Source organism: Amycolatopsis sp. NPDC049253 (assembly GCF_040678995.1).
In the GTDB taxonomy this organism is placed as follows: Bacteria; Actinomycetota; Actinomycetes; order Mycobacteriales; family Pseudonocardiaceae; genus Amycolatopsis.
Map to the genome: position 1 here is coordinate 1 of NZ_JBFAQX010000037.1, position 56,124 is coordinate 56,124.

Below are 56,124 nucleotides of genomic sequence, written 5' to 3' on the forward strand. Positions count from 1 at the left end.
TGAAGCCGACGCGGCCGAGCTCGAGGCGGGAGATCTTGGACTCGGAACCACGGATGTTGTAGCCCGCTTGCTGACGCGTGATCCCGGCTTCCTCACGCAGCTTGCGCAGCTGCGAGCCGAGGATCATCCGGCGCGCAGTCGGGCCGAGGCTCTGCTCGCCACCGGACGCGTTCACCGCGTTCATGACCGGGACCTTCCGTACGCCGCTCGTTTACCTAGGGGATTCCAGCCCGACTACCCAAAGTACACGTACAGAGCCAACCCGTATAGCACGGCTCGGCACGCGTCGGGTTTGTCGTCCCGATTCTACGGAGAGTCGACGCCGAACGACACAGTCAGGTGAGTAATCACCGGTCAAGACCCCAGGTGGTCAGATCCGGACCACGGGCAGCCAGTGTGAAAGGTCGGCGCGCGAGCCCGACGCCGTCACGCGCGCCGCGTCGAGGGCACTGGGCCAATCGAGAAGGCCGGTCGCCAGCTCGAGCCACGTGCGGGGGTCGGTTTCGATCACGTTCGGTGGCGTACCCCGGGTGTGGCGGGGACCCTCGACGCACTGCACGGCCGCGAACGGCGGCACGCGCACTTCGACGCTGCGCCCGGGCGCGTCGGCGGCGAGCGCCTTGAGGCTCAGCCGCACCGCGGCGGCCAGCTCGGGCCGCGCCGGATCCGGCCCGTCACCTCGCAACCAGCTCGAAACGGCCAGCACCGCCGCCCGTAACTCAGCGGGATCGACCGAACGCGAAGAGGCCATGGCCCAACAGTAGAGTGACGTCGGACGAACATTCAGCACCCGGCACCGAGGGACGGCGATGGCGCAGCGGGACGAGGCAGATCGGATGGTTTCCCCGACCACCCCCGCGGGGCGCCGCGGCAAACCGGCGGGCAAGCCCGCCACCGCCGGGCGGCACGGCCGGCGCGGACCGCAGGGCAAACCCGAGATCACCCCCGAGATGCGGGCCAACGCGCGCGCCAACCCCAACAGCTGGCTCTACGTCATCGACGAGGCCTTCGACCCGGGCGGCCCGGTGCCGTCGTGGGCCGTGGTGGGCGCGTACCCCGTGAACGCCTCGGGCGACGTCGTCGAGGACTTCCACCCCAACGACCGCTACCGGCCCTCGCCGAAGGCGCTCGGCTACCCCGAGCCCGGCACGGAGCTCGAACGGCTGCTGCAGCTCGTGCGCACCGAGCACCGCCCGGCCGAAGACCTGCCGAAGGTCATCCTCGACTCGACGCTGTTCGTCTACGCCATGTCCCCCGTGCAGCGCACGGTCATCGGCTTCCACAACACCGACGGCCGCGTGATGGTCCCCGCCTACACCGCCAAGTCGCTCGTGCCGCGCGAGTGGCCGCACGCGCGCGCCGTGCTGGGGCGCGACATCGTCGGCCTGCTCGCCGGGCACCCCGTGGCCATCAACCCGCACGACGTCATCACCGCCGTCGTGCCGGCCGAGCACCTGCTGAAGGCGCTGGCCGAAGAACGGCGCTGACCTTTTTTCCGACTGGGTCTTTTCGACTTCGTCTTTCGGTTGCGTCTTTCGGCTGGGTCTTTTCGAAACTGCCCGCTGTCCACACCGGACAGCGGGCTTTTTCGTACCCGCGACCCGTCACCCTCACGGATCCCGACCCCGCCTCGACCTGCGGCACTCACTCGATCAGGTGATCACCGAGTCGCCGGAACGGCGGCTTGCGGGCATCGTTTGCCTCGTTGGAGTACACGCGTCCGGTTGGGAGCCCAGGGTGAAGCGTCGTAATCCGCTGCTGCGCTGGAGCGCCACCGTGTGGAGTGCCGCGGTCGTTTCCGGGCTCGCTCTGTGCACCCCGGCCACGGCCGCGCCGAGCTACGAAGGCGCCGACGACCACTACGCCGGCTCGCAGATCGAGAAGTACGAGGGCGTCGCCGGCGCGCCGAACGTCGAGTACACCGCGAGCGACCAGGTCCTCGGTCACGACGTGAGCGGGCACCAGGGCGCGGTGGACTGGACCGCCGCCGCGAAGGCCGGCGCGAAGTTCGTCTACGTGAAGGCCACCGAGGGCACGGGGTTCGTCAACCCGCAGTTCGCCCAGCAGTACAACGGTTCGTACCAGGCCGGGATCATCCGTGGTTCGTACCACTTCGCGCGCCCCGACGTGTCCGACGGCGCGACGCAGGCCAACTACTTCCTCGCCCACGGCGGCGGCTGGTCGGCCGACGGGAAAACGCTGCCGGGCGCGCTCGACGCGGAGTACAACCCGTACGGCGAGACCTGTTACGGCAAGGACCCCGCCGGCATGGTCGCGTGGATCCGGTCCTTCTCGGACACCTACCGCGCGCGAACCGGGCGCCTGCCCACGATCTACACGTCCACGAGCTGGTGGAAACGCTGCACCGGCAACAGCCCTGCGCTCGGCGCGAATCCACTGTGGCTCGCGCGCTACAACACGCAGATCGGCGAGCTGCCCGCCGGCTGGCACAGCCAGGCGATCTGGCAGTTCGCGGACAAGGGTTCACTGCCGGGAGACCAGAACTGGCTCAACGGTCCCCTCACGAGCCTCCGCAATCTGGCAATCGGGTGAACATTCGTTACGACGCCGGGAATCAGTAGTCATCAACCGGTGAAAATCACCCACCCGAACTTTTAACTTCATGGATCTTGGTGACAAATCGAGGGACGTCATCAAGAATCTCCCCCGGGCGGCTACCTGCAATAGCCGCCCTCAGCGAGGGTATCTGTGAAGGGATTCAACGATGTCCACTTCCCGAAGAGGACGGCGGGCAACCCTGCTCTCCGTCCTGGCCATCCCCACCGTGGCGCTCCTGCTCGGCTCCACGGCTCAGGCGACGGCCGCTCCGTACAACCCGGACCAATCGGCCAGTGAGATCACTGCGATAAATGCCGATATCCAGACGCACAACCACGAACTGGGGTCCCAGATCCGCCGAGTCGAGGGCGATTCCTCAACTCCGGCGTCCAAAGTCGCCGCCCAGCAGCCGCAGCCCGCGGCCGCCATCCCGAACCAGGTCCTGGCCACCGTGCCGGGCATGGACGTCGCCAGCTACCAGGGCAACGTCGACTGGGCGAGCTGGTGGAACCAGGGCAAGCGGTTCGTCTGGACCAAGGCGACGGAAAGCACGAGCTACACCAACCCGTATTTCGCCCAGCAGTACAACGGTTCGTACAACCAAGGCTTCATCCGGGGTGCGTACCACTTCGCCACCCCGAACACCTCCAGCGGCGCGGCGCAGGCGAACTACTTCGTCGCCCACGGCGGCGGGTGGTCCAAGGACGGCAAGACCCTGCCGGGCGCGCTCGACATGGAGTACAACCCCTACGGCGCCACCTGTTACGGCCTGAGCCAGGCCGCGATGGGCGCGTGGATCCGCGACTTCCACGACACCTACCACGCCAAGACCGGCCGCTGGCCCGTCATCTACACCTCGGCGAGCTGGTGGAACCAGTGCGTGGGCACGTCGCAGAACTTCTCGTCCACTGTGCCGCTCTGGGTCGCGCGGTACGCGTCGTCGGCCGGTGCTCTGCCGAACGGCTGGGGCTACTACACCGTGTGGCAGTACACCTCGAGCCCACTCGACCAGGACACCTTCAACGGTGCCTTCGACCGGGTCCAGGCTCTGGCCAACGGCTGATCCGCTCCTGAGTCACCGCTGATGCACGGCTGAGGTTCCCGGCCGCCCCGACCTGCGGGGGCGGCCGGGAGCTTAGTTCTCGTCACGTCTTTTGTGCCGTGGCTCCCGACCTTGCAGAATGCACCTCACGTGGGGAGGAACCGCCGGCGCCCGCCGGTCGTCAGACCACGGCGCGAAACGGTGCACCAGGAAGGGCGGAACCGGAGATGACCTACCCACCGCAGCCAGGGCAGGGCGGCCAGCCGGACCCCTACGGCCAGGGCTGGCAGCAGCCCGGCACGGGCGGGGTTCCCCAGCAGCCGGGGTGGGATCCGAACGCGCAACAGCAGCCGGGCCAGCAGCCCGGGTGGGACCCCAACGCGCAGCAGGGCGGCCAGCAGCAGGGCTGGGACCCGAACACGCAGCAGTACCCCGGGCAGCAGCCGTACGGCCAGCCCTACCAGCAGCAATACCCCGGCACCCAGCAGTACCCGCAGCAGGGCTGGGACCCGAACCAGCCCTACGGCGGCGGGTACGGCGGTGGCCCCCAGCCGCCGAAGAACAACAAGACCGGGCTGTGGATCGGCATCGCCGTGGCCGTGGTGGTCGTGGTGGCGCTGGGTATCACCGGCTTCGTCGCACCCGGCTTCTTCCTGAGCAAGGACTCGGGCTCCACGGCGCAGCCGCAGAACTCGGTGCCGCCGCCGGTGCAGTCGTCGCGGCCGCAGCTGCCCACCGGCGAACCGTCGGAGCCGGGCCTGCCGACCGACGAGACCGACATCCCCGGCACCGGCGGTGGCGGCAGCTCGCCGGCCGAGGGCAAGCAGGCCGTGGACGCGTTCGTGGCGAAGATCAACGCCAAGGACGGCGCGGGCGCCACCGCGATGACGTGCCAGGGCAGCGAGGCGTTCTCGAAAGACAGCATCGACGAGGCCACCGCCGGCACCCCGGCGCTCAAGGTGGAGGGCTACGACGGCACCGCCACCGTCACGGCCACCCTCGACGGCGACCTTTCCGGAAAGGACGCCAACGGCTCGGTGATCGCCACCAGCGTCGGCGGCAACTGGTGCATCGGGTTCTTCTTCGTCATCGCCTTCTGACCGGTGCGGTCCCCACTGCTCTGGACGTTCGTCGCGTCCGTGCTGCTGCTGTGCGGGGTCGGGGGCTGGCTGCTCACCGACCCCGCCACCAGCCGCAGCGATGCCCTCAAGACCGGCGGCCTGGCCGGCGGCGCGGTCGTGGCGCTCTACGCGCTGTGGCTCAACGACCGGCGCCGCCGCGTCGAGGAGGCGCGCCAGGAGATCGAGCGCCAGCGCCACGACCTGGAGATGCACCGGGCCGAGCAGGACCGTGAACGCGTGTCGGACGAGCGGTTCGCCAAGTCGGTGGAGCTGCTCGGGCACGAAGCCGACCAAGTCCGCGTTGGTGCGCTGCACGCGTTGGCGGGCCTGGCGCGCAGCCGGCCGACGTACACGCAGACCGTGCTCGACGTGCTGTGCGCTTATCTGCGGCGGCCGTTCGAGCACGCGCGGTACGGGGGTTCGCCGGACGCCGATGAGCGCGACACCGAGCGGGAGCTGCAGGTCCGCCTGACCGCGCAACGGCTCGTCGCCGAGCTGCTGCCATGGGCGTCCGAAGTGGACGCCCCGAGCTACGACCTCGACCTCACCGGCGCCGTGCTGGAGTACCTCGACCTGTCCCGCCGCAAGATCGGCCGGCTACTGCTGCGCTACGCGTCGCTGCACAGCAGCACGAACCTCAGCGGCTGCCTGATCACGGACCGCGCGTACTTCACCGCCGCCGGCACCGGCAACGGCCGCCTGATCGGCAACTTCCGCTGCCGCGGCGCGAAATTCTTGGACTACGCGTGGTTCAGCGGCACGGTGTTCGCCGAGAACGCCGACTTCACGGAAACGACGTTCGCCGGGCGCACCGCGTTCAAGGACGCCGTGTTCACCAAGGACGCCCTCTTCACCGACGCTTCGTTCGACGACTCACTCGACCTGCGGCGGGCTTCGTTCGACGGCCACGCCGACCTGCGCTTCGCCCGCGTGCCCGAGCACCTGTCGCTCTACAACACGAAGGTGACGTCCACAAAGGACAATCAGATTCCCACCGGCTGGCTGCTCGAACCGCTCGACGACGGCGTCGCGCGGATCACCGTGCGGGCGGGGTGAACCGGCATTACGAGGCACTTTTGTTGCCTCTACCACTTTGATCGCGGCCGTGATGGCCTGATGTACTCGATCTTACGGGCGCACCGCCGCCCGGCCGGCCAAGGGGAGGACTCCGTTGAAGACCCGCATTCCGGGCGCATTGTCGGACCGCGCCGAGGCCGAAGCGTATTTCGACTTCGTGCAGGGCGCCGACGAGCGCACCCGGCAGATTCTGGACCTGGAGACCGCCCACGTCGCGGGCGCCGCCGTGCTCTCCGCACGCAACGACTCCTCCGGGTTCTGGAGCCGGGCGCAGGGCCTGGGTCACGACAGCCCGCTCACCAGTGAGCGGCTCGACGAGGTCTGCGGCTACTTCCGCGGCCGCGGCCACGATTCCGCCTTGCTGTACTTCGATTCCGATGTGCTCCCCGACGACTGGGCGGCACTCAGCGCCCGCCACGGCCTGTCCGCCGGCCCGAAGTTCGCGAAGCTGGTGGCCGACGTGGACACCGTCCTGACTGCCGCCGGGCAGAGCAAGCTCGACCCCTCGCTGCGCATCGCACCGGCCACTTCAGACGACGCGCCGACCTGGGGCTCGGTGATGTGCGAGATCTTCGGCTGGAGTGATGTCGCCGGGCTGCCCGAGATGTGCGCGGCTTCGGTGACGAGGCCGGAATGGGCGCCGTTCGCGGTCTGGGCGGGCGAGCGCATGGTGGGGACCGCCAACTCCCACCGGTACGCGGGCACCGCCCACATGTTCGGCGGCGGGACGCTGCCGGAGTTCCGCAACCGCGGCGCGCAGACCGCGCTCCTGCTGGCCCGCGCCGAAGCAGCTGCCGCGGCGGGCTGCACGTGGCTGGTGGCCGAGGCCTACGCGCCTGAGGACAACTCGAACCCGTCGCTCACGAACATGCTCCGTCTCGGCTTCGAGGAGTACCAGCGGCGCCCGCTGTGGCGCTGGTCGCGCACCGAAGAGCCGTGACGCGGTGACGGCTCCCGGGCGGTTGTGACCGCCTGGGAGCCGTCACTTCAGTCGAACAACGCCGGCAGCGTCTTCTCCCAGGTCTCACGCAGCTCGTCGAGCGAGAACTCCGTGATGCCCTGGAGCTCGAGCGAGCCGGAGTCCGGGTCGACGACACCGGTCTTGCGCCACGGCAGACCGCGGGCCGTGCACATCTCCGTGAACCGCAGCTCCTCCGTGCGCGGCACCGCCACGAGCACACGGCCCGAGGACTCGGAGAACAGCTGCACGAACGGGTCCTGGTCGCGGTCGAGGAACACCCGCGCGCCACACTGTCCGATGAGGACGGTCTCGACGAGGGCCTGCGCGAGGCCGCCGTCGGCGAGGTCGTGGGCGGCGGAGATCATGCCGTCGCGCGAGCCGGCCACGAGGATCTCGCCCAGGAGCTTCTCGCGAGCCAGGTCGACGCGCGGGGGCACGCCGCCGAGGTGGCCGTGGAGCTCACGGGCCCAGGCGGAACCGTCGAGCTCGTCGTGGGTGTCACCGAGCAGCAGCAGCGTCTCGCCGGCCTCCGCGCCGATGCCCGTGGGGATGCGGCGGGTGACGTCGTCGATCACGCCGAGCACGGCGATCACGGGCGTCGGCAGGATCGCCGTGTCGCCGGTCTGGTTGAAGAAGCTCACGTTGCCGCCGGTCACCGGGATGCCCAGCTCGACGCACGCGTCGGCGAGACCGTGCACGGCCTGCTCGAACTGCCACATCACGGCCGGGTCGGTCGGGGCGCCGAAGTTCAGGCAGTCGGACACCGCGACCGGCGTCGCGCCGCCCGTGGCGACGTTGCGGTAGGCCTCGGCGAGCGCGAGCTGCGCGCCGCGGTAGGGGTCGAGGTACACGAACTTCGCGTTGCAGTCGGTGGACACCGACACGCCACGGCCGCTCTCCTCGTCGATCCGGATCATGCCGGAGTCCGACGGCTGCGCGAGCACGGAGTTGCCGCGCACGTAACGGTCGTACTGCGCCGTGACCCATTCCTTCGACGCCTGGTTGGGCGAGGAGATGAGCTTGAGCAGATCGGCCCGCAGCTCTTCGGGGGTCGACGGGCGCTTGAGGCTCGCCGAGGTGTCGGCGATCAGCGCGTCCTGGCTCGCCGGGCGCTGGATCGGGCGGTCGTAGACCGGGCCCTGGTGCGCGACGGTGTGGGCCGGGACGTCGACCACGACCTCGTCGTGCCAGGTGATCACGAGGTTGTCGCCGTCGGTGACCTCGCCGATGTCGGTGGCGATCACGTCCCACTTCGCACAGACGGCCATGAACGCCTCGACGTTCTCGGGTGCCACGACCGCGCACATGCGTTCCTGCGACTCGCTCGAGAGCACCTCGGCCGGCGTCATGCCGGTGGCGCGCAGCGGCACGCGGTCGAGGTAGACGTGCATGCCGCCGTCACCCGCGGCCGCGAGCTCCGACGTCGCGCAGGACAGCCCGGCGCCGCCGAGGTCTTGGATGCCGACGACGAGCTTCTCCTTGAACAGGTCGAGGCAGCACTCGATGAGCACCTTCTCGGTGAACGGGTCGCCCACCTGCACGCTCGGCAGCTTGCGGCGGCCGGCCGCGGTCTCGTCGCCGGAGAACGTGTCGCTCGCCAGCACGGACACGCCGCCGATGCCGTCGAGGCCCGTGCGCGCGCCGAACAGGATGATCTTGTTGCCCGTGCCGGAGGCGAAGGCGAGGTGCAGGTCCTCGACGCGCATGGCGCCCACGCACAGGGCGTTGACCAGCGGGTTGCCGCTGTAGGACGGGTCGAACACCAGCTCACCGCCGATGTTCGGCAGGCCGAGGCAGTTGCCGTAGCCGCCGACCCCGGCAACCACGCCGGGCAGTACGCGCTTGGTGTCAGGGGCGTCGGCCGGGCCGAAACGCAGCGCGTCGGCCACCGCGAGCGGGCGCGCGCCCATGGCCATGATGTCGCGGACGATGCCGCCGACACCCGTCGCCGCGCCCTGGTAAGGCTCCACATAGGACGGGTGGTTGTGGCTCTCGACCTTGAAGGTGACCGCCCAGCCGTCGCCGATGTCGACCACGCCGGCGTTCTCGCCGATGCCCGCGAGCATCTTCGACTTCATCTCGTCGGTGGCCGTCTCCCCGAAGTAGCGCAGGTGCTTCTTCGAGGACTTGTACGAGCAGTGCTCGCTCCACATGACGGAGTACATCGCGAGCTCGGCGTCGGTGGGCCGGCGGCCGAGGATCTCGCGGATCCTGGCGTACTCGTCTTCGGCGAGGCCGAGCTCGACGTACGGCTGCTTGGTCTCGGGGGTCTCAGCGGCCCGCGCGGTGGTGTCAGTACTAATGACAGAGCTGCTGGTCACAGTGTTTGATCCAGGGTCCGTGTCAGGGTTCGCCACACCCTTAAGACTACGTGTCGGGCAGGTCACACCCTCAATGGCATCCCCCGGCCACGTACTGTTCGCCAAGGGATAAATCAGTCGCGCGGCGCAGTCGAACCGGCTTACCGTCGACAATCGTGCTCTCCGCCACATATCCCTTCGCCTCGCCTCGGCTGCCCGCCCGGCCGACGGCCGGCCGCTACCTGCTCGCGGTGCTGCGTTCGCGCCCGTGGCTGGTGGTGACGGCCGCGTTCACGGGCACCTGCTGGTCGCTGCCCAGCGCGCTGCTGCCGCTGGTGATCGGCCGCGGCATCGACGCGATCGCGGCGGGCGACACCGGCGCGATCTGGCGTTGGGCGCTGGTGGCGGCCGGGCTGGGCGTGTTCCAGGCGGGCTTCGGCACGTGGCTGCACTTCACGTCGTACGGCATGTGGATCCACGGCGCGGGCACCACACAGCGCCTGGTCACCACGCACACCACGCGCCTGGGCGCGACCCTGCGCGAGGCGACCACGACCGGCAATGTCGTGGCAGTGACCTCGTCGGACATCAACTGGATCGGCAACACCTACGAGGTGATCGGCCGGACGGTGGGTTCGGTGGTGGCGTTCGTGGTGATCGGCATCGCGATGCTGGGCTCGTCACCGCTGCTGGGCGTGGTCGCGCTGGTCGGCGTGCCGCTGGCGGTGCTCGGGATCGGGCCGCTGCTGAAGCCCTTGCAGAAGCGCAAGACGGTGCAGCGCGAGAACCTCAGCGACGTCAACGCGCTGGGCGCCGACATCGTCTCCGGCCTGCGGATCCTGCGTGGGGTCGGGGGCGAGCGGCGATTCCTGAAGCGGTTCCACGACGCGAGCCAGCTGGTGCGCCGCTCGGGCGTGGAGGTCGGGCGCGCGGAGGCGTGGCTGGCCGCGGCGGCGATCGTGCTGCCGGGCCTGGTCACCGTGGCGATCACGTGGCTGGGCGCGCGGCTCGCGCTGGACGGCACGATCGGCGTGGGCGAGCTGGTGGCCTTCTATGGGGTCTCGGCGTTCCTGGTGGTGCCGGTGGACACGGCGACGGAGGCCGTGAGCGCCGTCAGCTCCGGGCTCGTGTCGGCGCGCAAGATCTGCGCCCTGCTGTCGCTGCGGCCCCGGCTGGCCGAGCCGGCGTCGCCGGTGCCGCTGCCCGCCGGGCCGCTGGACCTGGTGGACACCGAGACCGGCATCCACCTCGCGGCGGGCAAGCTGACCGTCGTCGACCTCGGGGCCGACGCGGAGGCGCTGGCGGACCGCCTGGCGCGGTTCGCGGACGCGGCCGAGCCCGTGCTGGCCGGCGGTGTGCCCGTGGACCAGGTCGCGCTGGCGGAGCTGCGTTCTCGGGTCGTGTACGCGCACAACCAGGACCTGTGGTTCTCGGGTGTGTTGCGCGAACAGCTGACGTCCGCGCTGCCGAGCGACGTGCGCGTGGAAGCGGCCCTGTACGCGGCCGACGCCGACGACATCATCGAGGCGCTGCCTCTCGGCGTCGACGAGCTGATCGGCGAGCGCGGGCGCGAGGTGTCGGGCGGCCAGCGGCAGCGGCTGAGCCTGGCACGGGCGCTCGCGACGGACGCCGACGTGCTGCTGCTCGACGAGCCGACCTCGGCCGTCGACGCGCACACGGAGGCCAGGATCACCCAGCGCGTCGCGGACCTGCGGCGCGGGAAGACGACCGTGGTGTTCAGCCAGAGTCCACTGTGGACTCATGTGGCGGACGAGGTCGTGAGCGGAAAAGCGGTGACGGTGTGAAGCGGCTCCCCCTCGCGTCGGGTCGCGACGTGCGGCGCTGGGCGGCGCGCACGGCCGCCGAGCACCGGCGTGAGTTCTCGGTGATGCTCGGGCTGTTCTGCCTCGCGACACTGATCGGACTGGCCGGGCCGCAGCTGCTCGGCCTGCTCGTGCAGGGCGTCGTCGACGGCGGCAGCACGGTGCGCGTCGACCTGCTGGCGGTGGGTTTCGTGGTGGCACTGCTGCTGCAGGCCTGGGCGAAGAAGGCCGCGCGCCTGCGGGGCCGGATGTTCGGCGAGCGCGTGCTGGCGCAGACGCGCGAGCGGTTCGTGGCCAACTCGCTGAGCCTGCCGCTCGGCACGGTCGAGGCCGCCGGCACCGGCGACCTGCTCAGCCGCGCGACGAGCGACATCAGCCGCCTCGACCACGCCGTGCGCTTCGCGGCGCCGGAGATCCTGATCGCGGTGGTGACGGTGCTGCTGACCACCGTCGCGATGATCGTCACGTCGCCGCTGCTGGCGCTGGCGCTGCTCGTGGCGCTGCCGCTGCTGGTGCCCGTGAACATCTGGTACCAGCGCCGGATCCCCAAGCTGATGGCCTGGATGCTCGACCGCTGGGGCGACCTGCAGTCGGCCACGCACGAGACCGTGGAGGGCGCGCGGACCACGGAAGCGCTGAGCCTGACCGACCACCGCATCCGTCTCGGCCGCGACGCCTTGGACGAAGCCGTGCTCGGCGAACGCCGGATGCGTGCGCTGCAGCTGCGGTGGCTGCCGTCGCTGGAGATCAGCTACGTGCTGCCCATCGCCGCGTTGCTGGGCCTCGGGTTCTTCGCGTACTCGCAGGGCTGGGCCCAGGTCGGCACGATCACCACGATGCTGGCCTACGCGCAGGCCATGACGGCACCGTTGAACGAAGCGCTGTTCTGGATGGAGGACCTGCAGGTGGCGCTGGCGGCGGCGCGGCGGATCCTGGGTGTGCAGCCCGCTCCGGCGCGTGCCGAGGTGACCACGGTGCCGGCGGGGCGCGACATCGAGGTGCGCGACGTCCACTTCGGGTACACGGCCGACCGCGAGGTGCTGCACGGCATCGACCTGTCCGTGCCGCGGGGCGAGCGCTTGGCGATCGTCGGGCCTTCGGGCGCCGGCAAGTCGACGCTGGGCCGGTTGCTCGCCGGCATCTCGGCGCCGACGTCGGGCTCGATTCGCGTGGGTGGCACGGAGGTTTCGTCATTGGCGGAGGATCTGCTGCGGGGCGAGGTGCTGCTGCTGACGCAGGAGCACCACACGTTCTCGGGTTCGTTGCGCGAAAACCTGTCCCTGCCGGCGCGCCGTGACGGCGGGGACTGGACGGACGCGGAGCTCCTGGCCGCGCTGACCTCGGCGGGTGCGGCGGAGTGGTTCGCCTCCCTGCCGGAGGGTTTGGACACACGGCTGGGCTCCGGCGCGTACGCGGTTCCGGCGGCTTTGGCGCAGCAGCTGGCTCTGGCCCGGGTCGTGCTGGCGGACCCGCACACGCTGGTCCTGGACGAGGCGACCTCGTTGCTGGACACGGGTTCCGCGCGTGAGCTGGAACGTTCGCTGAACGCCGTGCTGGCGGGCCGCACGGTGATCGCCATCGCCCACCGCCTCCACACGGCCGCCGCCGCCGACCGCGTCGCCGTGGTCGAGGGCGGCCGGATCACGGAGCTGGGCTCACACTCGGAACTGCTGGCGGCCGACGGGCCGTACGCACGGCTGGTGGCCGCGGCCACGTAGCCGGGCCACCGCTGCGGAGGATGCCTCGGCTGATCAGCCGGCCTGGCGGCAGATCAGCACGTTGCAGTGGGCGTTGGGTGCGAGGTCACGCAGCAGCACGGCCGGGTCCAGGTAGTTGACGGGGTTCACGTCGAGGTCCAGCGGCGGCGTGCGGAACGGCCCGGGGTCGGGCACCGGCACATCGCGGACGCCGCGCAGCAGGATGCGGAAGAAGTTGTAGTACAGGTCCGAGCCGGACGGCGACGCGCTGAGCAGGCCGGCCAGGTTCAGCGACGTGTCGCCGAGCGCGCCGGTCCAGGTGACGGTGATGCCGAGGCTCGGGATCATGAAGTTGTCCTGCTGCAAGGCGCCGACCATGGCGAACAGGTCGTCGGGGGCGCTGCCGATCATCGGCCCCGCCACCGTCTGCGCGTGGGGGAAGTTGGCCGACGTGCACGAGGTGCCGCCGTTGTGCCAGAACAGGAAGCCGTAACACGGGTTGGTGGGCGTGTTCGCCCGTGCCTGCGTGACGTAGTCACTCGAGACGACGCGCTGCCCTCGCCAGCTGCCGTCGTGCTGCATCAGCAGCCCGAGCTTCGCGAACTGCGCCGGCGGGATGAACAGGTTCGCGTAGCCGTAGCTGTTCCCGGCCCGGTCGCGCAGCCAGACGTAGCTGCCGCGCGGAATGCCGAGCGGGTCGAACAGCTCCCGCTGCGCGAAGTCCTGCAAGTCCTCGCCGACGGCGCGCTGGAGCACCGCCGAGAGCAGATCGGGCGTGCGCTGGCTGTACTCGAAGTGCGTGCCCGGCTCGTGGGTGAGCGGCTGGGCCAGCGCCTCCTGCGCGATGTCCGGGTCGGTGCCGATCGTCGCGAACTCCGACAGGATCCCTCGTCCAGCCCGGAGGTCTCGGTGAGCAGGTCGCGGATCGTGATGGCCCGGTGCGCCGCGTCGCCCATCCCGGCGGGCAGGTATTTGCCGATCGGGTCGTCGAGCCCGATGCGGTGCTGGTCGTAGGCGATGCCGGTGAGGATCGAGACGACCGACTTGGTGGCGCTGAAGACCTCCATCGGCACCTGGTCGGTGACCGGGTCGAGCAGGCCGCGGCCGATCCGGCAGTCGTCGCGGAAGATCTGGATCGACGCGCGCAGGTGGGTCTGCGCGTAGGCCACGGCGGCGTCGACGGCGGCGGGGTCCATCGCCTCCTCGGCGGGCGTGGCCGTCTCGAACGCGGTCCCCGACGACGGGAGCTCACAGCCCTTCCGCGGTGCGGCCGTCGCCGCGCCGGGGGCGACCAGAGTCGTCGCCAGCAGCAGTGCCGCGGTGAGTGAGGTGACCACGCGTCGACGCATGCCGGCACTCCTTTGCTTGACCTGGCGGTAAAGCTAGCGCAGCTTTACCGCTGGGTAAAGCCGAGCGGATATGCTCGCCGGATGAACCGCTCCACTCGCGCTCGCCCCACTGACGACGAGCTGCTCGACGCCGCCAGGACGGTCTTCGTGGAGTGCGGCTTCCGCGCCACCACCATGAACGCGATCGCCGACCGCAGCGGTTCGACGAAACCCACGCTGTACGCCCACTTCGGCGACAAGGACACCCTCTACCGTCGCCTGCTCGACCGCGAGGCGGCGGCCTGCCGGGCGCGGCTGTTCGCCGAGTACGAACGCAACGACGGCCTCGGCCTGCGCACCCAGGTCGCCGCCGACACCCGCGCGCTGTTCGACTACGCCGCCGCCGAACCCGACGGCTTCCGCCTCCTGTTCGGCGTCGACATCACCAGCGACACGATCGCGGTACGCGAGCACCTCCTCGCCGACATCGACGAACAGGTCACCCGCCGCATCGGCGCCTACCGCACCGCCCGCGGCCTGCCCACTCGTGACGATGAGCGCCAGCTCGCGAACATCCTCGTGGCCGTCGCCACCACCTCCGCCCGCCACGCGATCGACCACGGCCTCGACCTGACCTCGGCGGCCCGCCTCGCCGCCGACTTCTCGACGGCGGCGCTGGTCAACCTGCCGGCCGCCCAGCCAACCTGAGCGGCGGGACAAACCCCACCCCAGGGGCAAATACCTGAACACACGCGCGCGAATCCTGCACGAGCGTTGGGGCACCGAGGAAATGCCCTCAGACAAGCAGATCGAGGTGACCAACGAGTCCGGCATCGCCGCGACACGACGGCCGGCTGGCGATGTCGCGTACCTCGTCGTCGCCACCTCTGTGCGCCAGAGGCCGATGCGCGCGCAGCGGCGATCGCCCGCAGCTCGGCGCTGTACGCGTGCCCGCTCGAGGCGCGGGAGTTCTACGAGTACGACCGCGCGAACACCGACCTGCGCTACAGCGACCGCGTCATCCACTCGCCGGGCGTGCCGGCGTGCTGGGTGTTCGAGAACGATCCGGCGGTGGTGCGAGCGCGTTCGAGAAGGCCCTGACCAGCAGGCCGCACTTCCAGCACGTCACCTTCGCCGTGCGCGACCGCCGTGCGGGCGAACCGGCCTACGCCGCGTTCGCCCGCACGTTCAGCCGGTGAATCAGGCCTTCGCGAACGCGTCGACCGCGCTCAGGAACAGGCCCAGCCCGTCGTCCGACGGCCCGGTCAGCGCGTCGATCGCGTGTTCCGGGTGGGGCATGAGGCCGACGATGCGGCCGTTTTCGCTGCGGACGCCCGCGATGTCGTTGCGGGAGCCGTTGGGGTTGCCGTCCACGTAACGGAACACGACGCGGCCCTCGGCCTCCAGCATGTCCAAAGTGGATTTGTCGGCCATGTAGCAGCCGTCGTTGTTCTTGACCGGGATGAGGATCTCCGCGCCCTTGTCGTAGCGGCTGGTCCACGCCGTGGTGTTGTCGTCGACGCGCAGCCACTGGTCGCGGCACACGAAGTGCAGGCCGACGTTGCGGATCATCGCGCCGGGCAGCAGGCCGGCTTCGCAGAGGATCTGGAAGCCGTTGCAGATGCCGAGGACCGGCATGCCCTTGCGGGCGGCGTCGATGACCGACGTCATCACCGGCGCGAAGCGGGCGATGACGCCGGCGCGCAGGTAGTCGCCGTAGGAGAAGCCACCGGGGACGACCACGCCGTCGACGCCACGCAGGTCGGCGTCGGCGTGCCACAGGGGCACGGCCTCGGCGTCGGCGTAGCGGACCGCGCGGGCGGCGTCGCCGTCGTCGAGCGTGCCGGGGAAGGTGATGACGCCGATGCGCGCGCTCACGCGTCCACCCGGCGGATGGTCCACTGCTCGATCACGGGGTTCGCGAGGAAGCCCTCAGCGATCTTGGCGAGCGTCTCGTCGTCGACGGTGTCGTCGACGTCGAGCTCGAAGTGCTTGCCCTGGCGCACTTCCGTGACGCCGGTGAACCCCAGCCGCGGCAGCGCACGGGCCACCGCCTGGCCCTGCGGGTCGAGGATCTCGGGTTTCGGCATGACGTCGACGACGACTCGGGCCACGGCAGGCTGCTCCTTATTCACGCAGGTCGTGGGGTACGCGCCGAGCGTACTTGACCCGCGGCGCGCGGCGCCCGTCCGGTGCCGCGCACAGAAGCGCAGGTCACAACTGGCCCGCGCCGCGCGGGGAGAGGATGCTGCTCGCGGGGCCTTTCCCCGGCCCGCGTGCTGGGCCATGATGAGTCGTTGACAGCACGCCAACATGAGCAGCTGGAGGCATCGTGGCCGGTCAGGACTCGTTCGACTACGTCATCGTCGGCGCGGGCAGCGCGGGCTGCGTGCTGGCGGCCCGGCTGAGCGAGGACCCGGCCGCTCGGGTGCTGCTGCTCGAGGCCGGCGGCGAAGACACCGCCGACGAGATCCACATCCCGGCCGCGTTCGCGTCGCTGTTCAAGACGCGCTGGGACTGGAACTACGAGACCGTCGAGCAGAAGCACACCGGCAAGTCCGCCTACTGGCCGCGCGGCAAGATGCTCGGCGGCTGCTCGTCGATCAACGCAATGATCTACATCCGCGGCAACCGCGCCGACTACGACGGCTGGCGCGATTCCCACGGCGCCACCGGCTGGGGCTGGGCCGACGTGCTGCCGTACTTCAAGCGCGCCGAGGGCAACCAGCGCCTCGGCGGACCACTGCACGGCACCGACGGCCCGCTGCAGGTCGAAGACCGCCGCTTCACCCACGAGCTCTCCAGCGCGTGGGTCGACAGCGCCGTGGCCTGGGGCTTGAAGCGCACCGACGACTTCAACGGCGAAACCCAGGAAGGCGCCGGCGTCTACCAGGTCACCTGCAAGCGCGGGCGGCGCTGGTCCACCGCCGACGCCTACCTGCGGCCCGCGCTGACCCGGCCGAACCTCACTGTCCACACCCGCGCGCAGGCCACGCGAATCGTGTTCGAGGGCACGCGCGCGGTGGGCGTGACCTACCTGCACAAGGGCGTCGAGGTCACGGCGCGCGCGGACGCCGAGGTGCTGCTCTCCGGAGGCGCGGTGAACTCGCCGCAGCTGCTGATGCTGTCCGGCGTCGGGCCGGTCGAGCACCTGCGTGAGCTGGGGATCGACGTCGTCGCCGGCTTGGCGGGCGTCGGCGAGAACCTGCACGACCACCCGGCGGCCGGGATCATCTGGTCGACCAAGGGCACCACCGACCTCGTCGACGCGGCCACGCCGGCGGGCCTCATCCGCTGGCAGCTCACGCGGCGCGGACCGCTCGCGTCGAACATCGGCGAGGCCGGGGCCTTCTTCCCGACGCGCGACGGTCTCGCCGCTCCCGACATGCAGATCCACGTCGCGCCGACGTTGTTCTACGACAACGGACTCCGCGAGCCCACCGTCCCGGGCTTCACCTCGGCGGCCACCCTCGTGGACGTCGCCAGCCGCGGCCGGCTGCGGCTGAAGTCGGCGAATCCCTTGTGGAAGCCCGAAATCGACCCGGCTTACTACGCGGAGCCGATCGACCTGGACACCATGAAGTCGGCGCTGCGCTCACTGATCGACATCGGCAAGTCGGGGCCGCTCGCGCGGTTCCTGGACCAGCCCTTCCTGCCAAACACCCACGACCTCTCCGACGACGCCCTCACCGACCACATCCGCGAGAACACCCAGACGCTCTACCACCCCGTCGGCACCTGCGCGATGGGCTCGGACGAGCGCGCGGTGGTCGACCCTTCGCTGAAGGTGCGCGGCGTGGAGGGCCTGCGCGTCGTCGACGCCTCGGTCATGCCAGTGGTCCCACGCGGCAACACGAACGCGCCGACGATCATGGTGGCGGAAAAGGCCGCCGACTTGATCCGGGGGCGTTCGGCTTAGGTCGGGCTCAGGCAGTTGTCCCCAGCTGGGTCGGGCCTCGGCAGTTGTCCCCAGGTGTGTGCGGGCGGGTCGGATATAGGCAGCTGGGTCCCGGTCGGTCAATTGTTCCTAGCTGGGTTGGACCGTGGCGGGTCTCCCCAGCTCGATCCGCCGTGAGGTGGTTGGCCCCGCCGGGTCAACCACCTCACGGCTGCCCCCAGGCAGGCCCGAGCCCAACGGGCCGTCCAACAGCTGCGTTGTACCCAAGCACCTATCCACAGGTGGGTCGGTGACAGCGGGCCATCCACAGGTCCCATCCACCACTGTTGAGGTTCGACCCCAGTACTTGTCCACAGCCTCCCCGGGCCAAGCGGCCGCCCCTCGCTGGGTCCGGCCCAAGCAGCCATCCCCACTTAGATCCGACCCAACCAGCTGTCCCCAGCCAGGCCACAACCTAGGTCCGACCTAACCAACCTTCCTCAGGCCGTCACGCGTGAGGTCGGCGAGCGTCGGGTAGCCGTCGACCGCCATGATCAGGTCGGCTTCGGCGAGGAGGCTGCGGAGGACGTGGACGGCGCCGTCCACGCCGCCGAGCGCGAGGCCCCAGACGTAGGGTCGGCCGACCCCCACGGCCCGCGCACCCAACGCCAGCGCCTTGATGATGTCCGCACCCGAGCGGACCCCGGAGTCGAACAGCACCGGCGTGTCAGCGGAGGCGTCGACCACGCCGGCGAGGCAGTCGAGGGCCGGGAGCCCGCCGTTGGCCTGCCGCCCGCCGTGGTTGGAGCAGTAGATCCCGTCGACGCCGCCGTCGATGGCGCGGCGCGCGTCGTCCGGGTGCTGGATGCCCTTCACGATCAGCGGCAACGACGTCAGCGAGCGCAGCCACGGCAAGTCGTCCCAGGTCAGCGGGTTGCCGAAGAGCTGGGCCCACAGCCCGACGGCCGCCATCGGGTCCTCTTCGGGCGCCTTGCCGAGCAGCCGGCGGAACACGGGGTCTGTGAAGTAGTTGGCGAGACAATGACCGCGCAGCTGCGGGAAGTTCGACGTGCTCAGGTCACGCGGGCGCCACCCGGTGACCCACGTGTCGAGCGTGACCACGATCCCCTTGAACCCCGCCGCCTCGGCGCGCTGCACCAAAGACGCGGCCAGCTCGCGGTCGGTCGGCGTGTACAGCTGGAAGAACCCAGGCGTCTCCCCGAACTCGCCCGCGACCTGGTCCAACGGGTCGGCCGAGAGCGTCGACGCGACCATCGGCACGCCCGTGCGCGCGGCGGCCCGGGCGGTGGCGAGGTCTCCGTGGCCGTCCTGGGTGCAGATGCCGACCACGCCCACCGGCGCCATGAACAGCGGCGACGCCAGCTTCAGCCCGAACAGGTCCACCGAAAGGTCGCGGTCCTTGGCCCCGACGAACATCCGCGGCACCAGGCCCCAGCGGGCGAAGGCGTCGACATTGCCGCGCTGGGTCGCCTCGTCACCGGCGCCGCCGGCCACATAGGACAACACCGAGGGCGGAAGTGCCTGTGCGGCACGGGCTTCGAGGTCGGCGTAGACCATCGGCATGGTCGGGACGCGGCCGGTGAGCCCGGCGAAGTAGATCTCGTTCTGGAAATCGCCATAACGCGTCATGCGGGCTCTTTCTGGGCTCGGGAGGACCGCACCCCGGCGTTCCGGGGCGCGGTCCAGACCCTAGCGCTTGCCGTGCATGACCGTGATGAGCTTGGCGACCAGCGCGTCGGTGGATTCCTTGCGGCTGAAGGAAGTCAGGGTGATCGGCGCGGTGAAGCGCTGCCGCGCGACGGCCTTGGTGCGGGCGAACTCGCGCAGACCCTCCGGCCCGTGGATTCGGCCGAAGCCCGAGTCACCGACGCCGCCGAAGGGCAGCGACGCGATGCCGGCGAACGAGAGCGGCGCGTTGATCGAGGTCATGCCCGTGCGCAGGCGCGCGGCGAGCTCGACGCCGCGGGCCTTGGAGAACACCGTGGAGCCGAGGCCGTACGTGGTGGCGTTGGCTTTGTCCACAGCCTCGTCCATGTCACGGACCTTGGCGATGGTGACGGTCGGCCCGAACGTCTCCTCCCGCACGGCTTCGGAGTCCTCCGGCACGTCGACGAGAACGGTGGGCTGGGCATAACGATCGCCGACGCTGTCCACACCCCCGAGCACCGCGCGGCCGCCGCGTTCGAGGGCGTCGGCGATGTGGCGGCGGATCACGGCCAGCTGCGAGGGCATGGTGACGGGGCCGTACTGGGCGTCTTCGTCGGAGCCGGCGCGCACGTTCTGCGACTTTTCCACCACCTTGGCGACGAACTCGTCGTGCACGCGCTCGTGGACGTACACGCGCTCGACGCCGATGCAGGTCTGGCCGGAGTTGGAGAAGGCGCCCCAGACGGTGGCGTCGGCGGCGGCGTCGAGGTTGGCGTCGGCGTCCACGAGCACGGGGTCCTTGCCGCCGGCCTCGATCACGACCGGGGTGAGCGTGTTGGCCGCCGCGGCCATGATCTTCTTGCCGGTGGCGGTGGAGCCGGTGAACGCGATCTTGTCCACACCCGACGTCACGAGCGCGCCACCGGTCTCGCCGAACCCGGTGATCAGCTGCAGCACGGGCTGCTCCGGCACGACCTCGGCGAACGCGTCGACCAGCCACTTGCCGACGCCCGGGGTGTACTCACTGGGCTTGAAGACCACGGCGTTGCCGGCGGCCAGCGCATAGGTGACCGAGCCGAGCGGCGTGTACACGGGGTAGTTCCACGGGCCGATCACGCCGACGACCCCGAGCGGCCGGTACTCCACCGTCGCCGCTTGGTTCGACATGAGCAGGCCCGCCGAGCGGCGCTGCCGGCCGAGATATTTGCGCGCGTGCTTCGCGGCCCACGCGATGTGCTCGATGGCGAGCACGGACTCGAGCTGGGCGTCGGCGATCGGCTTGCCCGTCTCGTCGCGCACGACCTGGCACAGCTGCGGCAGGCGGCGCGTGATCACGCCCTTCCACTGCCGCAGCCGGTCGGCGCGCCCCGCGAAGCCCAGCCCGTCCCACCACTCCGCCGCCACGCGCGCCCGCTCGACGGCCGCGCGCACGTCTTCGGCGGTGTGCACCGGGTACGTGCCCACGACCTCGTCGGTCGCCGGGCTGAGCGAATCGAAGGTCTCGCCGACCGAGGTCGGCTTCGGCTGGACGGCGGTCATCGGCGTCTCCCCTGCTCTTCGGCGTTGTGGTTCAGGCTACGAGGTTGCTGACGCAGTGCCAATAGTCGCCCGACGCTCCCGTCAGCATCGCACCGGCGGGCACCACGGGGAAAGGGTCGTCGAGACCACCCGATCGAGATCGCGGCCGCGACGCCCAGCAGCGGCGCCAGCCACAGCGGCAGCACCCCCACGGCCAGCGACCCGAGCCCGAACCCGCACGACTGCACCGTGAACGACACCGAGAACCCTTCCGACCTCCGGTCCTCCGGCAGCAGGCGCTGCATGTTGACGGACGCGATCGTCACGAGCGGTCCGGTCGCGCCGCCGATGAGCACGACTCCGGCGATGAGGCCCGCCCAGCCGAGGTCGGCTGTGACGAGGGTCCCGCCGATCACGAAGCCGGCGAGGAACAGCCTCGGCCCCCGATCACGGCCGCGCCACGCGTAGATCGCACTGCCGGCGATGCTCGCGCCACACAGCAGGGCGACGACTCCCGGCGCGGCCGCGGCGGGTGCGTTGAGTCGCTCGACCAGGGGCAGCGGCGCGACCTCGATCGTCGACAGCAGCAGCCCGACGGTGAACTGACACCCGAGCCAGGGCAGGCAGGCCTTGAGGGGGACTTTGGATCTTGCTTTGAGCCTCGGCTTGGTGACCCGACTGGGCACCAGACACGCGGCGACGGCCGCCGCTCCCGCCATCGCGAACAACGGCACGAACGGACCACTCACACTCGCCACGGCCACCAACACCGGGCCGGCCACCAGCACCCCGTCGAGAATCATCGCGTCGACGGCAACGGCCCTGGTCAGCTGTCGTTCGTCGACGATCGCCGCCAGCAACGCCCTGAACCCACCCGCGACCCCGCCCCCTGCCAGCCCCGGCAGGACGACGAGGGCGATCAACGTCGCTTCGTTCGCTCTTGCCTCGGCCGCCATTGCCACGACGGCAAGCCCCACCGCGACCACCAGCAGCAGCGTCCGGAGGCCGCGCACCGTCCCCACCCGATCCAGCAACCTCCCGACGGGCACCGCCCCCGCCATCTCGGCCACCACGTAGACGGCCATCAACACACCCCCGAGCCGGTACGACCCGGTCACCGCGGCCGCCACCGCCGTGAACGCGAGCGGCGCCATCGCCGAGGGCAACCGAGCCAACTGCACTCCTGCTGACCAGCGCCAATACGTGGTGGTGAACATGCTTCTCAGCCTCGTTCGGCGGCCGCCTTCGCCGGAACTGATTCGTCTCTGGCCGAATGTTCTGTCGGACTTATCCACAGGCTGTGGCGAGTTGTGGACAACCGATGGCCCATGTGGGTCGTTTTGTCCTCTTCGGCGATCGGCCCTCGACAGAACGGGTCCGGGCCGCAGCATTCGGGTATATCCGAATCCATGGTCGAGTTGGTCCTCAGCACCGCGGGAGTCCGGTTCGCGATCTCGCCGCTCGAGGAGGTCATCGGGGTGGTGCGGGCGTGGCTGGGGAGGCGGCGGTTGCCCGGCGGGGCCGGGTGGCTGGGCAAGGAGCGGCTGGACGTACCGGAGCTGGCGGCGGTGCTCGGGGCGCCGCACTACATCACGGAGTTTCTCTCGCCGCCGCCGGTGACGGCGGAGACGACGGCGGCCGAGCAGTTGCGGGCCGTGCGGGGGACGCCGCCGGGGCAGGTGCGCCTGGAGCTGGGGATGGTGGACGCCGATCTGAGCGCACTGCCGGCGCATCCCGCCGAGGCGAGGGATCTGCTGGCGGATCAGCTCGAGGCCGTGTGGCACCGCGTCGTCGAGCCGGAGTGGCCGCGGATGCGGGAGGTGCTCGCGGCGGACATCGCCTACCGGACGCGGCGGCTGGGGGAGCAGGGCGTGGCGGGGGTGTTCGACGGACTGCACCCGCGGGTGCGGCTCACCCGGGACTCCGTGCTGGTCGACATGGCGGCACGCCACCGGCTGGAGCTGGACGAGCGGGGCCTGCTGCTGGTGCCGAGCGTGTTCGCGTGGCCGTCGGTAGGGGTGGTCACCGTGCCGCCGTGGCAGCCGACGTTGCTGTACCCCGCGAGGGGCGTGGCCGACCTGTGGACGGAGCCGGTGGCGGCGCCGGGCGCCTTGGCCGGGGTGGTGGGGCGGACGAAGGCGATGTTGCTCACCACATTGGACCGGCCGGCGGCGACCACGGAGCTCGCCGTGCGGCTCGGGCTGGCGAAGGGCACCGTTTCCGCGCACCTCACGGCGTTGCGGGCCGCCGGGCTCACCGCGACGACGCGCCGGGGGCACCGCGTGCTCTACCGGCGGACCGAGCTTGGCGACGCGCTGTGCGCGGGCATAGGGTGAATGTGACCATGTGTGAAGGAGAATCCTGATGCGGATCGTCCATTTCGGACACGCCTGTGTACTTCTGGAAACCGACGGCGAGCGGATCCTGATCGACCCGGGCGCGTTCTCCACCGACTTCGAGCGCGAGCGCGAGCTGTCGGCCATCCTCATCACCCACCAGCACTTCGACCACATCGACGGCGAGCGCCTGCCGAAGGTGCTGGCGGCGAACCCCGACGCGAAGCTGATCGTCGACCCGGGCTCCGTCGAGACCGTGCAGAAGCTGAACCTGCAGTACGAGGTCGCGAACGTCGGCGACGCGTTCGAGATCGGCGGCACCGCGGTGAACGTCGTGGGCGGCGAGCACGCCGTCATCCACAGCGACATCCCCGTGATCCCGAACATCGGCTACGTGCTCGACCACGGCGCCTTCTACCACCCGGGCGACTCGTTCTTCGTGCCCGAGCAGAAGATCGACGTGCTCGGCCTGCCGACGGGCGCGCCGTGGCTCAAGGCCGGCGAGGCGGTGGACTTCCTGCGGGCGGTCGCGCCGCGCAAGTCCGTGCCGATCCACGAGGCGGTGCTGTCGAGCCCCGCGCTGCACTACGGCCTGTTCGAGAACCTCGCGCCGCAGGGCACCGAGGTGCAGGTCGTGGAGCGCGGCGTCGCCACGCAGCTGTGAAAGACCCGGGGTGGCCGCCCTGTGCGGTGGCGGCCACCCCGGGAGCCGGTCAATTGGCCGGCACGAACGGAAATTCACCGCTGCCGGTTCGCGAACCCACGATCTGCAGCGCGTAGCGGCTGTACTCCTCGGCCACGTCCTCGGCCGCCATGGCGCCGTCGTCCCGGAACCAGCGCGCGATGCTCACGCACATTTCGCGAATCGCGAACGACGCGAGCGCCGGGGAGTCCACGTGGAACACCCCCGCGTCGACGCCCCCGCGATGATCGCCCGGAAGGCGTGCTCGTGGCGCCGGCGGCGGGCCTGGAACCGCGTGCGGTGCGGTTCGCCGAGGCAGTCCGTGTCGCGGTTGACCACCAGGGCTTCGCGGCGGTGGGTGGCGTGCGGCCTCGGCCAGCAACGGGTGGTGCGGCTGCTCCAGCAGCCGCGCGTGCCGTACCAGGGCACCGAGCCGCACGCCGCCGCCGGTCGGCGTGACCGTGGCCAGGCCGGGGATCCCGTTGACGTCCACGAGCACGCGCGGGCGGGCCATCCGCAACGCGAGCACCGGCATCAGGCTCTGCCCGCCGGCGAGGAGCTTGCCCTCGCCCTCGGCGTCGGCGAGCGTCCGCACGGCCTCGTCGACGTTGCGCGCCCGGACGTAGTCGAACGGGGCGGGTTTCACGTCGGCACCTCCTTCGGCCAGCTGTCCTCGAACTCGGTGTCCAAAGTGGCTTCCCAGGGACTCTCGAACAACGTGTCCAGGGCGAGCTTGGAATACCGCAAGGAAGACACCGAGAATCCGGCGATCTCGCGCGCCCACTCGAACGCCGCGTCGAAGTCGCCGAGCCGGTCGACGAGCCCGCGCGCGAGCGCGAGCGGAGCATCGAGCCGGTCGCAGCCCAGCAGCATCGCGCGCGCCGCACCGCCGCCGGCCAGCAGCGCGAGGCGCCGGACCGTCCACGGGTCGACGACCAGCCCGTTGCGCGCGGTCGGCACCGCGAACACCGCGGACGGTGCGGCCACCCGCAGGTCGCAGGCGATCGCGAGCTGGGTACCCGCGTCGATGGCCGGGCCGTTGACGGCCGCGAGCACCGGCAGCGCGGTGATGCTGTGCAGGGCGGCGTACAAGGCGGTGCGGAAACCGTCGCCGTGCACGCCACGCAGATCGGCCCCGGCGCAGAAGCTCGTGCCCCGCCCGGTGATGACGAGCGCCCGCACCTGCGGGCCGACGTCCTCGACGGCGGCCCGCAGGTCGTCGAGGTGCTCGACGTCGAGCGCGTTGCGCCGTTCGTGCCGGTCGATCATCGGCTACGGCGCTCGCGCGCTGCTCGGCTCCGCGGGCGAGAAGCCGGCCGGGCCGGGGGCGAACCTCGCGGCACCGCTGCTCGCGCAGCACCTCGGCGGCGGGCCGGACGCGTTCGGCGGCCAGGTGTTCATGGCGTTCGTCGGCGCGGTCGCGTTCGCGACGACCCTGGAGGTGGTCGCGGGGCTGGTGCTGTCGGCGTCGGGTTCGGCTTCGCACGACCTGTGGTCGAACGTGATCCGCCGCGGTGGCGCCACCGAGCGGGAACAGAAGCTCGTGGCGCGGCTGTCGTCCGCGGTGCTCGGGGCGATCGCGGTGGCCGTGACGCTGGTGGCGGGACCGAACTTCAACGTCGCGTTCCTCGTGGGGCTCGCGCTGTCCGTCGCGGCGAGCGCGAACTTCCCGGCGCTCGTGCTGGCGTTGTCGTGGCGGGGGTTCACCACGTGGGGCGCGTTGACCGGCATCGCGAGCGGGCTGGTGAGCTCGGTGGTGCTGATCGTGCTGAGCCCCGCGGTGTGGCCGGGCGGGGCGGCGCACGCGCCGTTCCCGCTGGACTACCCGACGCTCGTGTCGATCCCGCTGGGCTTCCTCGGCTGTGTCGTCGGGTCGAAGCTGAGCCGGGCGCGTGAGGACGACACCAAGTTCACGGAGCTGCGCGTGCGGGCGGCGACGGGCCTCGGCGCGGAGTGATCAGGTGGCGGCCGCGCGGCGCAGGGAGCCGTAGGTGCTGCCGAAGGCGCGGTTTTCGATGGCGACGTCGACCGCGTCGAGCAGCGCCTGGCGCAGGCCAGGGCGGGTGAGGTCGGCGGCGTCGATGCCGAGACGCACCAGGCCGCCGCGGCGGGCGGCACGGGCCGACGCCAGCACGAGGGCGAAGCAGCGGACCGTCTCGGTGCGGTGCGACTGGCTCGTGAACTCCTGCACGCGGGCCCGGAGTACCTCGCCCGTCACGAGGTCACGGATGGAACCCGCGTCGGCGCAGAGCGTGAAACCGTGTTCCCGCAACGCTTGCAGCGTGCCCTGCGAGGCGAGCCAGCGCGGCGGCGCGAAGCCGTCGACGACGACGCCGGTGGTGTCGAGCGCGGCCTTCGCCGCGATCAGGCGCAGGCGCGCCTCGTGCGCGGGCAGCGCGGCGAACTCCGCGCGGCGGCCGAGCTGGACGGTGCGGTGCGTCGGCGTGATGCGGTGGTCGTAGCCGTGCAGCAGCACCGAGTCGCCCGCGGCGGCGCGCGTGCGCACCCAGGCGGTCACGGGGCCGTCCTCGGTCCGCGCGACGTGCAGGATCGACAGCGGCACCCGCCGCCGCTCCAGCTCCGACGCGAGGTCGGCGCAGCGGTGCAGCGTGCGCGAGGTGGCCCCGGACAGCGATACCAGCAGGCGAGCATCCACGTGTCCCATTGCGCCTCAGCCCGGTGGCGCCTGCCTGACAACGCTGTGAACTGCACAGAAAGGACACGTGAGAGTTGCGCAGTGTCAGGCTTTCGTGGCCTCCACCAGCCGGTTCACGGCCATGGCGATGCGGCCCCGCAGGTCGGGGTCGGTGATGACGCCGTCGGACGCGGTGTGGCGCGGGATGGGGATGCGCGCGCAGGCGTCCTCGACGATGCGCGCGCCGGCGTAGGTGAGGACTTTGCGCAGGGATTCGTGGGCGTCCGCGCCGCCGGTCGGCGCCGCGACGGAAGACGCGTTGATCCACGACACGGGCTTGCCGTAGATCTCGCCGCCGCCGACGGTCCAGTCCAGCAGGTTCTTGAACGACCCCGGCAGGCCGCCGGCGTACTCCGGCGTGCAGATCAGCACACCGTCGGCCGCACCGACCTCCGCGCGCAATGCCACCACGGCCGGGTGCAGGGGGTCTTGGTCGTCGTCGGGGTTGAAGTGGGGGAGGTCGCCGAGGCCCGCGTAGACCTTGGACTCGGTGAACCCCGCGGCGGTCCCGATCACCGCCGCGTTCACCGAACCGCCCCGCAGACTGCCGCAGATGAGCAGGATCACGGGCGCCAGTCTGCCAAAGAAAGTCGAGCCGGCTGCCTGTTTTCTCGCTGCTGTGCCGCTCGTTACCCATCCAACCACAGCCACGGCGGGAACTGTTGCGTAATGCGCTACCGCCCGGTCGCGTACCCGCCTGCTTCCGGTCGGATTGGTAACTCATGAACGATCACGCCCAGACGATCTCCAAGCCCTTCCCCTGCACCCGCCCCGCCTCGGCGGCCGGGCGCCGGGACTCCGGGTCCAGGGGGTTCTGGCCGATCGCCGCGAGGGAGGCCTCGTCCGGCTCCACCACGGCCACCGAAGCACCTCCGGTGCGCAAGGAAGCCACGACGTCGGCGAAGGGCTTCTCGGTGGGGAAGACGTCGGCCGAGCCCAGGGGCACGACCACGAGCACCCGGTCGTAGCCCGCCGCGAAGTCGGCGTTGTCGGCGGACCGCACCCCGCCGTCGACGTAGCGGTGGCCCTCGATCGACACCGGCGGCCAGATGCCCGGGACCGCACAGCTGGCCGCGACGGCGTCGACCAGCGGCACGCCCGAGTCGTTGCGGAAGACGCGAGGCTCGCCGGAGGAGGCGTCGACCGCCACGATCGCCAACGCGCGCGTGGGCCACTCGTGCGACGGGAGCCGCGCCTCGATCACCGAGCGGCGACGGGCCTCCGGCACCGTCGAGGCCGCCAGCGCGAACTCGCCGACCGCGCGCCGGACCTGGAGCACCGAGCCGGCCGACACCGCGGCGCCGAACTGCTCGCCGAACTTCGCCAGGTCCACCTCGACCGGGATCTCCGGGGACTGGCGGGCCGGGTCCGTCTGCCGGACGTACAGCTCGCCAAGGCTCAGCCCGCTGCCGATCTGCGCGGCGACGGTGGAGCCCGCCGACGTGCCGACGATCAGGTCCGCCCCGCTGACGTCACGGCCCACGTCGGCGAGACCCGCCAGCAGGCCCGTCATCCATGCGATCCCCGCGACCCCGCCGCCGCCCAGTACCAAAGCCTCGCTCATGTGAGCCAGTCTGCCGGCGACCACCGACAGTTTCAGGCGCCCGGCCAGTCGGCCAGCGAAAGCCCGCTGATGCGCTCGTAGGCCTCAACGTACCGCGCGCGTGTGGCAGCCACGACGTCGTCCGGCAACGGCGGCGGCTGGGTGTTCGACGCGCGGTCCCAGCCGGACGGGCCGGTGAGCCAGTCGCGCACGTACTGCTTGTCGAACGACGGCTGGGCGTGGCCGGGCTCGTAGCCCTCGGCCGGCCAGTAGCGGGACGAGTCGGGGGTGAGGACCTCGTCGGCGAGGACGAGCCGGCCGTCGGCGTCGAGGCCGAACTCGAACTTCGTGTCCGCCAGCAGGATGCCGCGTTCGGCCGCGAACTCGGCGCCGCGGCGGTAGATCGCGAGCGTCGCTTCGCGGACCTCGGCCGCGCGCGAAGCGCCGATCTGCGCGGCGACCGTCTCGAACGACACGTTCTCGTCGTGCTCCCCCAGCTCGGCCTTCGTCGCCGGCGTGAAGATCGGCTCCGGCAGGCGGGCCGACTCGACCAGGCCGCCCGGCAGCTCGACGCCGCAGACCGAGCCGCTGCGCTGGTAGTCCGAGAAGCCGGACCCGGTGAGGTACCCGCGCGCGACGGCCTCCACCGGCAGCATGTCCAGGCGCCGCACGAGCAGCGCCCGGCCGAGCACCTCGGCGGGGATGCGCGGATCGTCCCAGGCCACGAGGTGGTTGGGGATGAGGTCGGCGAGCTGGGTGAACCAGAACACGCTCATCGCCGTGAGGACGCGGCCCTTGTCGGGGATGGGCGTGTCCAGCACGAAGTCGTAGGCCGAGATGCGGTCGGACGTGACCAGCAACAGGTGGTCGTCCCCCACGGCGTAGAGCTCCCGGACCTTGCCGGCGGCGATCTTCGGGTATTCGGCGAGCGTCGTCACGGCTGCACCCTAACCCGAGGCCCCGGGAACCGAGGATGATGCAGGTCATGCGCTACCGCTGGATCTCGTTCACCACCGACTACGGCCTGCGTGACGGCTTCGTCGCCGCCTGCCACGGGGTGATCGCGCGCCTGGCGCCCGACGTGCGCGTGCTCGACGTGACGCACCTCGTGCCGCCGCAGCAGGTGCGCCCCGGCGCGGCGGTGCTGGCGCAGACCGTGCCCTCGCTGCCGGACGCCGTGCACCTGGCCGTGGTGGACCCGGGAGTCGGGACCGCCCGCCGCGGCCTGGTCCTCGGCACGCCCCGAGGTCTGCTGGTCGGACCCGACAACGGCCTGCTCCTGCCCGCCGCGGCCGCGCTCGGCGGCGTGACCGCGGCCTACGAGATCGACCTGCCCGACCCGGCGTCGGCGACCTTCCACGGCCGTGACGTCTTCGCCCCCGCCGCCGCGCGCCTCGCGCTCGGCGCCGAGCCCGCGAGCTTCGGGCCCGCGGTCGACGACCTGGTCCGGCTGCCGGAACCGTTGATCGCCGCGTTCCCCGGGAAGCTCGTGTCGGACGTGCTGACGGTCGACCACTTCGGCAACGTCCAACTCGCCGCCACCCCCGCCGACCTCGAGCTGACCGGCCTGGCGGGCGGGGTCACGGTCCACAGCGAACGCGTCGCGGTGCCGGCGACGATCGGGCGGACGTTCGGCGACGTGCCCCCGGGCGCGAACCTGGTTTTCACCGACTCCGCCGGCCACCTGGCGATCGCCGTGAACGGGGGATCCGCTGCTGCGGTGCTGAATTTGGGCGCCGCAGAGGAATGCACGATCACGGCTTCCCCCGCCGGCTGAGCAAACGCCCGCCTTGTCAACGCCCGCACGGAGAGGCGAGTGTGGTTGCGACATGGGGAGGCACAAATGGTGGCGTTGGTTTCCCACGGCAACAAGGTCATTTCCGCGGGGTTCTTCCGCGACGACGAGCTCGATTTCGCCACGCGCGGAGTGCTCGGCCGCGCCGTTCGCGGGGCGAGTGAGGTCGGGGAGGTGCTGGCGACGATCGCCCGCGTCGGCCGGCCGGCCGACTGGGCGCGCGAATGGGAGCGAACGGCGGCCCGGGTGCAGGAAGAAGCCGCGAAGGCGCACGAAGCCGGGCACCTGGTCAGCGCCGGCTCCCACTACCTGCGAGCGGCGACGTACTGGGCCTGCGTCGTCGACGGACTGTCCACAGGGGACGACACAGCCGCGTTGAAAGAGGCGTTCAGGTCCCACCGGGAATGCTGGGAAGCCGTGGTCGATTGCTCCGACGGCGCCTTCCTCCGCGTCCCGGTTCCCTACGAAGGCACCGAGCTGCCCGGTTACCTCCTGCGCCCCGACTCGTCGGGCACCTCGCGCCCGACGCTCGTCGTCACCAACGGCAGCGACGGCGCCCTCAGCGACCTGTGGACCTCCGCCGCGGCCGGCGCGCTGGCCCGCGGCTGGAACGCGTTCCTCTACGACGGCCCCGGCCAGCAGGCGATGCTGTTCGAGCGCGAAACCTGCTTCCGCCACGACTGGGAAGCCGTGCTCACCCCGGTCGTCGACACGCTCGTCGAGCGTCCGGACGTCGCCGAGCTGGCCGGCTACGGCATCAGCCAGGCCGGGTACTGGCTGCCCCGCGCGCTCGCGTTCGAGCACCGCCTGGCCGCCGCGGTGCTCGACCCGGGTGTGGTCGACGTGGCGACTTCCTGGATGCGCCCGCTGTCCAAAGGCATGCGGACCGCGCTGGAGCACGGCGAGCGCGTCACGTTCAACCGCGACATGGGCCTCGCCGTCCGCCTGCCGAGCCTGCGCCGCACCCTGACGTTCCGTGCGCGGCCCTACGCGCACGAAGACTGGTACGACCTCTTCAAAGCCGTCGAGAAGTACCAGCTGGACGAGGAAACCGTCGCCGCCATCACCACGCCCCTGCTCGTCACTGACCCCGACGACGAGCAGTTCTGGCCCGGCCAGTCCAGCCGGCTCGCCGAGCTCGTGCGCGGGCGCGGGGGCCGTGCGGACCTGCTGCGGTTCACCGTCGAAGAGGGCGCCAACGAGCACGTGCAGCCGATGGGCCGGCTGCTCACCGAGAACCGGATGTTCGACTGGCTCGAAGAGCTGGTGCCACCACGGCCGGGGCGAAGCTGAACACGTCACCCGGGTCCCAGACGTCCTTGAGGCGCGCGAGCTCCGCAGCCGTGGCCGGTTCGTAGCAGGACGACGCATCGGTGTGACTGGTCGGCAGGAACGTCCTCAATGGACCGCCCGAGCTCCACTGCGAGACGGCTTCGTAGACGTGCACCTGCGACCCGGGTGCGGCGCCGGGGTGAGCCGAGGTGAACAGGTTCAGCCGCGCCGCGCGGTGCCCGACGGCGTCCGCGACCTCGGGCTCGTCGGCCAGCGCGCCGCCGAGGTGCCGCAGTTCCAGCATGAACGGCGCGCGCGGGTCCACGAGCGACGACACGACCTCCAGCGCGTCCTCGCTGGTCAGCGCGACGCTCTCGCTGTCGACCGGCAGCGGGCCCACCGGGTCGGCGTGGATCGAGCCGAGGTCGGTCAGCGGCATCGGCTTCACGGTGTCGAGGAACGGACCCGCCGTGACCAGAGGCTCGACGAGCCGCCGGCCGGCGTCCGCGTCGCCGAGGTAGGCCACGCGCAGGTGGCAGCAGAACCGGCCCCGCAGCGGATCGGGCACGCCCGGCACGTCCGGGAAGGCGAGGAACGCGAGTGACAGGCTCAGCTCCCGCGGCGCCGTCGCCAGGCTCGACCGGAACCGCTCGATGACCACCGGCGCGCGCTCGGCGGTGAAGAACAGGCTGCCGCCGGAGAACTCGCGCAAGGGCACCAGGCTGGTCTCCAGTGCCGTCACGGCGGCGAAGTTGCCACCGCCACCGCGTAGGGCCCAGAACAGCTCGGGGTGCTGCTCGGCCGTCACGGTGAGCTCGCGGCCGTCCGCCGTGACGATCTCGAAGCGGCGGACGTGGTCGGCGGCGTACCCGTGACGTCGGCCGAGCATGCCGAGGCCGCCGCCGAGGCTGTAGGAGACGTAGCCGACGCCCGGCGCGGACCCGACCGGCGCGGTCAGGCCGTGTGCGGCGGTGGCGACGAGCACGTCGCCCGCCGTCGCGCCGGCGGAAACCCGCGCGACCTGCCGCCGCGGGTCGACCTCGACCCGGTTCAGGATCCGCGTGGTGACGAGCAGGCCGCCGCCCATCGAGCGGTGCGCACCGTGGCCGGTCGACTGCACGTCGACGGCCAGCCCGTGCTCCGCGGCGAAGCGCACGCCCGCGACCACGTCGGATTCGGCCCCGGCCGCCACCACCACCTCGGGCCGGTGGTCGAGCGCGAGGTTGAACCCGCCCCGTTCCCGGTCGTACCCCACGTCACCCGGAAAATAGACCCTGCCCTTGACCTGCGCGGTGAGCTCCCCGGCTCCACCCATCTCGGCTTCCTCGCTCTCGCCTCGAGCGTGAATGCGATGAAGTGCGGGCCTGACACTACGCTCCCGAATTCCCCGGTCAAGTCACCGAATTTCGTGATACGCGCGAACAATTCGGGGAAATTGCCGAGAGCACTCAGAGCACCTGCGAAAGGAACTGCTGTAACCGTGGGCTACGCGGGTTGTCGAAGATCTGGTCCGGGCTGCCCTGTTCCACGATCCGGCCCGCGTCCATGAACGCCACTTCGTCGGCGACGCTGCGCGCGAAGCCCATTTCGTGTGTCACCACGATCAACGTGAGGCCCCGCGAAGCCAGGCCAGCCATGAGGTTCAGCACACCCTTGACCAGCTCCGGGTCCAGCGCGGAGGTGGCCTCGTCGAACAGCATCACCTCGGGGTCCATCGCCAGCGCCCGCGCGATGGCCACGCGCTGCTGCTGCCCACCCGACAACGCCGACGGCCGGTACGGCGCCTTGTCCGCCAGGCCGACCTCGGCCAGCCGCGCGTGCGCGATCGCCGTGGCCTCCTCTTTGGACAGCCGCTTCACACTCCGCAGCGGCAGCACGATGTTGTCCAGCACGCTGCGGTGGCCGAACAGGTTGAAGTGCTGGAACACCATGCCGACGCGCTGGCGCAGCGCGTCGGGGTTCGAGTGGATCACACTGGTGCCGTCGAGCAGCAGGTCGCCGCTGTCGGGTTCCTGCAAGCGGTTGACGCAGCGCAGCAGCGTGGACTTGCCCGAGCCCGAGGGGCCGATGACGCACGTGGTGCGGCCACTGGCCACACTCAGGTCCACGCCCCGCAGGACTTCGAGCGTGCCGAAGCTGACGTGGATGTCGCGAAGCTCCACACTGGACGAACGGACGGCGGTGGTGGTCACGGGCTCACCCTCTCGGTGTTCACGAGCGACAGGCTGCTGCCGCCGTCGTCGCCGGGGTCGGTGCGGACCTTGCGGCCGGTCTGCAGGCGCTTGTCGATGTAGTTCACCAGGTGCGTGAGCGGCACGGTGATCACGAGGTACACCGCCCCGGCCGCCACCAGCGGCGAGAGGTTGCCGGTGTTGGCCGCCAGGTCCTGGCCGATGCGGAAGAGCTCGCGCTGCGAGGTGAGGAACCCGAGGAAGTACACCAGCGTCGAGTCCTTCACGAGCGCGATGAACTGGTTCACCAGTGCGGGCAGCACGCGGCGCACACCCTGCGGGATCACCACCAGCAGCATCGCCTTGGTGTAGGTCATGCCCAGCGCGCGGCTGGCCTCCAGCTGTCCTTTTTCGACGCTCTGGATGCCCGCGCGGAAGATCTCACCGATGTAGGCCGCGGCGATCAGGCTCAGCGCGGTGATGCCCAGCGGGTATGGGTTGTGGCCGACGATCGGCCGTGCGAGCGTGCCGAGCCCCTGGCCGATCACGAGGATCGTCAGGATCGCCGGCAGGCCGCGGAAGATGTCGGTGTACACCCGGGCCGGCCAGCGCAGCCAGACCTTCTTGGACAGCCCCATCACGGCCAGCACCATGCCGAGCACGGTGCCGATGATCGCCGACACCCCGGCGAGGATCAGCGTGTTGACCAGACCCGTCTTCAGCAGGTCGGGGAAGACCTGCCAGATGTAGTCCCAGTTGAGGAACGTGTCGAGAAATTGATCCATTGTGTACTACTGCCCCGTGGCGAAGTCGGTGGGCACCGGCTCGTTCGGCTCGAACTGCTGGTGCACCTTCTTCCAGGTGCCGTCGGCGACGACCTTCTTGATGCCGTCGTCGAGCTTGTTCAGCAGGTCGGTGTTGCCCTTCTTCACGGCGTACCCGTGCGGGATCGTCGTGGTGATCGTCTTGGTGACCTTCAGGCCCGGGTTCTTCGCCGAGTAGTCCTCGGCCGAGGCCGCGTCGAACACCGCGCCGTCGATCGCCGACGACTTCAGCGCGCTCAGCGCCGCCGCGTCGTTGGGGAAGCGCACGGCCTGGGCCTTGGGCGCGTTGGCCGCGAGCCAGGTGTCGGAGACGGTGCCCTGCACCACGCCGATCCGCTTGCCCGCCAAGGAGTTCTCGTCGGTGATCCCGGCCGTCTCCTTCGCCTCGATGCCGAGCGACTGGTAGTTGTACGGGTCGGAGAACGCCACGGTCTGCTTGCGTGCGTCGGTCTGCGCGATGGCCGCGCTGCCGATGTCGAACGTCCCGTTGGCGACCTGACCCAGCAGCGCGGAGAAGTCGACCGCGACGAATTCGACCTTCAGGTTCTCCTTGGCCGCGATGTCCTTCAGCAGCTCGTTGTCGAACCCGGTGAACTGGCCGTTCTCCTGGTAGGCGTTGGGCCGCGAGTCGCTCAGCGTGCCGACGCGCAGGGTGTCGCCATCGCTGCCGCTGCCGCCACCGCACGCGGTGAGCGTGGCGAGCAGGGCCGCCGCCGTGACGGCTGTGACCAATGTCTTCTTCATGTCACTCCTCAGCTTCCCGGCCGGAACCGTCGATGCAGGATAGGACAGTCACGCGTTCTTCACCGGCAGGCCGGGACCGCCTTCGGCGAGCTCCGGGGCCACGGGCGCCTGCTTGAAGAACTGGGCGTGCAGGCGGGCGACGGTGCCGTCCGCGATGGCCTTCGCGAGGCCGTCGTTGAGCTTGTTCAGCAAGTCCGGATTGGACTTCGCCACCGCGTAGGCCGAGGGGGTGTCCTTGTCCAGCACGGTGTAGCCGAACTCCAGCGGCACGGCCGGGTTCTGGTCGAGGTACTTCTGGCCGATGTCCTTGGGCACCACCCAGCCGTCGAGGCCGCCGTCGCGCAGCTGCGCGAAACCCGCGTTGTAGTCGGGGAATCGCACGACCTCGGCGCCCGCGAGCTTGCCCGCGAACTCGTCCTGCACCGACCCCTGCACCACGCCGAGGCGCGTGCCCGCGAACGCGCCGGCGTCGGCCAGGTTCGCGCCCTTCTTGCTGACAACGGTGGTGTAGCTGGTGTCGTAACCGTTGGAGAACGCGACAGTCTTCTTGCGCGCGGTGGTGGCGGAGATCGTGGAGCTGCCGATGTCGAGCTGGCCACCCGCGACCTTGGCGAGCAGGCCGGAGAACTCGGTGCCGACGAACTCGACCTGGAAACCTTCGCGCTTGGCGATGTCGCGCAACAGCTCGTTGTCGTAGCCGGTGAACTGGCCGTTTTCGAGGTAGATGCTCGGCGGCGCGTCCGTGAGGGTGCCGACGCGCAGCGGCTGACCCGACGCGTCCGACGAGCCGCAGGCAGTGAGCGCGCTGAGCCCGATGAGGGAGGCGACTACGACGGCGAGGGTGCTGAGGAGCTTGCGCATGACTTCTTCCTGGCTCACGGACGTGAAAAGCGCCAGGCCGCGGGGTGCGGCCTGGCGCTTCCGGGTTCAGCGTCCGAGATTAGGGATTTCGCCCGATCGGGTAACTTTGTCTCAGTCCGTGGACTTCGTGCGCGCGGTCACAGAACGTCGCGCGGGCGCGGGTCGAGCCCGACCCGATTTCCCGTTGAACGGGATTCGGCGGCTTCGGGTGCGCACGTGAATGAGGTCACGACACCGGGCCCGTCTCCGCGCAGTGCGCTTTGCCGCCGCCGAAGGTGGTTTGCAGCCACGACAGGTACAACGCGTTCGCCTCCGGTGCGGCGAGCTCCTCCTGGATCGCGTGCCCGCTGCCGGCGACCAGGTGTGTGGCGAGGCACGCGTTCGGCAGCAGCTTCTTCTCGTAGCTCTGGAACGCGGGCGCGCCACCGCACTGCGGAGTCGGTGCCGGCGGCGCGCCGACGGGATTGCCCTCGCAGTAGTGGCGGTCGAACTGGCCGACGGCGACCAGGGCCGGCACCGTGATCCGGGCCGCCTGCGCGGCCGCGGCGGCGCCCTGCGGCCGGGACGCCAGCTCGGTGTCGGACAGGATTCCCTGGTGGGCCCCGATCACCGGCAGCGCCTTCGGGTCGGTGCCCGGGCCGTGGACGAGGCCGATCTGCTCGACCTTGTCCGGCAGCACCGTCACGTACCCGTCGTCCAGCCCTTGCCACCGGGTCCCGACGGTCCGCGCCGGAACCTGGTAGAGCTTGTCGAGCTGCAGGGTTTCCGGGGTCACGGCGGCGCCGTACCCGGTGAGGATCAGCGCGTCGAGCACTCCGGCGTGCTTGGCCGCGACGCCGGCCAGCGTGCCGGAACCCAGCGAGTGCCCGATGCCCACGACGGTGTGCCAGGTCGTGCCGAACACTTGAGCGTCGCTGTGCAACGCCGTCGCCACCTGGTCCGCAGTGGACACTTGTGCGTCGTAGGTCACCGATTTGCTCGACGCCGGCACGGTCGAGCGGCCGGTGCCGAGCCGGTCGAGCGCGTAGGTGGCGTAGCCCTTGGCCAGGGCCGCGCGGACGAGGCTGTTCGAGCGCAGCTCGGGCAGGTCCCAGTAGTCGGCGTTCTCCCCGCCCCCGGCGACGAGCAGCAGCACCGTGCCGTTGCCGTTCGGGGGCGTGCACAGATCGCCGGTGAGCTGTCCCGGCGCGGCCACGCCGGGGATCGAGACCGGGGTCTTCACCACCCGGCACGCCGGCGCCGGGACGGCTTTGACGGGAGCGGCCGGCGGGCCGCTCGAACACGCGGCCGCCAGCACGGCGGTGAGCAGGAGAACCAGGCCACGGCGGGCGAGGGGCATCGTCGACTCTCTTCTGTCGCCAGTGCCCAGAGGCTATGAAGCCGCCTCGCTCCGCAGTAGCCGGATTTTCCGACGGGTCCCGTCAGTTCCGCTTACAGGATCGGCCCCGGCGCGTACTGCGCCGCTTCCGGGAAGCGCTCCAGCACGGTCTCCACGCGCTGCGCCACCTCCTCGACCTGTGCCGGTGCCACGCCCGTGAACGAGATCCGGTCGGCGAGGAGCTTGTCCAGGTCACCGCGGTCCAACGGCAACCGGTCGTCGGCCGCGAGCCGGTCGAGCAGGTCGTTCTCGGCGCCGCGCTCGCGCATGGCCAGTGCCATGCCGACGGCGTTTTCCTTGATCGCCTCGTGGGCCGTCTCCCGCCCGACGCCGCCGCGCACGGCCGCCATCAGCACCTTCGTGGTGGCGAGGAACGGCAGGTAGCGATCGAGCTCACGCTCGATCACGGCCGGGAAGGCGCCGAACTCGGCCAGCACCGTGAGGAAGGTCTCCAGCAGGCCGTCGAGCGCGAAGAACGCGTCGGGCAGCGCGACGCGGCGCACGACCGAGTCGGACACGTCACCCTCGTTCCACTGGTCGCCCGCGAGCTCGCCGATCATCGACAGGTGCCCGCGCAGCACGACGGCAAGGCCGTTTACCCGCTCGCACGAGCGCGTGTTCATCTTGTGCGGCATCGCCGACGAGCCGACCTGGCCCGGCTTGAAGCCCTCGGTGACGAGCTCGTGGCCGGCCATCAGGCGGATCGTCTTGGCGAGGCTCGACGGCGCCGCGGCGAGCTGCACCAGCGTGGACAGCACGTCGAAGTCGAGCGACCGCGGGTAGACCTGCCCGACGCTCACGAAGTGGTTGCGGAACCCGAGGTGCTCGGCGATCTTGGATTCGAGCAGGTCCAAAGTGGACTCGTCGCCGAGGAGGTCGAGCATGTCCTGCGCGGTGCCGACCGGGCCCTTGATGCCCCGCAGCGGGTAGCGCTCGATGAGGTTGTCCAGGCGGGAGAACGCGACCAGCAGCTCGTCGGCCGCGGTCGCGAACCGCTTGCCCAGCGTGGTGGCCTGCGCGGCGACGTTGTGCGAGCGCCCGGCCATCACCAGGTCGGAGTGCTCCACGGCCAGCGCGGCCAGGCGCGCGAGCACTGCGGCGACGCGGCTGCGCATGAGCTCCAGCGACCGCAGCTGCTGCAGCTGCTCCACGTTCTCCGTGAGGTCGCGTGAAGTCATGCCCTTGTGCACGTGCTCGTGACCGGCGAGGGCGTTGAACTCCTCGATGCGGGCCTTCACGTCGTGGCGCGTCACGCGCTCGCGCTCGGCGATCGATTCGAGGTTCACGTCCTCGATCACGCGCTCGTAGTCCGCGAGCACGCCTTCGGGCACCTCGACGCCCAGCTCGTTCTGCGCGCGGAGCACGGCGAGCCACAGCTGCCGCTCCAGCACCACCTTCTGCTCGGGCGACCACAGCCGCACCAGCTCGGGCGACGCGTAGCGGGCGGCGAGCACGTTGGGAATCCGGGGCTTGTCCGTCACGCGGCCACGATACCCGTGCAGGTCAGAGGTGGGCGGGGCCGGTGGGATCCAGACGGCTCCCACCGGTTCGGCCTCGCGAAGGCCTCGGCACCCCGTGCACCGAGCCGGCGGAGAGCCTGGCACACGCCACGCACGAGAGTCGAGGGAATTACAACGCGAAGAGCCGCTCGAAAGCCGCGGCGACCGCGACCGGCAGCGTTTCGGGCGAGCTGAAGGCCTGTGTGTAGCCGGCGTCGTAACACGCTGTCGCGACGTGGGCGGCCTGCCTCGCCACCAGCGGCGCCGCGCCTTGTTCGACGAGCGCCGCGTCCAGCGCATCGGTGTACCCGCGCTCCTTGACCAAGCTGCACGCCTGCAGCTGAGGTGTCTCGGCGATCAGCTGTTCGCGCACCGGGTAGCGCACGGCCTGAATCGCCTTGGAATCGGCGAGCACGAGGATGGCCGCACGCGCCACCCGCATCACCGCGCCGAAGGAGTCGCCGAGTGCTTCTTCCGACGCTCGTGCCGCGCCCGCCACGGCCTTCGCCAGGAGCAGGTGCGAGGCCGAATCGTCCTCGAACAGGACTTCGGCCTTGTCCGGGAAGTACCGGAAGAACGTGCTCCGGGCGACGCCGGAGGCTCGGGTGATGTCGGTGACGGTGACGTGATCGAAGCCGTGTTCAGCGAACAACGCCACAGCGGCTTGGCGGATGGTTTCCCGGGTCTCCGTTCGCTTCGCCTCGCGAACCGAGCCGGCGGCTGAGTTGGGCGTCGGGTGGGGCGCTGTCACGACGCCAGCTTAAGCGTGGACCGCCCGAGGACGAACGGGCAGAAAATATGAGACTCAGTCCGACTATCATCGGACTTGGTATCGACTACGGTCGTGATCATCCCTAACGAACGAGGAGTCGCCATGACAGAGCAGCAGCTGCGCGGCAAGGTCGTGCTCGTCACCGGGGCCAGCCGCGGGCTGGGTGCCGCGGCGGCCCGGCATCTCGCGGCGGCCGGCGCCGACCTCGCGCTCGCCTATGCGCAGTCGGCCGACAAGGCGAAAGCCGTTGCCGAGGAAGTGCGGGCGCTGGGCGTCGAGGCCGAGATCTTCCAGGCCGACCAAGGCGACGTCGCGCAGGTCGGCGCCATGGTCGACGCGGTGGCCGAGCGGTTCGGGCACATCGACGTCCTGGTCAACAGCGCGGGCATGTTCATCGGCGGCACCGCCGGCACCATCGCGCAGGCCGACCGCGAGCGGATCTGGGCGGTGAACGTCCTCGGCCTGGTCGCCACGACCGAACGCGTGCTCGCCCACATGCCCGACGGCGGCCGCGTCATCAGCCTCGGCTCCATCGCGGGGGAACGCGCCTACACCGCCGGGCTCGCCGACTACAGCGCGACCAAGGCGGCCGTGAGCGGCTACACGCGCTCGTGGGCGCACGAGTTCGCGCCGCGCCGGATCACCGTCAACACCGTCGTGTCGGGCTTCGCCGAGACGGACATGGGCATCCCGCACGACTCCCCGCTCGGTCAGCGCGTCCTCGGCGACCTGCCCTTCGGCCGCTACGCCACCGCGGACGAGGTCGCCGCCTTGATCACGTTCCTCGCCGGGCCCGCCGCCTCTTACATCACCGGCAGCGACCTGCGCGTCGACGGCGGCTGGAACGCCTGAGCCGTCAGTCCGAAACGGTTCCGGTCACGGTCAGCGACGTCGTCTCACCGGGAGCGAGCGTGGTCAGCGGGCCGAGGGCCTCCAGCTCCACGATGCGGCCAGGCGGGTCGAGGTCGCCCAGGTCGGCGAGGGGTTCCGGCAGCGGGTGCTCCAGCCAGATCTCCAGCGGCGAACCCGCGTCGGGGTACTCGGCGGCCGGGTCGACGTCGAAGGACAGGGTGAGCGTCGTCTCGCCGACGGTGCACGAAACCCAGCCCGCGGTGTCCGGCACGCCGAGCTTGCCGACGACGTCCTGCGGCGGCACCACCAGCGTGCCACCGTCCACTGTGTACTTCGGGTTGCCGGTGCCCGCCACGAGCTCGACCACGGCGGGCGTGCGCGTGCCCGCGAGGCCGGCCGTGACGGTTCCGCCGCCGGGGAGCTGGGTGACGTTCCACAGCGCCCAGCGCACCGGCGCCGGCGACGCGTTTTCGGCGGTCAGCCGCAGCGTGTACGAAGCGGCGGAGCCCAGCGTCAGCTCGCGCGTGAACCGCAGGCCCGTGCGGGGTTCGACGCCGCTGGTCAGCGTGACCGACCGCTCGGTGAGACCCGAGACGGAGTACGGGCCCGAGTCCAACACGGGGTCCGGCGGCCCCGCCCACTGGCCGGGCCCGTCCCAGCCCTGCGGCGCGGGCCAGGTCTTGTCGCCGCCGTAGTTGACCCAGTCGCCCATCCGGCCGGAGTTCGGCGCCAGGACGTGGCCACCGAGCGGCCGCAGGTCCGGACCCAGCAACGCCGGGTTGCGCCACAGCAGTTGGGCGTCTCCGTGCGCCAGCGACAACAACCGCCCGCCCAGCGCCGGGACGACGCCGAGGCGCAGCACGCCGTTGTCCAGCCACACGACGTCGGTCACCATTCGGCGAGCCCTCCGTCGTCCAGGCGCCACACCGGTGAACGCCAGTGGTGGCCGACCTCGTCGGCGCGGCGCACGGCTGCCTCGTCGACCTCGATGCCGAGGCCCGGGCCGGTCGGCCGCGCCGCGTAGCCGTCGGTGAAGCGGAACAGCGCGGAGTCCGTCAGGTAGCTCAGTGCCTCGGTGCCCTGGTGGTAGTGCATGCCGAGACTTTGTTCCTGGATCAGGAAGTTCGGCGTCGCGAAGGCCACCTGCATCGACGCCGCCAGCGAGATCGGGCCGAGCGGGCAGTGCGGGGCCATGCTCGCGCCGTAGACCTCGGCCAGCGCGGCGATGCGCCGCAGCTCCGAGATGCCTCCGGCGTGCGACGGGTCCGGCTGCACCACGGCGACGCCCGCGTCGAGCACCGGCTTGAACTCCCAGCGCGAGTACAGCCGTTCGCCGACCGCGACCGGCACCGTCGACGCGGAGACGACCGACGCCAGCGCGCCGCCCTGCGTCTCCGGCAGCACCGGCTCCTCGACGAACATGGGCTGCACTTCTTCGAGCATCTTCACCAGCCGCCTCGCCATCGCGGGCGAGACGCGGCCGTGGAAGTCGATGGCGAGATCGCGCTCCGGGCCCAGTGCCTCCCGCGCCTCACGCGCCCGGGCCAGCGCCGCGTTGGCTTCGGCGGGTGACGCGATGGGCGCGAGCGGTCCCGCCACGTTCATCTTCACCGCCGTGAAACCGGCCTCGACCTGCGCGGAGACGGCGTCGAAGATGCCCGCCGGCCGGTCACCGCCCACCCACGAATACACCCGCACGCGATCGCGCACGGGCCCGCCGAGCAGCTCGTGCACCGGCACCCCGTGCACCTTGCCCGCGATGTCCCACAGCGCGTGGTCGAAGCCCGCGAGCGCGCTGGAGAGCACGGGCCCGCCGCGGTAGAACCCGCCGCGGCGCAACGTCTGCCAGTGGTCCTCGATGCGCAGCGGGTCCTGGCCGACGACGAGCTCGGCCATCTCGTGCACCGCCGCGCGCACCGTCTCGGCGCGGCCCTCGACCACGGGCTCGCCCCAGCCGGAGATGCCGTCGTCGGTGTTCACCTTCAGGAACAACCAACGTGGTGCGACGAGGAACGTCTCGATACCGGTGATCTTCACCTGGCCCCCATTTCCTAAGAGACGCGGTCTAAGCGGAATCCTTGGCGGCCGACCAGCCGCCGTCGACGGTCAGGTCGGCACCCGTGACATACGACGCCCCCGGTGAAAGCAGGAACGCGATCACGGCTGCGACCTCGCCCGGGTCGCCCAGCCGCCCGGCGGGCGTGGCCCGCGCACTGCGTTCGATGTCTTCCTCACTGAGCCGGTCCCACGCCTGCGTGCGCACGGGGCCGGGCAGCACCGAGTTCACGCGCACGTCCGGCGCGTACTCCACGGCGAGCTGGCGCGCCAGCGAAACCAGCGCGCCCTTGCTCGCCGCGTACGCCGGGTGGCCCGGCAGGCCGAACCGCGCGTGCACCGAAGACACCAGCACGACGGACCCCCGCCGGGCCCGCAGCGAGGGCAGGCACGCCTTCACCGCGAGGTAGGAACCGGTGAGGTTCACGTCGAGCTGGTGCTGCCACTGCTCCCGCGGCATCTCGTGCAGCGGACCGGTGGTCGGTACATACGCGTTGCTGACCAGCGCGTCGACCTCGCCCGCCATCGCGACGACCTGCGCCCAGGTCGACTCGGCGGTCACGTCGCCGCGCACGCCGGCGAGGTCGTCGGGGAGGAGGGCGAGGTCCACACCCACGACGCGGTAGCCGTCGGCCTGCAGGCGCCGGGCCGTCGCCGCGCCGATGCCTGACGCGGCACCGGTCACCACGGCCGTCGGGTTGTCTGGTGTGGACATCGCCAAATCCTCCTCGTGCTCAGAGCCTGGTACTCAGAGCTTGTCTACGCGGACATGGTCGTCCGGACCACGCACTCCGAGCCAGACGCCATTCGCGTCAGCCGCACCGCCGAGGGTGCCCACGACGCTGCCGGACGGGTACTTCGGCTGCTTGAACCAGCCGGCCCACGTGGTGCCGTTGCGGTCGTTCTGCCACAGCGTGTAGTCGCTGGCCAGCGCGAACACGGACACCTTGTCGCCCTGCGCGACGAGCGTCGGGCTGCTGGAGACGGTGCCGCCGATCGACGTCCAGTCCGACCACGTGCCGTCGGTGCCGCGGGTGCGGACCCACACGCCGTCGTCCGGCGTGCGGACGGCGACCGTGGTGCCGGCCGTGGAGGTCGCGGCGCCGGGGCGGCCGTAGATCTGCGCGTCGTTGGGCGAGCCGAGCGAGGACCAGCGGCCGTCGGTCGTGCGGGTCCAGACCTTGCCGTCGGTGCCGCGGGTGTAGAGCGTGCCGTCGGCGGTCACGGACGGCGAGTCGGTGAGGTTCCCGCCGAGCCGGTGCCAGGCGCCCCAGCGCTTTCCGTCGTAGGTCAGCTGCCACACGGCGTTGTCCAGACCACGGACGTAGACGTCGATGGCCGAGCCGTGCGCGTTCGCCGCCGGCTGGCCGAGGAACGGGCCGCCGATGACCGAGGTGCCCTTGCCGAGACCCTGCGTCTCCAGCACGCCGAGCGGGCCGCGGGTGAACGTCACGGTCTTGTCGCCAGTGCGGACCACGGCCGGGCTGGCCGAAGCGCCGCCGGCGACACTGGTGCCGGGCACCAGGTCCGTGCCGTGCAGCTTGAGGAACGCGGTGCCGTGCGCGGGAACCGTGACGGTGTACGTGCCGGTCGCCGTACCGCGGTCGGCGCGGGCGCGCAGGTCGCGGATCGAGACGTTGCCGGTGAGGCCGGCGTCGGCGAAGTTCAGCGTCATCTGCGTGTCCGCGTCACCGCGGTTGAGCAGCACGACCGCACGGTCGCCGTCCTTCGACAGGCGCTTGCTGTAGGTGTCGGTCGAACCGTTCGACGCCACCCGGACGCCCTGGATCCCGAGCTTGTCCTGGTCGACGGCGATGATCTCGGGGTTCTTCAGCGTGTCGATCATCGACTGCGGCAGCGTGCGCGGGTCCGAGCCGATGATGAGCGGGGAAGCCATTTCCGCCCACAGCACGAGCTGGGTGGTCGACTCCTCCTCGTTCATCTCGAGGGTGCCCTGCTCGGTCTTGCGCATCGGGATCAGGAAGTCGGGGTCGTTCCAGTGGCCGGGACCGTTGGCCTCGGGGTGCGCCGCGTTGACGTCGGCGTTGCGCAGCATGTCCTTGTAGATCCCCTCGTACGGGGTTCCGAAGGCCACGTCGGTGTTGGTGCGCCAGGAATCGGCCACGAGCGGGCCGAAGGTGTAGGAGACGCCGGCGGTCTGGCTGGGCGTGTGCGGCACGCCCCAGTCGTCGGTCACCGGGTTGCAGATGTTCAGGATCATCTTGCGGCCCGCCTTCTGCAGGGCCGCGCTGAACTCGGTGTACGCCTTCGCCGGGTCGAGGTTGTTCGCGATGCCGCAGAGGAAGTCGACCTTGATCGCGTCGAACTTCCAGGTGGCGAAGCGCTTCGTGTCCTGCTCGTAGTAGCCCTGGCTGCCCGCGGCGCAGTTCTTGCCGTCGGACGGGCCCGCGTCGGTGTAGATACCGGCGAGCAGGCCGCGGTCGTGGATGTACTTGACCAGCGCGGACATGCCGGACGGGAAACGCTCGGGGTCGGGCACGAGGTTGCCCTGAGCGTCACGCGGGACCTTGGCGTTCCAGCCGCCGTCGATCCAGACGTACTTGTAGCCGGCCTTGGCCAGTCCGCTGGAGACGAGGTAGTCGGCGACACCCTTCACGCCGGCCTCGGTCACGGTCGGCATGCCGAAGTAGTTGTTCCAGCCCATGTAGGGCGTCTGCGCCAGGCCGGAGTTGTAGTAGTCCGGTGCGCCCTGGTCGGCCGCGGTGGTCTGCTGCGGGAAGAGCGCGGCCGGGGCCGCGGAAGCGGGGGTCGCGAGCCCGAGCACGGTGGCGGCGGCCGCGGCCGCCGCCGTGATCGTGAGTGCTCTGCGGGATCTGCGTGGGGAGCGCGGGAGCATGTGGCGACACCTTTCGTCGTCGAAACAGCGCCGAAGGGGGCCGTGATCGTCCGGCCCGCGAGCAGCATGCCGGGGTCGCGGAGGTCGCGTCAAGAATAAATCCTAAATTAAGATTTGACGCGGTATGCTGCCTGCGATGAACGACATCGAAGTCCTCACCCTGGGCGAAGCGATGCGGCTGCTGCTCGCGGAACCCGGCGTCGCGCTGCGGCGCGCGCACACCTTCACCGCATCCGTGGCCGGGGCCGAAGCGAACGTGTCGGTCGGCCTCGCGCGGCTCGGCCACCGCGTGCGCTGGCTCAGCCGCGTCGGCGACGACTCGTCCGGCGCGGCCGTGCTGAGCGCGCTGCGCGCCGAGGGCGTGGACGTCTCGGGCGTCGAGGTGGACCCGGCCGGGTTCACGGGGCTGCTGCTGCGTGACGACACCCCGGGTCGCGGCATCGACGTGCAGTACCACCGCGCGGGTTCGGCGGCGAGCTCGCTGTCGGCCGACTACGTCCGGGCCGCCGGCCTCGGTGGCGCGCGGCTCGTACTGGTCTCGGGGATCACGGCGATGCTGTCGCTGTCCGCGCGCGACGCCGTGCTGGCGTTGTTCGAGCTGGCGCGCGCGGAGGGGGCGACGATCGCGTTCGACCCCAACGTGCGGCTCAAGCTCGCGTCGCCGGCGCAGTGGCGAGAGACCGTGGGACCGCTGCTGCACCAGGCGGATCTGGTGTTCGCGGGCGAGGACGAGCTGGAACTGCTCGACGCCTCGTCCGCTGAGCTGATCGCCAAGGGGGTCGGCACGGTCGTGGTGAAGCAGCGCGACAAGGTGGCGCGCGCGGTCACGGCCGAGTACGAGTGGAGCCAGGAAACCCTGGTCACGCACGTCGTCGACCCGGTGGGCGCGGGCGACGCGCTCACGTCCGGCTACCTGTCGTCCTGGCTGCACGGCGGCTCGCCGGCCGAGGCGCTGCTGGCCGGCGCGGTGTCGGCTGCGCTGGTCGTCGGCACGCGGACGGATCTGGAAGGACTGCCCGACCGGGCCGAACTGGCCCGTACGAGCGCCGCCCTCGGTGGCGGCGAGGAGGTACACCGATGAGCTACCGCTGGGAGATCACGCACGCGGCCCTGCGGCAAGGGGTCGTGGGCATCGTGCGGACCGCGGATGCCGCGTCCGCCGTGGTCGCCGCTCGTGCCGCCGTGGACGCGGGCCTGCGGTCGATCGAGGTCCCGCTCACCAATTCCGGTGCCCTGGCGGCGATCGAGGAGCTCACGGCCGCGTACCCCGACGCCACGATCGGCGCCGGCACCGTGCTCGACGAGGCCTCCGCCGTGCTCGCGATCCGCGCCGGCGCGCGGTTCCTGGTGTCGCCGAACGTCGAGGCCGCCGTGATCCGCACCGCTCACCGGTACGGCGCGGCCGCGTTCCCGGGCGCCGGTTCCGTCACGGAGATCGTGCGGGCGCTGGAAGAGGGCGCCGACGCGGTGAAGGTCTTCCCGGCCACGGCGCTGGGCCCGCGGTGGGTCAAGGACGTGCGCGCGGCGCTGCCGCAGGCGCCGCTCGTGCCGACGGGTGGAATCGCCCCCGAGGACGTGCCAGAGTGGCTCGCGGCGGGCGCGGTGGCGGTCGGCATGGGTTCGGCGCTCACGCGCGGGACCGCCGAGGACATCCGGGCCCGCGTGGCCGCGATGGTGAGGGAGGGCTCGTGACGGACGTCGTGCTGGTCGGCTGCTACACCGCCGAGATGGGCGGGAAGGGCGGCGGGATCTCCACGTTCCGCCGGGACCCCGCCGGTCTGGTCTTCGACTCCACGCTGGAGCTGCGGTCGCCGTCGTGGCTGGTCAAGCACCCGACGTTGCCGGTGCTTTACGCGACCAACGAGACCGACTCCGGTGCCGTGTCCTCGGTGTCGTTTGTGGACGGTGCGTTGTCCGTGCTGGACTCGGAGGTGCCGAGTGGCGGTGCGCACCCGTGCCACCTCGCCGTGACGCCGAATGGCCGGTTCCTGCTGTGCGCCAACTACACCGGGGGCAGTCTCGCGGTGTTCGGGCTCTCGGCCGAAGGCCGGATCACCGGCCGGACGGCTCTGGTGCAGCACAGCGGCACCGGGCCGAACGAGGTGCGCCAGGAGGCCGCGCACGTCCACATGGCGGTGCCGAGCGCCGACGGGTCCGTGGTGAGCGCCGTGGACCTGGGGACGGACGAGATCCACAGCTACACGCTGTCCGACGCCGGGGAGCTGACGCCGCTGGCGGTGTCGAAGCTGCCGGCGGGGAGCGGGCCGCGCCAGCTCGTGCGGATTCCCGGCTCGGACCTGGCCTACGTGGCCTGTGAGCTGTCCAGTGAGGTGCTGACGGTCCGGGAGACGTCGCCGGGGGCGTTCGAGGTGGTCGCTTCGACGCCGGCCACGCACGGTTCGCTTGGGGGCGAGAACATCGTGGCGCACCTGGAGATCCTGGACTCGGGTGTCTACCTGTCGAACCGTGGTGCGGACTGCGTCACGTCGTTCTCCGGCTCCCCGCTGGCCGCCGTCGCGGACCAGGCGTGCGGTGCGCACCCGCGGCACTTCGCCGTGGTGGACGGGGTTTGTTACGTCGCGGCGCAGTCCGACGACGAGATCACGGCCTTCCCGTTGGACGAGCTGGGCAAGGCCGAGATCGTCGCGTACCCGACGGGTTCGCCGAGCTTCGTGCTGCCGCTGAGTTTCTGATCAGGACGCGAAAACGCCCTGCCGGCCCAGTGAAGCCGGCAGGGCGTTTCGCTGTGTTCAGACCCGGATGAGGACGAACACGTCCGCGTCGTGCTGAGCGGTCCACTCGACGGGCAGGCCCACGTGCACGAGGTGCGCACCGGAGTACTCCACGCCGGCCTCGTCGCGGTAGGTGGCCGCCGCGTCGACACCGTGCAGCTTGATGCGTGACGATCGGCCCGGCACGAGCGACGTCCCCACCAGCCGGCCGGTGCTCCAGGCGAGCACCACGGTCTGGTTGCCGAGCGTGTACTGGCTGGCCGCCGTGGGATGCGCCGGTCCGGAAAGGACCCGGCACCGTCCCGTGTGGAGGATCGGCCGCAGTTCCTTGTACCGCGCGATCAGCTCCGCCGCTTCCGTCCGCTGGTCGGCGGTCCAGTGCGACAGGTCCGCCCCGATGCCGAGCACGCCGGCCATCGCGAGCACGAACCGGAACCGCAGCGAACGCGGCCGCGGGTCGAACACGCCGGGCGCGTCGGTGACCCACGAGCTCATCAGGTGCGGCGCGTGCATCAGCAGGAAGCCGTCCTGGATGCGCAGGCGATCGAGCGGCGCGGTGTTGTCGCTGGGCCACACGACGTCGCTGCGCGAGACCGTCGCCAGGTCCGTGCGGCCACCACCGCCGGCGCACGACTCGACGATGAGGTCGGGGTAGGTCGTGCGCAGGTGGTCGAGCAGCCGGTGGTAGTTCGCGACGTGCTCGGCGTCCAGGTCCGCCGTCGGCGCGCCGGGGCGGCCGCGTTCGGTCGGCGGGCGGTTCATGTCCCACTTGAGGTAGGAGATCGGGTACGCGGTGAGCAGCTCGTCGAGCACTCCGCGCACGTACTCGAACACCTCGGGCTTGCCGAGGTCGAGCAGCAGCTGGTTGCGGATCAGCGTCGCGGGGCGGCCGTCGAGGCGGTAGACCCAGTCGGGGTGCTCGGCGTAGAGCTTCGACTTCGGGCTGATCGCCTCGGGCTCCACCCACAGGCCGAAGTCAAGGCCCAGCGCGCGCACGGAGTCGACGAACGCACCGAAGCCGCCCTCGAACGACGATTCCTCGGGTGTCCAGTCACCCAGGCCGCCGGTGTCGTCATCGCGGCCGACGAACCAGCCGTCGTCCACCACGAACAGCTCCACGCCCAGGTCCGCGGCCTGCTTGGCGAGGTCGAGCTGACGTGCGCCGTTGACCTCGAAACCAGTGGCTTCCCAGCTGTTGTAGAGCACCGGGCGGCGCTTGCCGAGGCGTGGCCCGGCGAGCTTGCGCGAGTACGCGTGCCACACGTCAGCCAGCCCGACGAGTCCGTCCACACTGGACGCCAGCGCCAGCTCCGGAGTGGACAGCGCGGCGCCGGGTTCGAGCCGGATCGGGCCGGGATTGGCCAGCGGGCCCGCGCGCACGCGAGTGAGGCCACTCGGCTCGACCTCGGCGTCGAGCTCCCACGAACCCGACCAGGCCAGGGAAACGCCGTACGCTGGACCGTCCGGCGAGCCCGCGTCCTGCACCGCGAGCCACGGCACGTACTGGTGGCCCGGGACGCCGAAGCGGCTCTCCATCCGGAACCCGCCGGCTTCGAGCACGGTCGAGCGGCGCGTGAACTCCTGCGACCACTGGCCGGTGAGGTAGGTCAGCCGCGCACCGTCGAGCCCGGTCGGCACGCACACGCCCGCCGAACCGAGCCGGTCGATCTCGACGGTCGCGCTGCCGGTGTTCGTGAACTCGACCCACCGGCACAGCACGTCGGTGCCCGGTTCCGCGCGGTAACACTGCACTGCCCGCAGCCCGGTCGCCTCGTCGAGGAAAGCCAGCCGCAGCACGGTTTCGGTGGACTCGTCGGCGTCGAACCGCCACCACGAATCCCCGGCCACCACCAGGTCCGCGCCCGAGAACGGCCGCAGCCCGCGCGGCGCGTACTCGACGGGCGCCGCGTCCGCGTCGGTGATGAAGTGCACGTCACCGCGGTTGGCCAGCGGCGACGGACCACGCTCGACGCCGCGCGGTCCCCACGCGACGAGCTCCAGCCACCGGTTCCCCGGCTCCAGCGTGACGGTGTACGAAGTGGACTCGAGTTCGAGCGTCCACTGCTGGTTCACTTGATCGCCCCGATCGCGAGCCCGGAGATGAAGTGCTTCTGGAACCGCAGGAACACGGCCACGGTCGGCACGGCGGCGATCACCGAACCCGCCGCGATCACGTTCCAGTTGGACACGTACTGGCCCTGCAGGCCGAGCAACGCCGGCGTCACCGGCATCACGGTTTCGGTGCGCAGCACGGTGATCGACCACAGCAGGTCGTTGAACGTCCAGGTGAACGCCAGTGCGCCGAGCGCCGCCAGCGCCGGGCGCGTCATCGGCAGGATGATGCGCCAGAAGATGGCGATCGGCCCGGCGCCGTCGATGAGCGCCGCCTGCTGGATCTCGTCCGGAATGGACCGCATGAATCCCTGCAGCACGAACGTGTAGAAGCCGAGCCCGAAGGCGACCTGCACGATGATGAGTGCCGTGAGCGTGTCGTAGATGCCGAGCAGCTCGGACAGCTTCGACACCGGCACCAGCAGGATCTGCGGCGGCAGGAGGTTGCCCGACAGCATCAGGAGGATGATCGTGCGGCGGAACGGGATCCGGTAGCGGCTCAGCGCAAACGCCGCGGCCGACGCGAGCAGCAGCGACAGCAGCACGGTCGGGATCGTGACGATGAAGCTGTTGAGCATCGCGTGGCCACCGCCGCCGACGCCCCACGCTTCACCGAACGAGCTGAGGTCGAACGAGTGCGGCAGCGCGCCGAGGCCGTTGCTCGCGATGTCCGAAAAGGACCGCACGCTGGTCGTGATGACGAGCACGATCGGCAGCAGCCACAGGACGGACAGCCCGCCCGCCACCAGGTGGAAGCCGAACGTGCGGCCCTGGCGCTTGTGGTTGCGCTTGGCCGGAACTCGTTCCTCCGGCGCGACCGGGGGTGCCGGCCGGGTCGTGGTCACGCTCACTGGTCCTCCCGGAACGCTCGCACGAGGTAGGTCACGATCACGCCGAACGCGAGGATGAAGATCACCACGGCCAGCGCGGACGCGTAACCGAGCCGCAGGGACTGGAACGCGGTGGAGTACATGTAGGTGCTCAGCAGCTCCGAAGAGTGGTACGGCCCGCCCTTCGTCATCGACCACACCACGTCGAACGACCGCAGCGAGTCGATGATGATCACCGACAGAACCACGGAGTTGACGCTGCGCAGCTGCGGCCACGTCACGTGCCGGAACTGCTGCCACGCCGTGGCACCGTCCAATTTGGCCGCTTCGTACAGCGCCGGGTCGATGCCCTTGAGACCGGCCAGGTACAGCACCATCACGTAACCGAGCTGGCGCCACAACGCCGGCACGAGCACCGCGTAGAGCGCGGTGTCCGGATCGGCGAGCCACGAGTGCTTCCAGCTGTCCAGGCCGATCGCGCCGAGGACGTTGTTGACCACGCCGTCGGGCTGGTAGATCGCCTGCCAGATCAGCGCCGTGGCGACGAGCGAGAACACCACGGGCGTGAACAGCGCGGCCCGGTAGAACCCGACGCCCTTGCGCTCGCGGTTGAGCAGCATGGCGAGCCCGAGCCCGCCCGCGGCCGACAGCCCGCCGAACAGCACGATCCAGATCACCGTGTCGAGCGCGGCCGTGCCGAAGATGTCGTCGGACAACATCTCGGCGTAGTTGTCCAGCCCCACGAACGTCGGCGCGGAGACCCCGTCCCAGTTGGTCAGCGACAGGTAGAACCCCTGCAGCGCCGGCCAGAAGACAAAGAAGCCCTCTACGGCCAGGGGCACGAGCACGAACAGGAGCAGCGTCGGGGGCACGCGGCGGACCGCGCGCCTCCGACGCTTCACCGGGGCAGCCGGAGCTGCGAGCACTGCCATGTCAGGACTGCCCCTGCCAGACCTTCGCCGCGGCCGTCTGCCAGTCGCTCAGGATCGAGTCGAGCTCGTTGGGCTTCTGGATGAAGCGGATCAGGGCGGCGTCGGCCGTCGGCTGCAGCGCGTCGGAGGAGTCGCGGTTGAAGAACTGCGTGAGCTCCTTGGCCTCGTCCAGCATCTTCTTGCCCTTCAGAACCAGCGGCGTGCCGGAGTTCTTCGCGGACGGGTTCGCGGGCAGGACCGTGCCGGAGGAGTACTTGATGTAGAGCTCCTGCGCCTCGGCGGTGGCCACGTACTTGAACCAGTCCTTGACCTCGGCCTGGTGCGGCGTGCGAGCGCTGGCGAAGAAGCCGTCGGTCGGGCCTTCCTCGGCGACGGGCACGCTCGGGTCGAGGATCGGGAACTGGAAGAAGTCGAGGTCGTCGAGCGCGTCCTTCGGAGCGGCGTCGGCGAAGTAGGTGCCGGTCAGCACCATGCCGGTCTTACCCTGCAGCAGCACGGTGGTGGCGTCCTGGAACGCGAGCGCCGTGCCGTTCGGGTCGGTGTAGGGCAGCACCTGGCGCCACGGGTCGAAGATCTTCTTGACCTTCGGGTCGTCGAAGCGGCCGCGGCCGGCCAGCAGGTCGCGGTGGAACTGCGCGCCGTTGATGCGGATGTTGAGGTAGTCGAACCACGCCGAGGCGGTCCACTGCGTGCCGCCGCCCGCGCCGAGGCCGATGGGCGCGATGCCCTTGCCCTTCAACGTTTCGCACAGCGCGAGGAACTCGCTCCAGTTGCTCGGCGGCGTCACGCCCCACTTGGCGAAGTTGGACTTGCGGTAGAAGAAGCCGCACCAGTAGTAGGTCATCGGCACGAACACCTGGTGGCCCGCGCCGTCGCCCGAGAGGCTGCGCATGGCCGGGGAGTAGTTGCCCATCGTCTGCCACACGTCGCCGACGTCGAGCAGCAAACCCTTCTTCGCGTAGCCCGACAGCAGCGAACCCGGGTACCACGTGAACGTGTCGGGCGGGTTCGCCGAGGTCAGGTAGCTCGGCAGCTGGGTGCGGAACGTCTCCGACGCGACGGTGTTGACCGTCGCGGTCGCGCCGCCCTTGTCCCCGAACGCCTTCGCGAGCGCCTCGATGGCGACCTTCGCCTGCGGCGAGGAGAGGTTCGACTGGACGGTGACCGCACCGGCGGCCTGTTTCACCGGACCGTTGGAGGCCGAGGTGGCGCACGCGGCGAGGAAGCTGCTCGAACCGAGCGCGCCCAGGCCGACGAGGCCGGCGTTGCGCAGGAAATGACGGCGGGACAGGCCTGCTGCAGTCGTCATCGCTGTGACCCCTTTGTCTGAATGGAGCGTCGCTCCCCTGCGGGGGAGTGACTGCTGGCACAGACTTGCAACCGGGCTGGCGGCTGTCAAGATGTATTCATAATTTATGACGTAATCGCGTCCGAGGTAGGATGACTCCGCACTGCCGACTGAGGGGACCTCCATTGTCCGAACACCGGCCCCGCGGTCTGCACGGACAGACCGTGGAGACGCTCGCCGCCCGGATCCTGTCCGACGAGTGGGGCGAGGGCACCGTGCTCGACCTGCCCGCGCTGCGCGAAGAGCTCGACATCAGCCTCACGGCCTTGCGTGAGGCGCTGAAAGTGCTGGCAGCCAAGGGAATGATCGACGCCCGGCAGAAGCGCGGCACCTTCGTCCAGCCGCGCGACCAGTGGAACATGCTCGACACCGACGTCATGCGCTGGCAGACCGCGGCCAGCGACAACCCGGGCCTGCTCGACGAGCTGACCGAGGTCCGCACCGTCGTCGAACCCGCCGCCGCGCGCATCGCCGCGGAACGCGCCGACCCTGTGGATCTCGCGGCTTTGCAGGCCGCCCTCGACGACATGACCACCGCCGGCGACGACCCCGAAGCCAGCGTCCGCGCCGACCTGACCTTCCACCGCGCCCTGATGACCGCGACGCACAACAACTTCCTCCTGCAGGTCGAGCGCGTCATCGCCATCGGCCTGGCAGAGCGCGACAAGCTGGTGCACGGCTCGGGCCCCTCGGACAACCCCGTGCCCTCCCACCGGAAGGTCCTGGACGCGATCCTGGCGCGCGACCCGGGCGCGGCGGAGAGCGCGATGTTCGCGTTGGTCACGAAGTCCCGGGACGACTTGGACAAGGCGAAGAAGTCGCGGCGGTAGGGCTCAGCCGAGCGAGGTGAACCAGCTCGAGCTGAGGTTCGCCGGCGCAGGGCTCGTGCACTCCGGCTGCCGCGGGCCTTCGACCGTGACCACGGTTTCGCCGCCGTCCCAGTGCACGATCGCGCGATCGCCGGCCGGGGCGCCGCACCAGCTGCGCCACGAGACGGGGGCGGAAGCGCGTGCGCCGGGCTGCAGCACGACGTGCGAGGGGTGCCGTAGCTCCAAGGTCACGATCATGTCCAGCGGCAGCGGCGAGCCGTCGCGGCCGAGGGGGCGGACGCCTGGCTTTACCCCGATCCGGCACGTCCGCGAGCCGACGTTCTCCACGACGACCGTGCCGCGCAGGCCGGTGCCGGAGGGCTCCCAGCTCGGCGAAACAGCGAGTTCGTCAGGGCCGCCCAAGGGAATGTCACTCGTGGGCTCAGCTTTGCGCCAGCGCGGCCTGCAACATCCGCGCCGCCGCGGCTCGGGGTGCCGGGTCGATCGCGATCAGGGCGTTCACCACCGCGCCGTCCACCAGCGCGACCAGCTTCTCCAGCTCCGCCGCGGACACCGGGGTGCCCGAGCGGGTGAAGATCTCCAGCAGCAGCTCGTTCAGCTGATCCGACAACGTCCGCATCAACGGCCTCAAGTACGGCCGCCGGCCGGTGGCCACCAGGCGTTCGTAGCGCAGCAGCACCGCTTCGGCGTCGGCCTCCGGGTCGCCGGAGGGCGGGCCCAGCAGGAGGTCCAGCACCAGCTCCACGGTCGCCGAAACGCCGCGGTTGCGGGTGGCCAGCTCCTCCAGCTGCTGCCGTCCGTTGGCCAGCTCCACCTGCGAGTGGTGCTCGACCGCCGCGGTCACCAGGTCCTCGAGGGAGTCGAAGTAGTACGTCGTGGACGCGAGCGGCAGGCCGGCCCGCTCGGCGACGGCCCGGTGGCGCACCGCGTCGAACCCGCCTTCGGCCAGCAGCTCCGCCGCGGCTTCGACGAGGGTGGCTCGCCGGCGCTCGCCCTTCGGGGTGGTTGCTGCTGCCGTCATGGCCGGTCATTCTGCCAGCCGCGCCATCAACCGGCCGTCAGAACCGGGGGGCGAGCGAGGCGGCGAAGCGCGCCAGGTCACCGGCGTACGGCGCGGGGTGCCCGAACGTCCCCGGCACACTCACCAGCACGAGGGTCCCACCCGTACCGGTGGCAGCACGCGCGGTCACCGCACCGGCCGATTGTGCCGGGTACGTCACCGGCGCCCCGCGCGGGAACACGGCCGCGGAGATCGAGCCGTCCGGCAGAGGGAACCCGGCGCCGCGGGAGCCCGTCGTACAGATGCTGCCCTGGGAGGCTTGCGTGGCGGTGAAGTGGCCTGGGAGCTCGCCAGCGAGGGCTGTGGCGAGCTCCCAGTCCACCTTTTCGCACCCGGAGGCGCCTTCGACCCGAGGGCCGGTCCTCCCGTCTCCACTGCCTCCCTGCTGAGGCGGCAGACCCGGGAAGTTCCCCTCCCCAGTACCCCAAGGACGCGCAGCCGACACACCGGGTTGCGTGGGAGCTTCAGCCGAATTCATGACAGCGGCGGAATCGGGCTTATCGCCCGTACCGGCCACGAGCCCGTAAGCGCCGAAGCCCACCAAAGCCAGCACGACAGCGCTGCCACCAGCGGCGATGCGGTTGCGGCGACGCAGCGTCAGCCGGCGCGACTCGCGGACGACGTCGTCCTTCGTGAACGTGGCGGGCGGCACCTCGCCGGGCAGGGTGGAGAACAACTCACGCTCATCCATTGGCCTCCACCTCCCGTTCCAGCACCTCTCGCAGGTTCGCCAGCCCCCGTGCGGTCTGACTCTTCACGTTGCCTTCGCTGCAGCCCAGCGCCTTCGCCGCGGCGGTCACGTCCAGGCCCTCGAAGAACCGCAGCACGAGCACCGCGCGCTGCTTCGGCGGCACTTCCTTCAGCGCCGCCAGCAAGTCTTCCCTGGTCGCGACGCGTTCGGCCAGGCCAGGCGCGTCCGACATCGGTTCCGGCATGACCTCGGCCTGCCACTCCCGGCGCCACGGCCGGCGCG

Annotated in this window: 56 protein-coding genes and 3 pseudogenes (1 of these 59 only partly in view); 22 read left to right on the forward strand and 37 right to left on the reverse strand. The window is 70.8% G+C overall.

Going from position 1 to position 56,124, the window contains the following annotated elements; all coding sequences use genetic code 11:
• Both AB0K15_RS42500 and AB0K15_RS42505 read right to left on the reverse strand, forming a co-directional pair.
• Positions 1-184 (reverse strand): helix-turn-helix transcriptional regulator (locus AB0K15_RS42500; protein WP_364065003.1); only part of this gene is annotated, 184 nt, incomplete at its 3' end.
• 186 nt (positions 185-370) lie between these two features.
• Positions 371-751 (reverse strand): sterol carrier family protein, encoded by a 381-nt coding sequence (locus tag AB0K15_RS42505; protein ID WP_364065006.1) that lies wholly within the window; start codon positions 749-751, stop codon positions 371-373.
• Positions 752-809: 58 nt separating this feature from the next.
• Between AB0K15_RS42505 and AB0K15_RS42510 the strand changes: the two genes are divergently transcribed.
• The 6 genes from AB0K15_RS42510 (at position 810) to AB0K15_RS42535 (ending at position 6,739) form a co-directional block, all read left to right on the forward strand.
• Positions 810-1,487, forward strand: coding sequence for a type VII secretion system-associated protein (locus AB0K15_RS42510; RefSeq protein ID WP_364065009.1), 678 nt, complete (start codon positions 810-812; stop codon positions 1,485-1,487).
• 250 nt (positions 1,488-1,737) lie between these two features.
• Positions 1,738-2,553 (forward strand): lysozyme, encoded by an 816-nt coding sequence (locus AB0K15_RS42515; protein ID WP_364065012.1) that lies wholly within the window; start codon positions 1,738-1,740, stop codon positions 2,551-2,553.
• A gap of 172 nt (positions 2,554-2,725) precedes the next feature.
• Entirely contained in the window at positions 2,726-3,622 is an 897-nt protein-coding gene (locus AB0K15_RS42520) for a lysozyme (protein ID WP_364065017.1), read from the forward strand.
• A 206-nt stretch (positions 3,623-3,828) separates the two neighbouring features.
• Positions 3,829-4,701, forward strand: a complete 873-nt coding sequence (locus AB0K15_RS42525; RefSeq protein ID WP_364065020.1) for a hypothetical protein — start codon at positions 3,829-3,831, stop codon at positions 4,699-4,701.
• 3 nt (positions 4,702-4,704) lie between these two features.
• Positions 4,705-5,778 carry a pentapeptide repeat-containing protein gene (locus tag AB0K15_RS42530; protein ID WP_364065022.1) on the forward strand — a complete coding sequence of 358 codons (1,074 nt, stop codon included), beginning with the start codon at positions 4,705-4,707 and terminating at the stop codon, positions 5,776-5,778.
• Positions 5,779-5,893: 115 nt separating this feature from the next.
• Entirely contained in the window at positions 5,894-6,739 is an 846-nt protein-coding gene (locus AB0K15_RS42535; protein WP_364065025.1) for a GNAT family N-acetyltransferase, read from the forward strand.
• Positions 6,740-6,786: 47 nt separating this feature from the next.
• Here the strand turns inward: AB0K15_RS42535 and purL are convergent, their stop codons facing one another.
• Positions 6,787-9,117, reverse strand: coding sequence for a phosphoribosylformylglycinamidine synthase subunit PurL (purL, locus tag AB0K15_RS42540; protein ID WP_364065028.1), 2,331 nt, complete (start codon positions 9,115-9,117; stop codon positions 6,787-6,789).
• A gap of 119 nt (positions 9,118-9,236) precedes the next feature.
• Between purL and AB0K15_RS42545 the strand changes: the two genes are divergently transcribed.
• Positions 9,237-10,865 carry an ABC transporter ATP-binding protein gene (locus AB0K15_RS42545; protein WP_364065032.1) on the forward strand — a complete coding sequence of 543 codons (1,629 nt, stop codon included), beginning with the start codon at positions 9,237-9,239 and terminating at the stop codon, positions 10,863-10,865.
• Positions 10,862-12,601, forward strand: a complete 1,740-nt coding sequence (locus AB0K15_RS42550) for an ABC transporter ATP-binding protein (protein ID WP_364065035.1) — start codon at positions 10,862-10,864, stop codon at positions 12,599-12,601. The genes AB0K15_RS42545 and AB0K15_RS42550 overlap by 4 nt, the downstream gene beginning before the upstream one ends.
• A gap of 33 nt (positions 12,602-12,634) precedes the next feature.
• On the opposite strand, the gene AB0K15_RS42555 is transcribed toward AB0K15_RS42550, so the two are convergent.
• Together AB0K15_RS42555 and AB0K15_RS42560 are read right to left on the reverse strand one after the other, a co-directional pair.
• Entirely contained in the window at positions 12,635-13,336 is a 702-nt protein-coding gene (locus AB0K15_RS42555; RefSeq protein WP_364065038.1) for a hypothetical protein, read from the reverse strand.
• A 92-nt stretch (positions 13,337-13,428) separates the two neighbouring features.
• Positions 13,429-13,929 (reverse strand): annotated as a pseudogene (locus AB0K15_RS42560) (serine hydrolase); the annotation flags it as partial.
• A gap of 81 nt (positions 13,930-14,010) precedes the next feature.
• Here AB0K15_RS42560 and AB0K15_RS42565 point away from each other — a divergent pair.
• The 3 genes from AB0K15_RS42565 to AB0K15_RS42575 all read left to right on the forward strand — a co-directional run bounded on the left by AB0K15_RS42565 (position 14,011) and on the right by AB0K15_RS42575 (position 15,107).
• Positions 14,011-14,616: a TetR/AcrR family transcriptional regulator gene (locus AB0K15_RS42565; RefSeq protein WP_364065041.1), complete on the forward strand. Its 606-nt coding sequence runs from the start codon at positions 14,011-14,013 to the stop codon at positions 14,614-14,616.
• A gap of 66 nt (positions 14,617-14,682) precedes the next feature.
• Complete coding sequence (locus tag AB0K15_RS42570; RefSeq protein WP_364065044.1) at positions 14,683-15,009, forward strand: poly(ADP-ribose) glycohydrolase domain-containing protein; 327 nt, start codon at positions 14,683-14,685, stop codon at positions 15,007-15,009.
• The gene (locus AB0K15_RS42575; RefSeq protein WP_364065268.1) at positions 14,952-15,107 is read left to right on the forward strand and encodes a hypothetical protein; all 156 of its coding nucleotides are present in this window, start codon (positions 14,952-14,954) and stop codon (positions 15,105-15,107) included. Before AB0K15_RS42570 ends, AB0K15_RS42575 begins: the two co-directional genes overlap by 58 nt.
• 1 nt (position 15,108) lies before the next feature.
• Here AB0K15_RS42575 and purQ read toward each other — a convergent pair whose 3' ends face one another.
• A complete protein-coding gene (purQ, locus tag AB0K15_RS42580) occupies positions 15,109-15,786 on the reverse strand; it encodes a phosphoribosylformylglycinamidine synthase subunit PurQ (protein WP_364065047.1) in 678 nt (225 codons plus the stop codon).
• The gene (gene purS, locus AB0K15_RS42585; RefSeq protein WP_364065050.1) at positions 15,783-16,022 is read right to left on the reverse strand and encodes a phosphoribosylformylglycinamidine synthase subunit PurS; all 240 of its coding nucleotides are present in this window, start codon (positions 16,020-16,022) and stop codon (positions 15,783-15,785) included. Before purS ends, purQ begins: the two co-directional genes overlap by 4 nt.
• Before the next feature lie 218 nt (positions 16,023-16,240).
• On the opposite strand from purS, the gene AB0K15_RS42590 reads away from it, so the two are divergent.
• Complete coding sequence (locus AB0K15_RS42590) at positions 16,241-17,827, forward strand: GMC family oxidoreductase N-terminal domain-containing protein (RefSeq protein ID WP_364065053.1); 1,587 nt, start codon at positions 16,241-16,243, stop codon at positions 17,825-17,827.
• Positions 17,828-18,271: 444 nt separating this feature from the next.
• Here the strand turns inward: AB0K15_RS42590 and AB0K15_RS42595 are convergent, their stop codons facing one another.
• From AB0K15_RS42595 to AB0K15_RS42605, 3 genes are read right to left on the reverse strand one after another with little or no spacing between them, the layout of a single operon-like run.
• Positions 18,272-19,435 carry an alpha-hydroxy-acid oxidizing protein gene (locus tag AB0K15_RS42595; protein ID WP_364065056.1) on the reverse strand — a complete coding sequence of 388 codons (1,164 nt, stop codon included), beginning with the start codon at positions 19,433-19,435 and terminating at the stop codon, positions 18,272-18,274.
• A gap of 60 nt (positions 19,436-19,495) precedes the next feature.
• On the reverse strand, positions 19,496-20,992 hold the full coding sequence (locus AB0K15_RS42600) for an aldehyde dehydrogenase family protein (protein WP_364065070.1): 1,497 nt from the start codon (positions 20,990-20,992) through the stop codon (positions 19,496-19,498).
• Complete coding sequence (locus AB0K15_RS42605) at positions 20,989-22,188, reverse strand: MFS transporter (RefSeq protein ID WP_364065075.1); 1,200 nt, start codon at positions 22,186-22,188, stop codon at positions 20,989-20,991. Before AB0K15_RS42605 ends, AB0K15_RS42600 begins: the two co-directional genes overlap by 4 nt.
• A gap of 192 nt (positions 22,189-22,380) precedes the next feature.
• Here AB0K15_RS42605 and AB0K15_RS42610 point away from each other — a divergent pair, with 192 nt between their 5' ends.
• Positions 22,381-23,307 (forward strand): DUF5937 family protein, encoded by a 927-nt coding sequence (locus AB0K15_RS42610; protein ID WP_364065081.1) that lies wholly within the window; start codon positions 22,381-22,383, stop codon positions 23,305-23,307.
• A gap of 28 nt (positions 23,308-23,335) precedes the next feature.
• Positions 23,336-23,971 (forward strand): MBL fold metallo-hydrolase, encoded by a 636-nt coding sequence (locus AB0K15_RS42615; protein ID WP_364065087.1) that lies wholly within the window; start codon positions 23,336-23,338, stop codon positions 23,969-23,971.
• Between the two features lie 49 nt (positions 23,972-24,020).
• On the opposite strand, the pseudogene AB0K15_RS42620 reads toward AB0K15_RS42615, so the two are convergent.
• From AB0K15_RS42620 to AB0K15_RS42630, 3 genes and pseudogenes are all read right to left on the reverse strand, one after another.
• Positions 24,021-24,418 (reverse strand): annotated as a pseudogene (locus AB0K15_RS42620) (hypothetical protein).
• Positions 24,414-24,635 (reverse strand): annotated as a pseudogene (locus AB0K15_RS42625) (FAD binding domain-containing protein); the annotation flags it as partial. The pseudogenes AB0K15_RS42620 and AB0K15_RS42625, both read right to left, overlap by 5 nt.
• On the reverse strand, positions 24,632-25,258 hold the full coding sequence (locus AB0K15_RS42630; RefSeq protein WP_364065094.1) for an enoyl-CoA hydratase-related protein: 627 nt from the start codon (positions 25,256-25,258) through the stop codon (positions 24,632-24,634). The pseudogene AB0K15_RS42625 and the gene AB0K15_RS42630, both read right to left, overlap by 4 nt.
• Between AB0K15_RS42630 and AB0K15_RS42635 the strand changes: the two genes are divergently transcribed.
• On the forward strand, positions 25,233-25,946 hold the full coding sequence (locus AB0K15_RS42635; RefSeq protein WP_364065102.1) for a hypothetical protein: 714 nt from the start codon (positions 25,233-25,235) through the stop codon (positions 25,944-25,946). The genes AB0K15_RS42630 and AB0K15_RS42635 overlap by 26 nt on opposite strands.
• Here the strand turns inward: AB0K15_RS42635 and AB0K15_RS42640 are convergent, their stop codons facing one another.
• From AB0K15_RS42640 to AB0K15_RS42655, 4 genes are all read right to left on the reverse strand, one after another.
• Complete coding sequence (locus AB0K15_RS42640) at positions 25,947-26,654, reverse strand: DUF2334 domain-containing protein (protein ID WP_364065106.1); 708 nt, start codon at positions 26,652-26,654, stop codon at positions 25,947-25,949.
• 75 nt (positions 26,655-26,729) lie between these two features.
• On the reverse strand, positions 26,730-27,200 hold the full coding sequence (locus AB0K15_RS42645) for an NADPH-dependent FMN reductase (protein WP_364065265.1): 471 nt from the start codon (positions 27,198-27,200) through the stop codon (positions 26,730-26,732).
• A 214-nt stretch (positions 27,201-27,414) separates the two neighbouring features.
• Complete coding sequence (locus AB0K15_RS42650) at positions 27,415-28,248, reverse strand: patatin-like phospholipase family protein (RefSeq protein ID WP_364065109.1); 834 nt, start codon at positions 28,246-28,248, stop codon at positions 27,415-27,417.
• A 32-nt stretch (positions 28,249-28,280) separates the two neighbouring features.
• Positions 28,281-29,165 carry a phosphoribosylaminoimidazolesuccinocarboxamide synthase gene (locus AB0K15_RS42655; RefSeq protein ID WP_364065116.1) on the reverse strand — a complete coding sequence of 295 codons (885 nt, stop codon included), beginning with the start codon at positions 29,163-29,165 and terminating at the stop codon, positions 28,281-28,283.
• A gap of 47 nt (positions 29,166-29,212) precedes the next feature.
• Between AB0K15_RS42655 and AB0K15_RS42660 the strand changes: the two genes are divergently transcribed.
• Together AB0K15_RS42660 and AB0K15_RS42665 are read left to right on the forward strand one after the other, a co-directional pair.
• Positions 29,213-30,004, forward strand: coding sequence for an SAM-dependent chlorinase/fluorinase (locus AB0K15_RS42660; protein WP_364065123.1), 792 nt, complete (start codon positions 29,213-29,215; stop codon positions 30,002-30,004).
• A gap of 66 nt (positions 30,005-30,070) precedes the next feature.
• Positions 30,071-31,315: a hypothetical protein gene (locus AB0K15_RS42665; protein ID WP_364065127.1), complete on the forward strand. Its 1,245-nt coding sequence runs from the start codon at positions 30,071-30,073 to the stop codon at positions 31,313-31,315.
• Here AB0K15_RS42665 and AB0K15_RS42670 read toward each other — a convergent pair.
• The 8 genes from AB0K15_RS42670 to AB0K15_RS42705 form a co-directional block, all read right to left on the reverse strand.
• On the reverse strand, positions 31,251-32,609 hold the full coding sequence (locus tag AB0K15_RS42670; protein ID WP_364065130.1) for an FAD-binding protein: 1,359 nt from the start codon (positions 32,607-32,609) through the stop codon (positions 31,251-31,253). The two genes, AB0K15_RS42665 and AB0K15_RS42670, sit on opposite strands and share 65 nt — an antisense overlap.
• A gap of 133 nt (positions 32,610-32,742) precedes the next feature.
• On the reverse strand, positions 32,743-33,486 hold the full coding sequence (locus AB0K15_RS42675) for an amino acid ABC transporter ATP-binding protein (RefSeq protein ID WP_364065133.1): 744 nt from the start codon (positions 33,484-33,486) through the stop codon (positions 32,743-32,745).
• Positions 33,483-34,250: an amino acid ABC transporter permease gene (locus tag AB0K15_RS42680; protein ID WP_364065136.1), complete on the reverse strand. Its 768-nt coding sequence runs from the start codon at positions 34,248-34,250 to the stop codon at positions 33,483-33,485. Before AB0K15_RS42680 ends, AB0K15_RS42675 begins: the two co-directional genes overlap by 4 nt.
• Positions 34,251-34,256: 6 nt before the next feature.
• Entirely contained in the window at positions 34,257-35,033 is a 777-nt protein-coding gene (locus tag AB0K15_RS42685) for an ABC transporter substrate-binding protein (RefSeq protein ID WP_364065139.1), read from the reverse strand.
• 48 nt (positions 35,034-35,081) lie between these two features.
• The gene (locus tag AB0K15_RS42690) at positions 35,082-35,894 is read right to left on the reverse strand and encodes a transporter substrate-binding domain-containing protein (protein ID WP_364065142.1); all 813 of its coding nucleotides are present in this window, start codon (positions 35,892-35,894) and stop codon (positions 35,082-35,084) included.
• Between the two features lie 226 nt (positions 35,895-36,120).
• A complete protein-coding gene (locus AB0K15_RS42695) occupies positions 36,121-37,233 on the reverse strand; it encodes an alpha/beta fold hydrolase (protein WP_364065145.1) in 1,113 nt (370 codons plus the stop codon).
• A 92-nt stretch (positions 37,234-37,325) separates the two neighbouring features.
• A complete protein-coding gene (purB, locus tag AB0K15_RS42700; RefSeq protein ID WP_364065148.1) occupies positions 37,326-38,753 on the reverse strand; it encodes an adenylosuccinate lyase in 1,428 nt (475 codons plus the stop codon).
• Between the two features lie 148 nt (positions 38,754-38,901).
• Entirely contained in the window at positions 38,902-39,522 is a 621-nt protein-coding gene (locus AB0K15_RS42705; protein WP_364065151.1) for a TetR family transcriptional regulator, read from the reverse strand.
• Between the two features lie 123 nt (positions 39,523-39,645).
• Here AB0K15_RS42705 and AB0K15_RS42710 point away from each other — a divergent pair, with 123 nt between their 5' ends.
• The gene (locus AB0K15_RS42710) at positions 39,646-40,395 is read left to right on the forward strand and encodes an SDR family oxidoreductase (RefSeq protein WP_364065154.1); all 750 of its coding nucleotides are present in this window, start codon (positions 39,646-39,648) and stop codon (positions 40,393-40,395) included.
• 4 nt (positions 40,396-40,399) lie between these two features.
• Here the strand turns inward: AB0K15_RS42710 and AB0K15_RS42715 are convergent, their stop codons facing one another.
• Genes AB0K15_RS42715 through AB0K15_RS42730 form a run of 4 tightly spaced genes read right to left on the reverse strand, consistent with a single transcriptional unit; the run spans position 40,400 to position 45,307 of the window.
• Entirely contained in the window at positions 40,400-41,290 is an 891-nt protein-coding gene (locus AB0K15_RS42715) for a DUF4380 domain-containing protein (protein ID WP_364065157.1), read from the reverse strand.
• Positions 41,284-42,432 (reverse strand): galactonate dehydratase, encoded by a 1,149-nt coding sequence (dgoD, locus tag AB0K15_RS42720; protein ID WP_364065160.1) that lies wholly within the window; start codon positions 42,430-42,432, stop codon positions 41,284-41,286. Before dgoD ends, AB0K15_RS42715 begins: the two co-directional genes overlap by 7 nt.
• 28 nt (positions 42,433-42,460) lie before the next feature.
• Positions 42,461-43,165 carry an SDR family oxidoreductase gene (locus tag AB0K15_RS42725; RefSeq protein ID WP_364065163.1) on the reverse strand — a complete coding sequence of 235 codons (705 nt, stop codon included), beginning with the start codon at positions 43,163-43,165 and terminating at the stop codon, positions 42,461-42,463.
• Between the two features lie 33 nt (positions 43,166-43,198).
• The gene (locus AB0K15_RS42730) at positions 43,199-45,307 is read right to left on the reverse strand and encodes a hypothetical protein (RefSeq protein ID WP_364065166.1); all 2,109 of its coding nucleotides are present in this window, start codon (positions 45,305-45,307) and stop codon (positions 43,199-43,201) included.
• Between the two features lie 136 nt (positions 45,308-45,443).
• On the opposite strand from AB0K15_RS42730, the gene AB0K15_RS42735 reads away from it, so the two are divergent.
• From AB0K15_RS42735 to AB0K15_RS42745, 3 genes are read left to right on the forward strand one after another with little or no spacing between them, the layout of a single operon-like run.
• Positions 45,444-46,388 (forward strand): sugar kinase, encoded by a 945-nt coding sequence (locus AB0K15_RS42735; protein WP_364065169.1) that lies wholly within the window; start codon positions 45,444-45,446, stop codon positions 46,386-46,388.
• On the forward strand, positions 46,385-46,999 hold the full coding sequence (locus tag AB0K15_RS42740; RefSeq protein WP_364065172.1) for a bifunctional 4-hydroxy-2-oxoglutarate aldolase/2-dehydro-3-deoxy-phosphogluconate aldolase: 615 nt from the start codon (positions 46,385-46,387) through the stop codon (positions 46,997-46,999). Before AB0K15_RS42735 ends, AB0K15_RS42740 begins: the two co-directional genes overlap by 4 nt.
• Positions 46,996-48,000, forward strand: a complete 1,005-nt coding sequence (locus AB0K15_RS42745) for a beta-propeller fold lactonase family protein (protein WP_364065175.1) — start codon at positions 46,996-46,998, stop codon at positions 47,998-48,000. Before AB0K15_RS42740 ends, AB0K15_RS42745 begins: the two co-directional genes overlap by 4 nt.
• Before the next feature lie 57 nt (positions 48,001-48,057).
• Here the strand turns inward: AB0K15_RS42745 and AB0K15_RS42750 are convergent, their stop codons facing one another.
• Genes AB0K15_RS42750 through AB0K15_RS42765 form a run of 4 tightly spaced genes read right to left on the reverse strand, consistent with a single transcriptional unit; the run spans position 48,058 to position 53,222 of the window.
• Positions 48,058-50,112, reverse strand: a complete 2,055-nt coding sequence (locus AB0K15_RS42750; RefSeq protein WP_364065178.1) for an alpha-galactosidase — start codon at positions 50,110-50,112, stop codon at positions 48,058-48,060.
• The gene (locus AB0K15_RS42755) at positions 50,109-50,996 is read right to left on the reverse strand and encodes a carbohydrate ABC transporter permease (protein ID WP_364065181.1); all 888 of its coding nucleotides are present in this window, start codon (positions 50,994-50,996) and stop codon (positions 50,109-50,111) included. The genes AB0K15_RS42750 and AB0K15_RS42755 overlap by 4 nt, the downstream gene beginning before the upstream one ends.
• Positions 50,997-50,998: 2 nt before the next feature.
• Complete coding sequence (locus AB0K15_RS42760) at positions 50,999-51,883, reverse strand: sugar ABC transporter permease (RefSeq protein ID WP_364065185.1); 885 nt, start codon at positions 51,881-51,883, stop codon at positions 50,999-51,001.
• A 31-nt stretch (positions 51,884-51,914) separates the two neighbouring features.
• Complete coding sequence (locus AB0K15_RS42765; protein WP_364065190.1) at positions 51,915-53,222, reverse strand: ABC transporter substrate-binding protein; 1,308 nt, start codon at positions 53,220-53,222, stop codon at positions 51,915-51,917.
• Positions 53,223-53,386: 164 nt separating this feature from the next.
• Between AB0K15_RS42765 and AB0K15_RS42770 the strand changes: the two genes are divergently transcribed.
• The gene (locus tag AB0K15_RS42770) at positions 53,387-54,091 is read left to right on the forward strand and encodes a FadR/GntR family transcriptional regulator (RefSeq protein WP_364065193.1); all 705 of its coding nucleotides are present in this window, start codon (positions 53,387-53,389) and stop codon (positions 54,089-54,091) included.
• A gap of 3 nt (positions 54,092-54,094) precedes the next feature.
• Here AB0K15_RS42770 and AB0K15_RS42775 read toward each other — a convergent pair whose 3' ends face one another.
• The 4 genes in view from AB0K15_RS42775 to AB0K15_RS42790 are tightly spaced (at most 37 nt apart) and all read right to left on the reverse strand, a layout consistent with a single transcriptional unit that may run on beyond the window.
• Positions 54,095-54,493: a DUF4232 domain-containing protein gene (locus AB0K15_RS42775; protein ID WP_364065197.1), complete on the reverse strand. Its 399-nt coding sequence runs from the start codon at positions 54,491-54,493 to the stop codon at positions 54,095-54,097.
• A 19-nt stretch (positions 54,494-54,512) separates the two neighbouring features.
• Positions 54,513-55,112 carry a TetR family transcriptional regulator gene (locus AB0K15_RS42780; protein ID WP_364065204.1) on the reverse strand — a complete coding sequence of 200 codons (600 nt, stop codon included), beginning with the start codon at positions 55,110-55,112 and terminating at the stop codon, positions 54,513-54,515.
• Positions 55,113-55,149: 37 nt separating this feature from the next.
• The gene (locus tag AB0K15_RS42785) at positions 55,150-55,842 is read right to left on the reverse strand and encodes a hypothetical protein (protein WP_364065207.1); all 693 of its coding nucleotides are present in this window, start codon (positions 55,840-55,842) and stop codon (positions 55,150-55,152) included.
• Positions 55,835-56,124: the 3' portion of a SigE family RNA polymerase sigma factor gene (locus AB0K15_RS42790; RefSeq protein ID WP_360598036.1), read on the reverse strand. 220 nt of this gene lie beyond the right edge of the window; only the last 290 of its 510 coding nucleotides appear in the window; the start codon falls outside the window, past its right edge; it ends in the stop codon at positions 55,835-55,837. The genes AB0K15_RS42785 and AB0K15_RS42790 overlap by 8 nt, the downstream gene beginning before the upstream one ends.

Coding starts and splice junctions, on each gene's coding strand:
- AB0K15_RS42660 (WP_364065123.1), top strand. CDS start 29,213: ATGCGCTACCGCTGGATCTCGTTCACCACCGACTACGGCCTGCGTGAC.
- AB0K15_RS42600 (WP_364065070.1), bottom strand. CDS start 20,992: ATGACCGCCGTCCAGCCGAAGCCGACCTCGGTCGGCGAGACCTTCGAT.
- AB0K15_RS42680 (WP_364065136.1), bottom strand. CDS start 34,250: ATGGATCAATTTCTCGACACGTTCCTCAACTGGGACTACATCTGGCAG.
- AB0K15_RS42605 (WP_364065075.1), bottom strand. CDS start 22,188: ATGTTCACCACCACGTATTGGCGCTGGTCAGCAGGAGTGCAGTTGGCT.
- AB0K15_RS42565 (WP_364065041.1), top strand. CDS start 14,011: ATGAACCGCTCCACTCGCGCTCGCCCCACTGACGACGAGCTGCTCGAC.
- AB0K15_RS42740 (WP_364065172.1), top strand. CDS start 46,385: ATGAGCTACCGCTGGGAGATCACGCACGCGGCCCTGCGGCAAGGGGTC.
- AB0K15_RS42735 (WP_364065169.1), top strand. CDS start 45,444: ATGAACGACATCGAAGTCCTCACCCTGGGCGAAGCGATGCGGCTGCTG.
- AB0K15_RS42785 (WP_364065207.1), bottom strand. CDS start 55,842: ATGGATGAGCGTGAGTTGTTCTCCACCCTGCCCGGCGAGGTGCCGCCC.
- AB0K15_RS42505 (WP_364065006.1), bottom strand. CDS start 751: ATGGCCTCTTCGCGTTCGGTCGATCCCGCTGAGTTACGGGCGGCGGTG.
- AB0K15_RS42525 (WP_364065020.1), top strand. CDS start 3,829: ATGACCTACCCACCGCAGCCAGGGCAGGGCGGCCAGCCGGACCCCTAC.
- AB0K15_RS42610 (WP_364065081.1), top strand. CDS start 22,381: ATGGTCGAGTTGGTCCTCAGCACCGCGGGAGTCCGGTTCGCGATCTCG.
- AB0K15_RS42510 (WP_364065009.1), top strand. CDS start 810: ATGGCGCAGCGGGACGAGGCAGATCGGATGGTTTCCCCGACCACCCCC.
- AB0K15_RS42725 (WP_364065163.1), bottom strand. CDS start 43,165: ATGTCCACACCAGACAACCCGACGGCCGTGGTGACCGGTGCCGCGTCA.
- AB0K15_RS42615 (WP_364065087.1), top strand. CDS start 23,336: ATGCGGATCGTCCATTTCGGACACGCCTGTGTACTTCTGGAAACCGAC.
- AB0K15_RS42685 (WP_364065139.1), bottom strand. CDS start 35,033: ATGAAGAAGACATTGGTCACAGCCGTCACGGCGGCGGCCCTGCTCGCC.
- AB0K15_RS42670 (WP_364065130.1), bottom strand. CDS start 32,609: ATGGGTGGAGCCGGGGAGCTCACCGCGCAGGTCAAGGGCAGGGTCTAT.
- AB0K15_RS42695 (WP_364065145.1), bottom strand. CDS start 37,233: ATGCCCCTCGCCCGCCGTGGCCTGGTTCTCCTGCTCACCGCCGTGCTG.
- AB0K15_RS42765 (WP_364065190.1), bottom strand. CDS start 53,222: ATGACGACTGCAGCAGGCCTGTCCCGCCGTCATTTCCTGCGCAACGCC.
- AB0K15_RS42665 (WP_364065127.1), top strand. CDS start 30,071: ATGGTGGCGTTGGTTTCCCACGGCAACAAGGTCATTTCCGCGGGGTTC.
- AB0K15_RS42640 (WP_364065106.1), bottom strand. CDS start 26,654: ATGGGACACGTGGATGCTCGCCTGCTGGTATCGCTGTCCGGGGCCACC.
- AB0K15_RS42780 (WP_364065204.1), bottom strand. CDS start 55,112: ATGACGGCAGCAGCAACCACCCCGAAGGGCGAGCGCCGGCGAGCCACC.
- AB0K15_RS42630 (WP_364065094.1), bottom strand. CDS start 25,258: ATGATCGACCGGCACGAACGGCGCAACGCGCTCGACGTCGAGCACCTC.
- AB0K15_RS42710 (WP_364065154.1), top strand. CDS start 39,646: ATGACAGAGCAGCAGCTGCGCGGCAAGGTCGTGCTCGTCACCGGGGCC.
- AB0K15_RS42520 (WP_364065017.1), top strand. CDS start 2,726: ATGTCCACTTCCCGAAGAGGACGGCGGGCAACCCTGCTCTCCGTCCTG.
- AB0K15_RS42690 (WP_364065142.1), bottom strand. CDS start 35,894: ATGCGCAAGCTCCTCAGCACCCTCGCCGTCGTAGTCGCCTCCCTCATC.
- AB0K15_RS42650 (WP_364065109.1), bottom strand. CDS start 28,248: ATGAGCGAGGCTTTGGTACTGGGCGGCGGCGGGGTCGCGGGGATCGCA.
- AB0K15_RS42730 (WP_364065166.1), bottom strand. CDS start 45,307: ATGCTCCCGCGCTCCCCACGCAGATCCCGCAGAGCACTCACGATCACG.
- AB0K15_RS42595 (WP_364065056.1), bottom strand. CDS start 19,435: ATGACGCGTTATGGCGATTTCCAGAACGAGATCTACTTCGCCGGGCTC.
- AB0K15_RS42715 (WP_364065157.1), bottom strand. CDS start 41,290: ATGGTGACCGACGTCGTGTGGCTGGACAACGGCGTGCTGCGCCTCGGC.